The sequence below is a fragment of the Jilunia laotingensis genome (assembly GCF_014385165.1).
Taxonomy (GTDB): domain Bacteria; phylum Bacteroidota; class Bacteroidia; order Bacteroidales; family Bacteroidaceae; genus Bacteroides; species Bacteroides laotingensis.
On the sequence record NZ_JACRTF010000002.1, the window covers coordinates 1 to 43,945 of the forward strand.

At 32.2% G+C, this 43,945-nt stretch carries 55 protein-coding genes; 33 read left to right on the forward strand and 22 right to left on the reverse strand.

The features are described 5' to 3' along the window. Window positions 1-1,243: 1,243 nt before the first annotated feature. From H8744_RS18460 to H8744_RS18520, 13 genes are all read right to left on the reverse strand, one after another. Window positions 1,244-2,401 carry a replication initiation protein gene (locus H8744_RS18460; protein ID WP_007559085.1) on the reverse strand — a complete coding sequence of 386 codons (1,158 nt, stop codon included), beginning with the start codon at window positions 2,399-2,401 and terminating at the stop codon, window positions 1,244-1,246. Between the two features lie 162 nt (window positions 2,402-2,563). Beyond that, the gene (locus H8744_RS18465; protein ID WP_004295360.1) at window positions 2,564-2,776 is read right to left on the reverse strand and encodes a hypothetical protein; all 213 of its coding nucleotides are present in this window, start codon (window positions 2,774-2,776) and stop codon (window positions 2,564-2,566) included. Beyond that, entirely contained in the window at window positions 2,766-3,248 is a 483-nt protein-coding gene (locus H8744_RS18470; protein ID WP_007559088.1) for a hypothetical protein, read from the reverse strand. Before H8744_RS18470 ends, H8744_RS18465 begins: the two co-directional genes overlap by 11 nt. A gap of 33 nt (window positions 3,249-3,281) precedes the next feature. Next, window positions 3,282-3,599 (reverse strand): hypothetical protein, encoded by a 318-nt coding sequence (locus H8744_RS18475; protein WP_007559090.1) that lies wholly within the window; start codon window positions 3,597-3,599, stop codon window positions 3,282-3,284. 18 nt (window positions 3,600-3,617) lie between these two features. Continuing rightward, window positions 3,618-3,836, reverse strand: coding sequence for a hypothetical protein (locus H8744_RS18480; protein ID WP_004295363.1), 219 nt, complete (start codon window positions 3,834-3,836; stop codon window positions 3,618-3,620). Window positions 3,837-3,866: 30 nt separating this feature from the next. Then, window positions 3,867-4,073: a hypothetical protein gene (locus H8744_RS18485; protein WP_007559092.1), complete on the reverse strand. Its 207-nt coding sequence runs from the start codon at window positions 4,071-4,073 to the stop codon at window positions 3,867-3,869. A 12-nt stretch (window positions 4,074-4,085) separates the two neighbouring features. Then, on the reverse strand, window positions 4,086-4,277 hold the full coding sequence (locus tag H8744_RS18490) for a hypothetical protein (RefSeq protein ID WP_007559094.1): 192 nt from the start codon (window positions 4,275-4,277) through the stop codon (window positions 4,086-4,088). Window positions 4,278-4,293: 16 nt separating this feature from the next. After that, window positions 4,294-4,434 (reverse strand): hypothetical protein, encoded by a 141-nt coding sequence (locus H8744_RS18495; protein ID WP_007559096.1) that lies wholly within the window; start codon window positions 4,432-4,434, stop codon window positions 4,294-4,296. 85 nt (window positions 4,435-4,519) lie between these two features. Further along, window positions 4,520-4,909, reverse strand: a complete 390-nt coding sequence (locus tag H8744_RS18500; protein ID WP_007559098.1) for a hypothetical protein — start codon at window positions 4,907-4,909, stop codon at window positions 4,520-4,522. A gap of 71 nt (window positions 4,910-4,980) precedes the next feature. Further along, complete coding sequence (locus H8744_RS18505; protein WP_007559101.1) at window positions 4,981-5,196, reverse strand: hypothetical protein; 216 nt, start codon at window positions 5,194-5,196, stop codon at window positions 4,981-4,983. 34 nt (window positions 5,197-5,230) lie between these two features. Beyond that, window positions 5,231-5,482 carry a hypothetical protein gene (locus tag H8744_RS18510; protein ID WP_004295365.1) on the reverse strand — a complete coding sequence of 84 codons (252 nt, stop codon included), beginning with the start codon at window positions 5,480-5,482 and terminating at the stop codon, window positions 5,231-5,233. A 1,107-nt stretch (window positions 5,483-6,589) separates the two neighbouring features. Next, window positions 6,590-7,600, reverse strand: coding sequence for an ArdC family protein (locus tag H8744_RS18515; RefSeq protein WP_005780952.1), 1,011 nt, complete (start codon window positions 7,598-7,600; stop codon window positions 6,590-6,592). 424 nt (window positions 7,601-8,024) lie between these two features. Continuing rightward, on the reverse strand, window positions 8,025-8,618 hold the full coding sequence (locus H8744_RS18520; RefSeq protein ID WP_007559111.1) for a recombinase family protein: 594 nt from the start codon (window positions 8,616-8,618) through the stop codon (window positions 8,025-8,027). Between the two features lie 145 nt (window positions 8,619-8,763). On the opposite strand from H8744_RS18520, the gene H8744_RS18525 reads away from it, so the two are divergent. The 18 genes from H8744_RS18525 (at window position 8,764) to H8744_RS18605 (ending at window position 22,977) form a co-directional block, all read left to right on the forward strand. Beyond that, window positions 8,764-9,105 carry a hypothetical protein gene (locus tag H8744_RS18525; RefSeq protein WP_007559113.1) on the forward strand — a complete coding sequence of 114 codons (342 nt, stop codon included), beginning with the start codon at window positions 8,764-8,766 and terminating at the stop codon, window positions 9,103-9,105. A 19-nt stretch (window positions 9,106-9,124) separates the two neighbouring features. Next, window positions 9,125-9,439, forward strand: a complete 315-nt coding sequence (locus H8744_RS18530; RefSeq protein WP_004295370.1) for a DUF4134 domain-containing protein — start codon at window positions 9,125-9,127, stop codon at window positions 9,437-9,439. Between the two features lies 1 nt (window position 9,440). Continuing rightward, on the forward strand, window positions 9,441-9,740 hold the full coding sequence (locus H8744_RS19085) for a hypothetical protein (RefSeq protein WP_004295371.1): 300 nt from the start codon (window positions 9,441-9,443) through the stop codon (window positions 9,738-9,740). A 5-nt stretch (window positions 9,741-9,745) separates the two neighbouring features. Then, on the forward strand, window positions 9,746-12,586 hold the full coding sequence (locus H8744_RS18535) for a TraG/VirB4 family ATPase (protein WP_007660146.1): 2,841 nt from the start codon (window positions 9,746-9,748) through the stop codon (window positions 12,584-12,586). Window positions 12,587-12,596: 10 nt separating this feature from the next. Further along, on the forward strand, window positions 12,597-13,271 hold the full coding sequence (locus H8744_RS18540; protein ID WP_004295374.1) for a hypothetical protein: 675 nt from the start codon (window positions 12,597-12,599) through the stop codon (window positions 13,269-13,271). Between the two features lies 1 nt (window position 13,272). After that, window positions 13,273-13,929, forward strand: coding sequence for a hypothetical protein (locus H8744_RS18545; protein WP_007559119.1), 657 nt, complete (start codon window positions 13,273-13,275; stop codon window positions 13,927-13,929). Then, window positions 13,922-14,944 (forward strand): TraJ family protein, encoded by a 1,023-nt coding sequence (locus H8744_RS18550; protein WP_007559121.1) that lies wholly within the window; start codon window positions 13,922-13,924, stop codon window positions 14,942-14,944. Before H8744_RS18545 ends, H8744_RS18550 begins: the two co-directional genes overlap by 8 nt. Window positions 14,945-14,976: 32 nt before the next feature. After that, the gene (gene traK / locus H8744_RS18555; RefSeq protein WP_005647312.1) at window positions 14,977-15,591 is read left to right on the forward strand and encodes a conjugative transposon protein TraK; all 615 of its coding nucleotides are present in this window, start codon (window positions 14,977-14,979) and stop codon (window positions 15,589-15,591) included. Beyond that, on the forward strand, window positions 15,591-16,022 hold the full coding sequence (locus H8744_RS18560; protein WP_007559125.1) for a hypothetical protein: 432 nt from the start codon (window positions 15,591-15,593) through the stop codon (window positions 16,020-16,022). The genes traK and H8744_RS18560 overlap by 1 nt, the downstream gene beginning before the upstream one ends. A gap of 3 nt (window positions 16,023-16,025) precedes the next feature. After that, window positions 16,026-17,135 (forward strand): conjugative transposon protein TraM, encoded by a 1,110-nt coding sequence (traM, locus tag H8744_RS18565; RefSeq protein WP_007559128.1) that lies wholly within the window; start codon window positions 16,026-16,028, stop codon window positions 17,133-17,135. Window position 17,136: 1 nt separating this feature from the next. Next, window positions 17,137-17,976: a conjugative transposon protein TraN gene (gene traN, locus H8744_RS18570; RefSeq protein WP_004295380.1), complete on the forward strand. Its 840-nt coding sequence runs from the start codon at window positions 17,137-17,139 to the stop codon at window positions 17,974-17,976. A 12-nt stretch (window positions 17,977-17,988) separates the two neighbouring features. Further along, a complete protein-coding gene (locus H8744_RS18575) occupies window positions 17,989-18,492 on the forward strand; it encodes a hypothetical protein (RefSeq protein ID WP_007559132.1) in 504 nt (167 codons plus the stop codon). Between the two features lie 2 nt (window positions 18,493-18,494). Further along, complete coding sequence (locus H8744_RS18580; protein ID WP_007559134.1) at window positions 18,495-19,154, forward strand: hypothetical protein; 660 nt, start codon at window positions 18,495-18,497, stop codon at window positions 19,152-19,154. Window positions 19,155-19,156: 2 nt separating this feature from the next. After that, the gene (locus H8744_RS18585; protein WP_007559135.1) at window positions 19,157-19,798 is read left to right on the forward strand and encodes an OmpA family protein; all 642 of its coding nucleotides are present in this window, start codon (window positions 19,157-19,159) and stop codon (window positions 19,796-19,798) included. Between the two features lie 1,118 nt (window positions 19,799-20,916). Next, window positions 20,917-21,366, forward strand: coding sequence for a DUF3791 domain-containing protein (locus tag H8744_RS18590; protein ID WP_004295329.1), 450 nt, complete (start codon window positions 20,917-20,919; stop codon window positions 21,364-21,366). Next, window positions 21,363-21,842 carry a DUF3990 domain-containing protein gene (locus H8744_RS18595; protein WP_005647329.1) on the forward strand — a complete coding sequence of 160 codons (480 nt, stop codon included), beginning with the start codon at window positions 21,363-21,365 and terminating at the stop codon, window positions 21,840-21,842. Before H8744_RS18590 ends, H8744_RS18595 begins: the two co-directional genes overlap by 4 nt. Window positions 21,843-21,863: 21 nt before the next feature. Further along, window positions 21,864-22,124 (forward strand): hypothetical protein, encoded by a 261-nt coding sequence (locus tag H8744_RS18600; protein ID WP_005647331.1) that lies wholly within the window; start codon window positions 21,864-21,866, stop codon window positions 22,122-22,124. Beyond that, window positions 22,111-22,977 (forward strand): zeta toxin family protein, encoded by an 867-nt coding sequence (locus H8744_RS18605; protein WP_007559145.1) that lies wholly within the window; start codon window positions 22,111-22,113, stop codon window positions 22,975-22,977. The genes H8744_RS18600 and H8744_RS18605 overlap by 14 nt, the downstream gene beginning before the upstream one ends. A 46-nt stretch (window positions 22,978-23,023) precedes the next feature. Here the strand turns inward: H8744_RS18605 and H8744_RS18610 are convergent, their stop codons facing one another. Further along, window positions 23,024-23,689 (reverse strand): M23 family metallopeptidase, encoded by a 666-nt coding sequence (locus H8744_RS18610; RefSeq protein ID WP_007559149.1) that lies wholly within the window; start codon window positions 23,687-23,689, stop codon window positions 23,024-23,026. Between the two features lie 40 nt (window positions 23,690-23,729). On the opposite strand from H8744_RS18610, the gene H8744_RS18615 reads away from it, so the two are divergent. The 13 genes from H8744_RS18615 to H8744_RS18675 all read left to right on the forward strand — a co-directional run bounded on the left by H8744_RS18615 (window position 23,730) and on the right by H8744_RS18675 (window position 33,243). Next, window positions 23,730-24,449: a DUF4099 domain-containing protein gene (locus H8744_RS18615; protein WP_029425721.1), complete on the forward strand. Its 720-nt coding sequence runs from the start codon at window positions 23,730-23,732 to the stop codon at window positions 24,447-24,449. A 1-nt stretch (window position 24,450) separates the two neighbouring features. Beyond that, complete coding sequence (locus tag H8744_RS18620) at window positions 24,451-26,010, forward strand: DUF3945 domain-containing protein (RefSeq protein ID WP_007559152.1); 1,560 nt, start codon at window positions 24,451-24,453, stop codon at window positions 26,008-26,010. Window positions 26,011-26,014: 4 nt separating this feature from the next. Beyond that, window positions 26,015-27,124 carry a toprim domain-containing protein gene (locus tag H8744_RS18625; protein WP_007559154.1) on the forward strand — a complete coding sequence of 370 codons (1,110 nt, stop codon included), beginning with the start codon at window positions 26,015-26,017 and terminating at the stop codon, window positions 27,122-27,124. Continuing rightward, the gene (locus H8744_RS18630; protein WP_005647342.1) at window positions 27,121-27,624 is read left to right on the forward strand and encodes a PH domain-containing protein; all 504 of its coding nucleotides are present in this window, start codon (window positions 27,121-27,123) and stop codon (window positions 27,622-27,624) included. Before H8744_RS18625 ends, H8744_RS18630 begins: the two co-directional genes overlap by 4 nt. Continuing rightward, window positions 27,605-28,312: a hypothetical protein gene (locus tag H8744_RS18635; protein WP_007559156.1), complete on the forward strand. Its 708-nt coding sequence runs from the start codon at window positions 27,605-27,607 to the stop codon at window positions 28,310-28,312. The genes H8744_RS18630 and H8744_RS18635 overlap by 20 nt, the downstream gene beginning before the upstream one ends. Next, window positions 28,313-29,149, forward strand: coding sequence for a topoisomerase C-terminal repeat-containing protein (locus tag H8744_RS18640; protein WP_007559158.1), 837 nt, complete (start codon window positions 28,313-28,315; stop codon window positions 29,147-29,149). Further along, the gene (locus tag H8744_RS18645; RefSeq protein ID WP_004295339.1) at window positions 29,146-29,499 is read left to right on the forward strand and encodes a hypothetical protein; all 354 of its coding nucleotides are present in this window, start codon (window positions 29,146-29,148) and stop codon (window positions 29,497-29,499) included. Before H8744_RS18640 ends, H8744_RS18645 begins: the two co-directional genes overlap by 4 nt. Window positions 29,500-29,510: 11 nt before the next feature. Next, window positions 29,511-29,789: an HU family DNA-binding protein gene (locus H8744_RS18650; RefSeq protein ID WP_004295340.1), complete on the forward strand. Its 279-nt coding sequence runs from the start codon at window positions 29,511-29,513 to the stop codon at window positions 29,787-29,789. After that, the gene (locus H8744_RS18655) at window positions 29,780-30,052 is read left to right on the forward strand and encodes a hypothetical protein (protein WP_004295341.1); all 273 of its coding nucleotides are present in this window, start codon (window positions 29,780-29,782) and stop codon (window positions 30,050-30,052) included. The genes H8744_RS18650 and H8744_RS18655 overlap by 10 nt, the downstream gene beginning before the upstream one ends. A gap of 10 nt (window positions 30,053-30,062) precedes the next feature. Next, a complete protein-coding gene (locus H8744_RS18660) occupies window positions 30,063-30,506 on the forward strand; it encodes a hypothetical protein (protein ID WP_007559162.1) in 444 nt (147 codons plus the stop codon). A 174-nt stretch (window positions 30,507-30,680) separates the two neighbouring features. Next, window positions 30,681-30,905 carry a hypothetical protein gene (locus H8744_RS18665; protein WP_004295344.1) on the forward strand — a complete coding sequence of 75 codons (225 nt, stop codon included), beginning with the start codon at window positions 30,681-30,683 and terminating at the stop codon, window positions 30,903-30,905. Between the two features lie 3 nt (window positions 30,906-30,908). Beyond that, window positions 30,909-32,864: a type IV secretory system conjugative DNA transfer family protein gene (locus tag H8744_RS18670; protein ID WP_004295345.1), complete on the forward strand. Its 1,956-nt coding sequence runs from the start codon at window positions 30,909-30,911 to the stop codon at window positions 32,862-32,864. After that, window positions 32,857-33,243, forward strand: a complete 387-nt coding sequence (locus H8744_RS18675; RefSeq protein WP_007559164.1) for a helix-turn-helix domain-containing protein — start codon at window positions 32,857-32,859, stop codon at window positions 33,241-33,243. The genes H8744_RS18670 and H8744_RS18675 overlap by 8 nt, the downstream gene beginning before the upstream one ends. Before the next feature lie 434 nt (window positions 33,244-33,677). On the opposite strand, the gene H8744_RS18680 is transcribed toward H8744_RS18675, so the two are convergent. The 4 genes from H8744_RS18680 to H8744_RS18695 all read right to left on the reverse strand — a co-directional run bounded on the left by H8744_RS18680 (window position 33,678) and on the right by H8744_RS18695 (window position 38,371). Further along, on the reverse strand, window positions 33,678-34,106 hold the full coding sequence (locus tag H8744_RS18680; protein ID WP_005780925.1) for a hypothetical protein: 429 nt from the start codon (window positions 34,104-34,106) through the stop codon (window positions 33,678-33,680). Window positions 34,107-34,149: 43 nt separating this feature from the next. Beyond that, on the reverse strand, window positions 34,150-35,829 hold the full coding sequence (locus H8744_RS18685; protein ID WP_007559167.1) for a BSAP5a family pore-forming toxin: 1,680 nt from the start codon (window positions 35,827-35,829) through the stop codon (window positions 34,150-34,152). Window positions 35,830-35,838: 9 nt separating this feature from the next. Continuing rightward, window positions 35,839-37,161, reverse strand: a complete 1,323-nt coding sequence (locus H8744_RS18690) for a BSAP5b family pore-forming toxin (RefSeq protein WP_005647361.1) — start codon at window positions 37,159-37,161, stop codon at window positions 35,839-35,841. 211 nt (window positions 37,162-37,372) lie between these two features. Beyond that, a complete protein-coding gene (locus H8744_RS18695; RefSeq protein ID WP_004295351.1) occupies window positions 37,373-38,371 on the reverse strand; it encodes a DUF7689 domain-containing protein in 999 nt (332 codons plus the stop codon). Between the two features lie 168 nt (window positions 38,372-38,539). On the opposite strand from H8744_RS18695, the gene H8744_RS18700 reads away from it, so the two are divergent. Next, window positions 38,540-39,775 carry an aminotransferase class I/II-fold pyridoxal phosphate-dependent enzyme gene (locus tag H8744_RS18700; RefSeq protein ID WP_007559081.1) on the forward strand — a complete coding sequence of 412 codons (1,236 nt, stop codon included), beginning with the start codon at window positions 38,540-38,542 and terminating at the stop codon, window positions 39,773-39,775. A 2-nt stretch (window positions 39,776-39,777) separates the two neighbouring features. Continuing rightward, window positions 39,778-40,500 (forward strand): TetR/AcrR family transcriptional regulator, encoded by a 723-nt coding sequence (locus H8744_RS18705; RefSeq protein ID WP_007559082.1) that lies wholly within the window; start codon window positions 39,778-39,780, stop codon window positions 40,498-40,500. A gap of 88 nt (window positions 40,501-40,588) precedes the next feature. Here the strand turns inward: H8744_RS18705 and H8744_RS18710 are convergent, their stop codons facing one another. From H8744_RS18710 to mobC, 4 genes are all read right to left on the reverse strand, one after another. After that, window positions 40,589-41,023, reverse strand: coding sequence for a hypothetical protein (locus H8744_RS18710; protein WP_007557648.1), 435 nt, complete (start codon window positions 41,021-41,023; stop codon window positions 40,589-40,591). 58 nt (window positions 41,024-41,081) lie between these two features. Continuing rightward, a complete protein-coding gene (locus H8744_RS18715; RefSeq protein ID WP_004295355.1) occupies window positions 41,082-41,705 on the reverse strand; it encodes a ParA family protein in 624 nt (207 codons plus the stop codon). Window positions 41,706-41,721: 16 nt separating this feature from the next. Then, the gene (locus H8744_RS18720) at window positions 41,722-43,284 is read right to left on the reverse strand and encodes a relaxase/mobilization nuclease domain-containing protein (RefSeq protein WP_007559083.1); all 1,563 of its coding nucleotides are present in this window, start codon (window positions 43,282-43,284) and stop codon (window positions 41,722-41,724) included. A 433-nt stretch (window positions 43,285-43,717) separates the two neighbouring features. Next, a partial coding sequence (gene mobC / locus H8744_RS18725) for a plasmid mobilization relaxosome protein MobC (RefSeq protein WP_262436285.1) occupies window positions 43,718-43,945 on the reverse strand: 228 nt, incomplete at its 5' end.

A 43,945-nucleotide genomic window follows, 5' to 3' on the forward strand; every position in this document is an offset into this window, starting at 1 on the left:
TTTCCTAAAGACTCTCTGTCTAAAATAATCTGACATACATTTGCTAGATTTAGAAGCTTTAGTTAGTTCTTCATATTCTAAATTCGTTAAGCGAACTTTCACTATTCTATCTCTTTTATTTGCTTTCATACTATGATACTAAATAATATATGCCCCCAAGTTGCGAGGGGGCTAAACTCCTGATTTATCAGGCAAGATTTGGTTTTTGTGTCCACAAAAACACATCTTGCTATTAATTTCTACAAACGCAAATATATAAATTACTAAACACCCTCACAAACAAAAGGGAAAAAAATACAATTAGATAAGTTTTTTTGGTATCATAATAATGTTCTCTTATCGTCCATGCCGGGCAGAACCCGGAAAAGTACGGTATCAAATACCTTCCCGGTTTCTCTCCAGTGCAGGCAGAAAAGGTATCAATTAGATGCAATCCTTTTACCGATGGGCGGTAGTTCCTGAATGGTGTCGGTGTCTTTTCTTTTATGATGCAGCCGTTTTCCTGTATTCAAGTATAGAGAGAAACGACACAAGGAACTTTAGGGAAAAGAAGATTTTTCGTGTGGCTCTTTCTGGAACTCTGGAAGTGAAGCGTGTTAATCACATATTATATATTATTTGTTTATATATTATATATTCACATATTATTTATATATATATAATATTGTATTTTGTTCCTGTTCTTTTTCCCTAATGTTTTATGGTATCAATTTTTTGCGTCCGGCTTCCGGCTGCTTTTTGTATTTGGTATCAAAAGGTCGTTCTACAGGGTGTGCCAGGAATGATAATTCGGTATCAATTTCTTTCCCTACAGTATATCAAAAAAGCATAGGGACAAAAACCCAACTTTTTAAAATATGTTTTTTTTAGATAGGGACAAAAACCCAACTTTTGATTGATTATTTGTATCATATAGTGTCTTTTTTTGTTAATAGATGTTCTTTTCCCTAAAGTTTGTGTTAAGATTATGAGAAAAGTTCCTTTTTTATGGGTTTATGTAATAAGAAAAGTTCCTTTTTTGTGTGTTGGTATGATTATCAGGTTTTTTTTTATCAGCTAGTGATGGTAGTACCCTTAAAAATGAAAGGGTAACTATCTGAAAAACAACAGATAATGGTAAAAAATCAGGGACAAAAACCCAACTTCTTAGGGACAAAAACCCAACTTCTTAGGGACAAAAACCCAACTTCTTAGGGACAAAAACCCAACTTTTAGACCCCTCCTAGGGACAAAAACCCAACTTTTATTCATCTTCTTTTTCTTCTCCAATCATTCCGGGGAGTATTTCTACTTCTTTTAATAATACGGATAAACAATATTCTGCTTTATTTGAAATTTTATTCCAGTTATCTCTAACATATTCGCCTAGATAAAGCATCTTAGTTACTACTGCTTTATAGTTGCTTAATGTAATCTGTGGAATAAACTGCTGCAAATGCTCGTCCTTCATTGCAAAGTGCAAAGAACAAAAATTCGTTATCATCTTCTTTTGTCCTTTTAATAGTTCTTCTTCCTTCTTTGATAATGCAGACTTAATAACTTTGAAATTAAGTTTATAAGGCTGTGTATCGCCTGAATTACGATAAACTTCTGCCATTTCAAACCAGCAATCAGCCTGTTCAAACAAATCATCGTAAACAGGGCGTATTACACGTTTATACAAATCTTTAAATTCGGGGTATTTATCTTCTAATTTTAAGAATTTCCGAAATCTATCCACATAGATAGAAAAACCACCTTTTTCTTTCCATGAGCTAATCAGCATATACATTCTTATTGTATATCTACTTTGCGCTCTTAAAGCTATCTCTTTTATATAGCGTGTAAAACCTCTATCAACATTAATGAAAACTTTAGCAACCTCTCTATCCATTTCTAAAGAAAAACCTCTTGAATAAGGAGTTTTGGGTATATTTGCCTTAGTGAATAAACCAGTAATAGACCAACTATCCTCACCTGTTATTGGGTCTTTAACATCAAGCTCTACAGGAATACTGATTAATTTACGAACCATGCTTTTTACTTCCTTGTATTGGTCTGGATTAACGCCCAAATCCCGATATGCGATATCTACTCTTATACGGTCTGAATATTCTTGAAATAAAGATAATTGCTCGCATGGAATAGATGTACCATATTTATCTAGATGCTGAATACTTAATTCTATGACATCCTGTAATTTCTCTATAACAGCAATTAAGATTCTAATCTGTACTGTCTTAAAATCACCAGCCATTAATGTAACTACATTAGGTTGTTTCAGCCATGTGGGATTTTCTGGGAGTTTCACAGGAAGATTTGTACGAGGATGCCCTTTCCTAATTCTAACAATCTCACCGTCTATTTCTTCTTTTTCTTCTTTCACCGCACGTTTTCGGGCTTTTATTTCTCTATTTACCATCGCTTATTATTTTGACTGATTAATACTCCAAAAAAAAGTAGAATAAAGAACACAAACATAAACTTGGCTATATAAAATAGCCCTATGAAAATCATTCTAAAAATAGCAATGATAATTTCTAATAGATTTCTTATTATGTTCCTCCAGTCCATTTTCTTTGTTTTATAATTCCTGTCGCCAAAGCTCCGGCTGCACTATTGTATAACCAGCACTTTGCAAATATACTCTTTTAAATTCATCGGGCAACGTTCCTTCAAGGAATTGCTTTTTATGCCTTGATGCAGTTCGGCGGTCATATGGACTATTTTTAGACCAACCTCTTTTAAGAATTAGTTCCTTAAAGCATTCATCTAATGTTTTTGCTTTATCTATCATAATCTTTTCGTAAAGAAATTATAGGGTTTTTCATCCCTTTATACGTTTCACAAGGATTTCCTAACAGTTCGCACATAACAAAATGTACAATTTTTCCTTCATCCAATGATAAATTCGATTTATTTGCTAATTCTACAACTAATGTATATTGATAACTATAGTTCTCAACAACAATTTCTTTTTCATTGGAAACTTCATTGTAAATCTTTCTATACTTATGCCATAAAGACGTATTAAAAAGCTCTACCGTAAGAAAATTGTTTACCTGCTCTGTTGTATAGTCTTCTGGCAAACGTTTCCCTGTAAGTCTATAAACAGCCTCCATTTTTGCTTTTTTTCCTACAAACTTTTTTTTCCCAATCATCTGACAAGAAGGAAGTTCATCCCTAGATATAAAAGGCTTCAAATCTGACACCCTACGATATACCTTATATTCAATAAACATTCTATCTATATTTTGATTATATGACATCTATTCCCTTTCACACTATTCGAAAAATTATGGTCATTTATCCCAATCATAATTATCGTAATCTATTTCCTTTCCTGTAGCATGGCATTCAGCCACATAATCAGCCCATTTTTTTCGCTTCGTCACATCAAAAGGCATACGTAGAAACTCATCCTTCCAAGGCTGTATAAAGTAACCAAAATCGTGTTTGTTCGTTACATACTGAACAGCATCTCTAATGGCGTTATACTCATATCCTTCTTTCAACAATGGTTCGTCACCCAGTTTAGAGTATATGTTTGCCACTTCCCGAAGCATCTTTGCAAATTCTTTGTATGTGGCAAAATTCTTTTCTTTTTTATCCATAATCATTCTTTTTTGTTTTGAGTATTAATTTTTTTCGATGAAAGTATTGGTTGTATTCAACACCCCGGCTGAATCTCGACTTTTGCCATCTCTTATGAAGATTCCTTCTTCTTTCAACCGTTCATAATCAAATTCATTCATCATGATAATGACAATATTTTCATTTGTATATAGCTTACACTTCATAAATTGAGTACCTTCTATTTTTCCAATTACGTCTATTTGGATTGTTCTTTCATTCATAATTCGTTTATTTATATATCGATTTGAGGATTATTCTTGTTTTTTTACTTCATATCCCTTTTCTCTGAGATACGCTGCTATATACTCATCATCTCCGACATCATTAAGGACATCGAAAAGATAACCTTTTACATAACTGGCTACTGCAACCGCATTTGCATACTCGATGTTCTGCGAAATGAATCTCACTTTCTCTGTTCTTCCTAAGCCTCTGAAGGCTTCTTCAATTTTGCTCATATTTATACTGTTTTACGCTAATTCTGTTTCAATAAACTTCATCATCTGATTGTGAAAAGAACCACTCCTTTTTTGCGCAGCCTTACAATCATCAATGGAAAGATTCGATTCCTTAATTATCCCTATTGCGATTGCTGGCATATCTCTGACTACTACAATATGCTGAACAGCAAACCAAATACCATCAATAAATTCATTATTCATATCTTCATTTTATTGGTTAAAACTCATATTCACTTTCATTGAAATTTTCGATTGAATAAATTAAACCACCGAAGTCACCTGCTGAGAAGCCTCCAGTAATATTACTTCGATGTGTTCCCTTATACTTACCAAAGGTTAATGTTCTTTCTTGATTCATTACTATTCTGTTATGCGTTATTTGGTATGATAATCCCATTTTATCTTGACTTATATATCTGGAAAAGAGACCTGTGAACTAAAGACTACTCTTTCTTTTCCTTACGCCTCGATTTGAGAAATTCTTTAGCCGCTTCTTTGTCCTCATGTACTTCATCTGATACATAATATATTATAGCCTTTGAATTGTGAGGATTGTTTTTCCACTTTCTTCCTATTGCATCCGGATTTACAACATATCCTTCTTTTGCCCATTGCAGGGCTGTTAGGCTCTTTTGGTTCATTCTCTTATACCAAAGAACCTTACGATGCATTTTTGTCCGGGGAGTAATTACTCCGTCTGCACATACCAGTCCTTCACAGTTGTAACCGGGGCTTTCCAGAAATTCAATTTCTTTTTGAATTTCTTTTATGCTCATTTTCTCGATGCGTTCCATGTATTGTGCAATCGTTTCATCTGTCATATCCGCTGCCATATTTCATGAATTTATGTATTAAAATAAGGCTATTAACTAGTTTAATAGCCCATTTTTGATTTCAAATACTATCAAACGTATTTATCCAATTCTTTTTCTAGCTTTTCCCTATCAATCTCTGGAAATAGTTCAAGAACAAGACTTAGCGAATCGCAATAATTGTTTGCATAGTTTTCTGTATCCATCAATCGTAACACCATTGAACAAAAAATACTCTTTTCCTGCTTAAAAGTACGATTTAACACAGAACTAGATAATCTGAAAATTTTCTTCTCTACTCCAATCATAAATTAATCCTTTCACATTTCTAATAATTGACTATCAATCTGTAGTTTTCTTCAATGCTTCAAAAGAAGACAAGTAATCATCAACAGCTTTATTTAACGCTGCATATTTATCTTTCCACGTCCTTATTTGCCGTTGTGTTTCAATATACCTATCATTCAAAGTTGCATAATTCTGAATAGCAAATCTAATAGCTTTAGCATCTGTTTTTTCACCAGATAATTTTTTTAGATTTTCTAACTCTGCGCAGGCTGCATCGTCTAAGCGTAATGTAAACTCTTTTTTCATAAAAAAATGATTAATGAATTAATACTGAAAAATAGCACTAACAGTTGGCTACGAAATGGATTTAAGAAGCAATGTTTCATGATTTTGTTTGCTGTTCTTTATACTGGCAGCCAAACCAGCTTTAAAGGTTTGTTTATCTCTTTATTTTCAATACTCAAAGATAGTGATTTTCTATAAATGTCGCAAATAATAGGACAATTATTTTTGTTAAAAATGGTTTTAGGTTTATAGACTGCCGAGGTTTTATTTTTCCCTAAAGTTTTTGGTATCATAATAATGTTCTCTTATCGTCCATGCCGGGCAGAACCCGGAAAAGTACGGTATCAAATACCTTCCCGGTTTCTCTCCAGTGCAGGCAGAAAAGGTATCAATTAGATGCAATCCTTTTACCGATGGGCGGTAGTTCCTGAATGGTGTCGGTGTCTTTTCTTTTATGATGCAGCCGTTTTCCTGTATTCAAGTATAGAGAGAAACGACACAAGGAACTTTAGGGAAAAGAAGATTTTTCGTGTGGCTCTTTCTGGAACTCTGGAAGTGAAGCGTGTTAATCACATATTATATATTATTTGTTTATATATTATATATTCACATATTATTTATATATATAATATTGTATTTTGTTCCTGTTCTTTTTCCCTAATGTTTTATGGTATCAATTTTTTGCGTCCGGCTTCCGGCTGCTTTTTGTATTTGGTATCAAAAGGTCGTTCTGCAGGGTGTGCCAGGAATGATAATTCGGTATCATTTCATCATGCCATGTTTACCCATCAGTGCCGGAACTCCGAAAAGTACGGTATCAATTTCTTTCCCTATAGTTCTTATTGGGTTAGACAACAAGACGCATTAAAATGTATTCTCAAAGTGAGAATGTATTTTAATTTGCGTCATGTTTCCGCTTCTGCAATGCTTACTAAAGTGGAGTTACCTAAAAGGTAGTGGAACTTTACTAAGGATTGCAGAAGGGATAAAGAAACATACCTTAGAAGGGTGGGTGGGTTTACCGATAGCAAAACTATTGGAGCGTAACAAAGTGAAGCGATTAAGCCTTTTTGGTTCTTTTTTGGCGTTTGAAAAAAGAACTCCCCCCAATGAGGGGGGAAGGAACCTTTAAGCAACCTTTGTATTTTTCTCTTCTTCAACTTCTTCCACATCTAGCCTTATATTTAGATGCTGGGCTATGAATTTACTACCTTTAATAGCATCTGCCAATACAGTAAATAAAAATTTAGGTTCTTCTTTTATTGCTTTGCACCATGATTTTAAATAAGCCGCATTTTCTTCTCTGACGGTTACAGAAATACCCAAATATACACCAGACAAAGCCGATATTAATTCTGCTACAAGTTCTTCACGCCCATAATTGAATTTATCATTTTCATAAAATCCTTTTCGATTTAGTCTATTTTTAACACCTGTACTATGTCCCATTTCATGTAATTCTGTACCATAAAAACTTTCTCCGTCCTTAAATTGGCTCTTTAAAGGTAAAGTAATGCTATCATTTGATATTGAATAAAACGCACTATCACTAGAAACCGTTTGAATAGGACATACCCAATTTTGATTCTTATTCATTTCATCAAGTATTGGATTTACATACATTTCTTTCTCTTCTTGTGGCTGTTCCTCTCCTGAAAATTTAGCCTTTAATATATCCCATCTATTGGGATATTTTTCCGCAAAGTTTGTTTGGTCTAAATTAAAAACTTGGAAATATTTTGTATAAGCTGCTAAACGGTATTCTTTTTGTTCTTCTTCTGATAATTTGTTATATTCATCATATGAAATTTTTTCATTTGTCTGACGATGATAAGCACAAAATAATGTATAATAAACAGGAAAAGCAACAGCACCTTTTAGAACATTAATACCTTCGTTTCGTGCTTGATTGAATGTCAAAAAAACAGGAGTTTGATAATTATATTTTTCACACAAAAAATAAAGTAAAAAAGCGTTTCCACCACTATAAGTACGACCTGTTAAATTTTGTGGTAAAAAGTTCTGTTTAGAGTTGACTTTAGAGAACCAAGGTTTTTGCCAATTCATAGACAAGCTTTCAATTTTTTCAACCATAAGGTTTACAAACTTCTCTGCATTTTTATCAAAAGTAGATTTCATAATTTTGTTTGCTGTTCTTTATACTGGCAGCCAAACCAGCTTTAAAAGTTTATTTATCTCTTTATTTTCAATACTCAAAGATAGTAATTTTCTATAAATGTCGCAAATAATAAGACAATTATTTTTGTTAAAAATAGTTTATAATCGGCTGATTTTTAACGTATTATCTTTTCCCTAAAGTTTTATATATTTTGGGTGAGAGATAAGGTTTTATAAACGGAATATTCCCTTTAGGGAACATGAAGTCTATAAAACCGAATATCCAATGCCTTGCTTTTGTAGGTGCTTCATAGAAGCGGTGAAAAAAGCAAAGCATTGGATATACCTTAGAAGGGTGGGTGGGAAAATGCGTTAGGGATTGCAGCGGAAAGCCCACAGCGTAGCGAGGACTTGCAGCGAAAAGCCCGACCTGAAAGGTAACGCCCTATTTATTTCTTCTATTCATCAATCTTACTTTTTCATAACGTAAATACCTATACAAAGTAGCCTTACTTCCAATGTGTAAAATTCTACATATTTCATCTATAGAATAATCCCGATTTTCATATAAACGCTTTGCTGCTATAGCTTTTCTCTTTGCATCTTCCGATAACCCTATAGGTCGTCCCGTAAGTTTCCCTCGTTCTTTTGCAGCTTGTAATCCAGCCCTAGTTCGTTCTACTATTATTTCACGTTCATATTCAGCCAATGAAGCAAAAATTCCAAATTGACATCTTCCTAAAGCACTATTAGTATCAATACCATCAACTATGCTTTTGAATGCAATTTTTCTTTTCTGCAAACAATCAACTATATAAACTAAATCTTTCAAAGAACGTCCTAATCTATCTAGCTTCCAGATAACAAAAGTATCACCTTCTCGCAAATATGCAAGGGCTTTATCTAATTCGGGTCTATCCTTTACTCCTGATACTTTTTCCTCAAATATAAGTTTGCATCCGGCTTCTTTTAAAGCATCTAGCTGCAAATCTAAATTCTGTTCCCTCGTTGAAACACGAGCGTAGCCTATTATCTCCATTTTATTTAAATCCAAGTTTCATAAATTCAACTATTCGCGAAACTATTTTAAACTAGGGCTTTCCCCCCTGTTATTACCTCTAGTACTATTATAAATCAAAAGTACAGAAAAAGGGTCGATTAATGAAACTTTTAAATTTAAGAATATGAGTTATTCACAATTTATCATGGCTGTATTTGCCATTTATGTAGTTTACTACGCTGCAAACATCCTGTATGATGCTTTCCTAAAGCAAAGCAAAACCAATACAGGTGAAGAAGAAGAAATTATTTCAATAGGAGAGGAAGAAGAAATACCTCACAAAGTTGTAGATGAAGATTTTGAAACAGGCTCATACGAAAAAGAAGATGAAAAAAAAGAATCTGAACAGAATTATGTATCTGTAAATGAATCTATTGAAATGGAAGTTGAAACACAAGGTATTCCAATGGAACAACTTCTTGCTAAAGGGAAAAGCATGTTTTCACACGTAAATTTTAACAAATAAACAACTAATTTTTATTCAAATGAAAAAGTTTTTTTCAAAAATTGCTCAAAGAGCATTCGCTTTAGCCATTAGCATAATGGTAGTAACTAACACTTTTGCACAAGGTGCTGCGGGAATTGATGCAGCTAGTTCTGAACTTGCAACCTACATGGACCCCCTAGGAAACATGATGATGATACTAGGAGGTCTAGTAGGATTAGTTGGAGCAGTGCGAGTTTATTTAAAATGGAACTCTGGTGACCAAGATGTACAAAAGGCTGTTATGGGCTGGATGGGGTCATGTATCTTTCTGGTTGTATCAGGTGTTGTCGTAAAAGCATTCTTCGGAATCTAATATGTCGAAAGAGTATCCAAGTTACAATGTATATAAGGGGCTACAAAAGCCCCTTATTTTCAAAGGATTTAAAGGCAAGTTCATATATATCGGTGGAGCTTGTATTATTAGTGCTTTACTTTTATGTGCTATTGTTTCTACTCTGGCTTCTTTTATGTGGGGAGGTATAACTCTTGTAATAGTTATGTTTGGAGGGTTAGGAATAACATCGCAATTACAAAGAAAAGGGCTTCACAGGAAAGATAAACGAAAAGGCATATATATAGTATCACGCACTTTTATAAGAGATAGAAAAAAATAAAGCTTATGAAAAAGAAAAGTGAATTTGAAGCTCCTTATATTGGTATTGAAACAATAGACAATACTCCTATATTCTATAACCGAAGGGGCGACTATTCTGTTATCATTAAATGTGAAAATCCTATAATACAGTATTCAGCAGATATGGATGCTTACTATGATTTTCACCACTTATTTACTAATATCCTCAAAGTATTAGGAACTGGATATACAATACAAAAACAGGATATTCTATGTAAAAAATCATTTTTACCACCCCAGAATAGGAAGAACGACTATTTATCAAATCGTTATTTTGAACATTTTAAAGGACGAATATATACTGATATTTCTACTTATCTTGTTATTACAGGAGAAGTAGAAAGGTCTAAATTCTTTTCTTTTGACCCTCGAAGGTTTGATACTTTTATTAGAAACATCACAAAAGTATTAGGACTATTCGCTAACAGAGGAATAAGAGCTAAACTATTAAATGAAAATGAAATAGAAATATATATAAAAAGATTTCTATCTATCAATTTCAATCAGCAAACAGTAAGCCTAAAAAATATCAAAGCAAGAGAAGAAAATCTTATAATTGGAGAAAAAAACGTACAGTGCATTTCTCTTGTAGATATTGACGAAGTTAATTTTCCTTCTGTTATAAAACCATATAAAGAGGTCAATATTGGGCTAAGGTTTCCTGTTGACTTACTCTCTTTTTTGCATGATACACCAGGTATAGACACAATTATCTATAATCAAGTAATAAATATTCCAGACCAACGAAACGAAGCAAACAAATTAGAAGGCAAAAAGAAAAAACATAAAGGAATGCCTGACCCTGCAAATGATTTATGTGTAGAAGACATAGAACGAGTGCAGTCGGATATTGCCAGAGAAGGGCAAATGCTTGTATATGCACATTATAATATAATTCTTGCTGGTCTTGATGATATTAGTAAGGCTATCAACTATGTTGAAACATCTCTTTTTGATTGTGGCATTATTATTAATAAACAATGCTTCAACCAATTAGAATTATTCGAATGTGCACTGCCAGGAAACGCAATCAACCTAAACAGTTATGACAAATTTCTAACAACTTCCGATGCTGCAATTTGTCTTTTGTTCAAGGAAAAATTACAAGTAACAGAAAACAGCCCTTTTCTTACTTATTTTACAGACAGACAAGGATTGCCTGTTGGAATAGATATGTCCGGGAAAGAAGGTGAGAAAAAATATACAAATAACTCCAACTTCTTTGTTTTAGGTCCAAGTGGTTCTGGTAAGTCTTTCTATGTCAACTCCAAAGTAAGACAATGGGTTTTAGATAACACTGATATTGTATTGGTAGATACAGGGCATAGTTATTCAGGAATGTGCGAATACTATCATGGCAAATACATTACTTATTCTGAAAGCAAGCCTATATCTATGAATCCTTTCCGAATTACTGAAGAAGAGTATAATGTAGAAAAGAAAAACTTTCTTAAATCATTAATTTTCCTGATATGGAAAGGTGCAAATGGTGAGGTCAAAAAGCAAGAAGAAGAAATTATGGATATTACCATAGAAAAATACTATTCTTTCTACTTTCATCCCTTTAATGGTTATTCAGATGCGGAAAAAGAAGCCATACGTGAAAATTTACTACTCGAATTTCAAGTCAATGAAGAAGAATTTGAAAACGAAAGGGAAAAAGAAGAACGCAAGATACTTTCCGAAAAAATAGAGAAATTACAGCAACTAGTAGAAAAAGGAGAAGGCGGAGAAAAAACCAACGCAGAAAAAGCGATACAAAACATTCTCATCGAAAAAGGCTTTACACGCCAAGAGCTTGATAATCCTGAAACTAGATTACTTTCTATAATAGAAAGACGAATCCAGAAGAAGGAAGATATATTGAAAGAAATAAAAGTTGAAAGCTTATCTTTTAACTCTTTCTACGAATTTTCCCTACGCATTATACCTATCATTTGCAAAGAGAACAAAATTGATTTTGATATTACTAACTATAAGTTTCTATTAAAAAAATTCTATAAAGGAGGACAGTTAGAAAAAACTCTTAATGAGGATTTTGACACTTCCCTTTTTGAAGAACCCTTTATAGTTTTTGAAATTGATGCAATTAAAGATGACCCTGAATTATTTCCAATAGTAACCTTAATTATTATGGACGTTTTTATTCAAAAAATGAGATTAAAAAAGAACAGAAAGGCATTAATAATTGAAGAAGCATGGAAAGCCATAGCTAGCCCTATGATGGCTGGCTATATACTCTATTTGTATAAAACAGTTCGTAAATTTTGGGGTATGGCAATGGTTGTTACTCAAGAACTGGAGGACATAATTAGTAATCCTGTAGTCAAAAACTCTATAATCAGCAACTCCGATATTATATGCCTATTAGACCAAAGTAAATTTATAGACAAATATCAAGAAATAGCAAATCTTTTATCCCTAACGGAAGTAAATCAAAAGCAAATATTTACCATAAATCAACTTCCCAATAAAGAAAACCGTAATCGGTTTAATGAAGTATTTATAAAAAGAGGAAATTATGGAAATGTATTTGGAGTAGAGGTTTCTCTACACGAATATTTCACATTTACTACAGAACGAATTGAAAAAGATGCTGTTGGATATTATCATATCATTTATGGTAGTTTCCAAACAGGATTGGATAATTTTATAATAGACCTAAAATCTTCCAAATTAAAAAATATGGATTGGGTTTTACAAGTCAATAAGGTACTAGGGTATCACTCCGATGATGGAAGCCTAAAAGATATACTTAACATCATAGGGGAACAACCATTATATAAGTATATCCTAGATAAATACAAATGGATTACAAACCGTTAAAGATAATATCATGAAGAAAATCCTATTTATTTTAGTGGTAGCATCTACTTTAACCCAAGTTGCATATTCGCAAAAGGCAGTCTTGGATATAACCTGTATGGAAACACTTATAGCTAATCATAAGGTGCAACATACTTCTTTCTCTAAAGTGAAAGAGAATGAAGCTCAAATAAGCCTTATACAAAAACAAATCAGTGAAAAAATGGTTCAGATTGAATTTTTCCAAAGCAAATTTTATAATAGCCTAAAATCTGTAGAAGCCATCATAAAAACAGGAAAAGATATTATCTACTGCACTGATATTGCAGCAGATATTGGTAAATATCAAAAACAAATGGTTGAACTTGCTGTAGGTGACCCGGCTTTATTATTGGTGTCAGCAAAAACAGAGCTAGAATTAGTAAATCGCACTGCGGATTTGACACAATACATTTATCAGGTCGCTATTGTCGGGACAGATGTAAACCTTATGGATAATAAGCAAAGAATAGACTTGCTTAAGTATGTTATTAATGAACTAAGAAACATGAGAGGTATAGCATACGCTGTATGCCGACAGATGAAAACAGCAAAAAGAAATGGAGTATTACAAACATTAGCTCCGGGGGTATTTAAATACAAAGATAATCGTTCAAAATTAGTTGATGATTTATTACAGAATTATAAAGTAAAACCTAAAAGATAATATGAAAAGAGTGCTTTTATTTTTTTCCCTAATGTTGATTATTGGTACTTCTAATACCTATTCCCAAATGCCTGTAAAGGATAAAGGGAAATGGAGCGTGCTTAATAATATGGAATTTATGGATAGAGTACGACTACAACCAGAATGGTATCATTACTGGATATGGTATAAAAAGGTTTTGGGTATTAAAATTCCTTTGCCGGGCTTAGGGTTACACGACAAATACGGGAAGGAAGATAGACGTAATTTCCAGTTACAAGAAATTCCCATGATGGCAGCCGTAGAGTACAATAAATCAGAAACAGAAAAAGAAGGGTATAATGTTGATACCATATATAGACAGGAACTCTTCAAATTTGGAGATAAAGAAATTGATTATCAATATACTTTAACTAAAAATCGTAGAAATGATATTCTTAATGATATAAATAAAAAACTTGTCGAATATTCTTCTAATGGCGGTAATAAAGAACATGTTGAAGTTATAACTGATGAAGTTACTAGAATAAAAAAGAACATAGATATAATCCATGATTCACATATGAGTAACTCTAAAAAAAGGGAAGCCTATTTAGATTTTGATAAAGAACTAATAGAGGTTCTTTCATTAATAACAAGATTGAATAATATAAATAAAACAATAATGAGCCATGAATGAGTTAATAGATAAATTCTTATTTGAATTATTTGATGGACTAAGAGATAAAACAACTGTTCTATTCGGAGAATTTATTGCGGATGCACAAGCATTGGCAGCAATCTTTATGTTGTTATATTTTGGAGTAGAAAGCTTCAAAATGATGAGTGGAGATAAAAAATTAGAGATTATCCCGTTATTGCGTCCATTCGCACTGGGATTGGTTCTTATGTTCTGGATTCCCTTTATTAATCTAATCAGTTATCCCGGAGAGTTATTAACAGCACGAAGCAAGGCTATGTTTACGAATCAGATAGAAGAAGTAGAATTACTTTCTCGTAATAGATATGCACTCATTGATAGCGTAGCAGTAGAGTTATTACATACTTCATTAGAAGTTGAAAGAGCCGAAAATGAAGTTAAGGATAAGAAATGGTATGATTTTAGTATAGACTTCTCAGCTATTGGAGACAAGATAGCTGGATTATATGTATATGTAGTCGCTAAGGTTAAAATGATAATGTTTAATATCATTGAATTTATTGTCGTTACTTTTTGGCAAGTATGTACCTATTTTGTCTTTTTCCTACAAATCATATTCACAGGAATATTAGTTATTCTTGGTCCACTAGCTTTTGCATTCTCTGTTTTACCTGCATTTCGGGATGCTTATATACAATGGATAGCTCGTTTTGTCAGTGTTAGTTTATATTCATGTATTGCATATATAGTATTATCAATTTCTTTAGTAGTAATGCAATATGGGATAGAAAGAGAAATTGAAATTTTAGAATATGCGCTTAGAAATGAAGCTGCATTTGTCATGTATGTCGGAATGACCTCTGGAGGTGTCAATAGCTTCCTTCTTACAGCATTACTTGGAGCATTTGCCATGCTTACAATACCTTTTGTTTCTACATGGATTGTAAGTACAACTGGAGTAGGGCAAGCAGTAGGAGGCATGGTTGGAGGAGCAGCCATCGCAACCAAAGCTGTAGCAGCTCCGGCTACAGGTGGAGCCAGTGCAGCTATGTAAAAAGATTCATTAAATTTTAAATTCACATAATCATGATTATTAAAAACTTAGAAAATAAAATCAAATTAGCCGGAATTTTATCCATTGGCTGTTTTGCAACTAGTATAGTTATTTCAGGTATGGTACTAGCCTTTTGTTTCTCTTTAGTAAAAGCTGAAAGAAAAAAAATATATGTTTTGGATAATGATGTCCCTGTACTAGTAAAACAAACTGGTACAGAAGTCAACTTGGAAGTCGAATGTAAGAGCCACATAAATCTATTCCACACTTTATTTTTCACATTACCACCAGACGATGAATTTATAAAATACAACATGGAAAAAGCCATGTATCTAATTGATGATAGCGGATTAAAACAATATAATAATTTAAAAGAAAAAGGATATTTCAACACCATATTAGCGAGTTCTGCAACAGTAACAATTATGACAGATAGTATCAAGGTGGACATGAACAACCTATCTTTTGAGTACTATGGCATCCAACGTATAGAGCGAGAAACCTCTATTCTAAAAAGGCAACTTGTAACTACAGGGAAATTAAGACAAATTCCACGTACTGAAAATAATCCTCATGGACTTATTATCACAGATTGGAAAACGATACTAAACAAAGACCTAGATTATAAAGTAAAAAAGAATTTCTAATGAAACTGTTTAAACATAAAAAGAATGATAGAAAAGAAAGTATCAAGACTAAAGCCGAGCAAGCTACAGTTGTTCTTCTTACTAAAATATTTCAAAAGTTCGGAGTTAATAACGCTTGTGAACGCTTATTGGCGTGGGCTGATATACACCGTAAAGCTATGTTTGGAATTACGATTTCATTCCTTTCTTTCGTCACAATTCTATCATTAGTAATGCGTCCAGAAAGAAAGCCAATGCAAGTTTTCAACGAAGAAAAAAGCAAAGTACAAATTAACATTGATAGTACCCTACAAAAAAAACAAGTAGGAGTTCACGACTTGTTAGAAGTGATTAAAATGCAAAATGAAATTAATGAGCTAAGAAAAAATGGGAAATTAACTCCAGAAGACACTATACGAATAAAAAATTTATACAATAAATTAAATAAATAGCGTATGAAACAGATTGATATTAAAAAGCCTAAGTACATCATTCCGATACTCATCCTACCTTTTATTCTAGGGATAGGATGGCTAGTTAAGGATATGATAAACTCTGCCCCAGCAGAAGAAACTACATTAGTAGAAACGGAAGAATTAAATCTTGATATTCCTGATGCTAATTTAGAAAAAAGAGAGATAAAAAGTAAATTTGAATCACTCAAAGGAGCTTTCAATAAATCTTCTGATTATTCATCAATACAAACCATAGATAAAGAAGAAGAAGTTAGCGAAATTGAAAGTTCTGGTTCTCTTTACTCCAATGATGAAATAAGGCAAATTGACAGTTTAAATCAAGCTTCTAGAATCCGAGAAAAGGAATTGGAACAACAAATAAAAGGATTTCCTACTATAGATGAATCAAGTCAAACAGAAACTAGGAAAGCTCCTGAAAAATCCAAGATGCAAGAAGAAATGGAGCTTTTTAAAATGCAAATGGCTTATATAGATTCATTACAAAATCCACGTCCTAGAACACCTCAAAAAAAACAAGATGAAAAGCCAAAAGAAAAGGCTATAGAAGTTGTAAAAGCGAAAAATCCCGCAGAAGTATATTTTAATACTGTAGGGAAAGAACAAAAAACTTCACTAATCACAGCTATATTAGATGAAACTTTAAAAGTAACAGATGGTAGCCGAGTACGCATACGGCTTCTAGATGATATAATGATTAATGACGCTCTTTTAACTAAAGGCACTTACCTATATGGGAATGTATCTGGCTTTAAAGCTCAAAGAGTACACATTAATATTTCCTCTATAATGGTTGATGGCAGACAAATGAAAGTAGATTTATCTGTATATGATAATGACGGACAAGAAGGTTTCTTTGTTCCTTCATCAGCTTTTAGAGATTTGAGTAAAGATGTTGGAGCGCAAATAGGAAGCCAAACTATACAAATGAACAGCCAATCAGAAGGAGTAGAACAATTCGCTTTAGGTGCTTTACAAGATGCTTACCGTAGTACAACCCAAGCTCTTTCCAAAAACATCAAAAAAAACAAAGCCAAATTAAAATATAACACACAAGTTTTTTTAGTAAACAACAAAGATAAAGAACAATAATATGAGAAAGATTTTTATTGCATTATGCACAATGGTTTCTGTTATTACAGGAAATGCACAGAACACCCCTATTGGAGAAAACATCGAGCTTGCAGGTGAAAACCCAGAAGAACTAAAGGTTATATACGTCAACAAAGATGTTTCAACGCATTTTATAGCTATGGAAGATATAAAATATGTTGATATATCAGTCAATGATATTGTTGGCGATATTCCTACTGGTAACTCTCTTAGAATAAAGCCCACAAAAGAAGGAGCTAGTGGAGTTATCACCATTGTTACAGAAAGATTTTTCGTACAATATATGCTAGTATATAGTAGCGATTTAGCAAAAGCATACACTCGCTTTAATATCCCTTATGCTGATTTACGTAGCTATATGAATCCAGAAGTGAACTTAACCAAAGCACAAATGTATGATTACGCACATAGAATGTTTATTTCAAAAAATAAATTCTATGATGTTTCCAGTAAAAGTAACCTAATGAAAATTGTACTAAACAATATCTACACATTAGATAAGTATTTCTTTATTGATATTTCTATGATTAATAAAACAAAAATACGATATGATATAGACCAAATACGCTTCAAAATAGAAGATAAAAAACAAACAAAGGCTACTAATTTTCAATCTATAGAAATACTTCCATTGATGCAAGTTAATAAGAATCTTGTTTTCAAGAAGAACTATCGAAATATTTTTGTCTTTGAAAAATTTACTTTCCCAGACGAAAAAGTTCTTACCATAGAAATATCTGAAAAACAGATTTCAGGACGTACTATAACATTAAGAATTGATTATGCAGACATTCTTCATGCAGATGCTTTTACTGAATAAAATTTTACGATTATGAAAAGAATAGCATTTCTTGTTATCACCTTATTTTTTTCCCTAAAGTCAATGGCTGGTGATGGTGATAAGTTTTTTAATATTTCAGGAGGTTGGCAATGGAAAAATACCGTCAATGCAGTTGTAGGGCTGGAGTTTGAAGGTAAATATCACAATGCTTATGAACTATATATTGATTTAGCTACAGCATATGATAAATGCCCGGTATGTAATAAGGTATGCTCTGATAGTTTCTGGAGCTATAAAACATTCGGCATAGGTGCAGCATATAAACCTACAATCTCACGAGGCAAAAACAGTAATTTAAGATGGCGGTTTGGAGCAGATTTAGGAGCTAACAGAAAAGGGTTTCAGGCTTCCATTGATATAGGTTTAGAATATAGCTATTCATTTAGAAATGGAATGCAAGTCTTTGTAATGCAAAAAAATGATTTTGTCTTTTGGACACGTGACCATTTCCGAAATGGATTATTAGTAGGTGTCAAATTTCCAATAAATAATTAAGTATGAAAAAAATATATATAATTCTATTATCCATTATAGGGGTAATATCATCATGTACAAAACACGAAGATATTATAGACACATCATTACAGCCGGGTAGTATCTTATGTAGTGATGGAAGTATAGTGCATCCCTCACTTTTTTCACCCAATGAAAAAGAAGCCATTGGAGTTGTATTTTGGTGTAATGATGGGAATAATCCTGATATAAAAGAAACCGCTTATGCCGTTTCATTAGAAGATTTAGAAGAAAATCCTTTAATAGATACAGACGAGGATATAGCTAATGTTTCGGAAGATGAAAACAGCTTTGATGGAGCAGCTAATACTGCCGCAATAATGAACTTTGCTATAAAAGATAGTTTAGCTTATCCAGCAGCTCAAAAAGCTATAGAATACGCACCAAAAGGTGTTACAGGTTGGTTTATTGGCTCTATCGCACAAAACAAAGCAATCTCTAATAATCTTGAAAAGGTATATTCTTCTTTCTCAATCATTGGAGGAACGCACTTTGATGGTTGGTACTGGAGTTCTACAGAAGATGGAGCAGGAAAAGATACTCCTAAAGTGTTTGCACTAATTTCTTCATTAACAAAAGGAAGAGCAACCAGTACAAGCAAAAGAAATTCATTTAAAATCAGACCTATTATAGCAATAAGATAATCATGAAAAAGAAAATAATTATACTAGCAGCCTTCGTTGTTACATTTTTTACCGCATGTACTTCAACGCATATGATAACTTTCAGTAACGCTGAACTAAGCGACAAAGAAAAAGACATGATAGAAAATAATAGTAACTATTCAACCGCTTCAATAGTTGGTGGAAGTGCAAAATTAGTTAAAGAGGAAAGAGATAAAGCTATCCAAGAAAAGATAGAAGCTAGAAGAAATAAACTAAAAGCTATTGATGGCTTATCAATCTCCAGCTATAAAGATAAAAATGGAAAAGAACAGTTTAAAGCAACAGCTCAAAGTGAAATCCTATTCAAATTTGATTCATATGAATTAAATGAAGAAGCTCAAAAAATGCTTTCTGACTTATGTAATATCATTAGTGAAATACCCAATACTAAGATTAAAATAATTGGGCATACTGACAATATAGGAGAAAAACAATACAATATCATACTTTCTAAAAATAGAGCAGCAGCAGTAGGAAATTACCTTAGAACCGCTGGTATAGAAACAAACAACATAACAGAAGATGGAAAAGGATATAGCGAACCCATTGCAGACAATACAAGTGAAGCTGGACGTGCTAAAAATAGGAGAGTAGAAATATTTATCACAAATGATGAATATTAAAAAGAGAGATTTCTATTAACAAAGACCGGGAGGTAAAACTCTCGGTCTTTGTTTTATAGTCTGGAAAGAAATTGATACCGTACTTTTCGGAGTTCCGGCACTGATGGGCAAACATGGCATGATGAAATGATACCGAATTATCATTCCTGGCACACCCTGCAGAACGACCTTTTGATACCAAATACAAAAAGCTGCCGGAAGCCGGACACAAAAAATTGATACCATAAAACATTAGGGAAAAAGAACAAAGAGAAAACACTATATATAAATAATATATGAATATATAATATATGAACCTATAAACATATAATATATGATTAATATACTCCACTTCCAGAAAGAGCAACACGAAGAATCTTCTTTTCCCTAAAGTTCTTTGTGTCGTTTCTCTCTATATCTGAATACAGAAAAACGGCTGCATCATAAAAGAAACGATACCGACACCATTCAGGAACTATCGCCCATCAGCAAAAGGATTGCATCTAATTGATACCTTTTCTGCCTGCACTGGAGAGAAACCGGGAAGGTATTTGATACCGTACTTTTCCGGGTTCTGCCCGGCATGGACGATAAGAGAACATTATTATGATACCAAAAACTTTAGGGAAAAATAAAACTTCGGCAGTCTATAAACCTAAAACCATTTTTAACAAAAATAATTGTCCTATTATTTGCGACATTTATAGAAAATTACTATCTTTGAGTATTGAAAATAAAGAGATAAATAAACTTTTAAAGCTGGTTTGGCTGCCAGTATAAAGAACAGCAAACAAAATCATGAATATCTTAAGATTTCTTTTAAGTAGCTTTTTATGGGCTATGGGTGGAATTTTTGTATTAGCAATCTATGCGTATAGTGAACTAGTCTATTTGATTTTTATTTGCATTGCAATAGTAGGATTAACCATCTACTACAGAAAATCCATAATAAAAATGTACGCAGAAATCTTTAATGAGTTAGGAATCAATAAGTATGTTATACAAATTAAAAATCTAAAGAAATACAAAGAACCTATTTACAAACTAATCAATACAATAGGTCTATGATGATTGTTTTTTCTCTATCTTTGCTAAAGACATCAGCAAGATAGCTATATAAAATTAGAAAATAAATAGTTATGGAAACTAATCAAACATATCAAAATGAACTTGGTTCGGCTATGCTCCCATTTGTTATGAGAGAATTGGTTGATACAGTCATGAAAAGAAAAACGCTACCTTTAGAAGATGCGTTATACTATATATATTCTTCCAATTTGTACAAGGCATTATTGGACGAGAACACAAAACTATGGTATTCAAGTACATTATCACTTTATGAAGCATTAGAAAAAGAGAAAACAGAACAGAAGAAAGTACAAAAGGACAATCCAAAGATATTGCTTTTTCAAATGTTTTGTGCTGAAAATTACAGGGAAACTAAAAATATAAGTGCTAAAGAAACTCTTTTGCTGTTTTCCAATCATGGCGTTTTTGAATTTCTATATGAAAATTTTGAAATGCTGCACACACAAGATACAGAGTATATATTAGATACTATAATAACTTATATCAATAAAAAGGCATGAAACTATATCACGGCTCAACAGTTACCGTCAAATCCCCTAATATACAGAAAGGGCGTAAAGCTACTGACTTTGGAAAAGGATTCTATACGACAACTAATTTTGAACAGGCTAAGAAGTGGGCAATACTCAAAAGAAATCGGGAACATGGTAAAAAAGCGGTCGTTTCAGTTTATGAAGTCCCCGATAATATTCTTGATAGAGAGTTTTCAGTCCTTCGATTTGATGGGGCTACAAAAGAGTGGCTGGAGTTTGTAGTTAATAACCGCAGAGGAAAAGGAAAAAACAGCTATGATTTAATAATGGGACCCGTTGCCAATGACCAGTTATATGCAACAATCCGGCTTTATGAACAAGGTGTTGTTACGGCTGATGCAGCGATTGAAATGCTAAAGACCCATAAGCTTTTTAACCAACTTTCATTTCATACAGTGAAAGTTATTCCATTATTAAAATTCACAGAATCTATTGAAGTATAAATCATAAAACTATAATGAACCATGAATAAAGAAATGAGCTTGGATGTTGCGCTCGACATTATCGGGACACTCCGCATGATGAAGATAGATGAAATATCAGAAGAGAAGGATGAAAACAGAAAAAAAATACTGCAAAAAGAACTTTCTGTTCTCAACACAGAAGAAAAAATAGCAAATGGATTGTTGCAGTTTGAAGTTTCTGAAAATGTGCGCTTATCAGTCATGGATAAGATACAAAACTATTACGCACCTAAATTGAAAGCATATTATGCAACGCTATGAAGTAGAAGCCATCTTTGAACAAAAAAAAGATGGCTTATTTGAGGACATCAATATATCATCACAAAAGCCTATTGCTATAATCTTAGGTGGACAACCAGCTTGCGGAAAAAGCACTCTTATAAATGTTGCAAAGAAAGACCATCCTAACTTAGATTTTCTCACTGTTAATGGTGACCTTTACAGACAGTTTCACCCCAATAAGGAACTAATAAAAGACCCTATTAAATACCCCATTGAAACCCAGATTTTTTCTAGCGTTTTTACAGAAAGACTAATAGAAGAAGCCATTAAACGGAAATGCAATATTATTATAGAAGGAACTATGAGAAATCCAGATGTACCTTTAAAGACAGCACAAAAATTTAAAGATGCAGGATTTAGAGTTGAAGCATATATTATTGCAGCCCCCAAGGAGTTTACCCAACTAGGACTTTACAACAGGTATCAAGAAGAAGTACTAAGTAAAGGACAAGGACGATTAGCCGATATTGATTCACATAACAAAGCCGTAAATGGACTAATGAAATCTGCAAATCAATTATACAGTGATAAGGCTGTAGATAAGATTTCTATCCACACCTACTTAGCGAAAGAAAGAATTAAAGATTTCAATCTAGTAAATGGTGAATGGAGTTGCAAAAGTATGCCATCTATTTTTATAGATGAAAGTCGTTCAAAACAGATGAAGAATAAAGAAATACTTAACACTAACATTCAAAGAGGAAAAGAGCTTATTGAATCCGTAACGAATCCTGAAGTAAAAAAAGGAATGAAAGAAGCTCTGTCACAACTTCAATCTTCACTAGAAAAAGTTCAAAGACAAGAAAAAGGATTAAAAAAAGGTTTCTTCTGATTCTTCCAAAAAGAGAGGACTGGCTTTTCCAATCCTCTTTTTCTATTTATTTGCGTCTTAACTCATTATCTATTTGCTGTGAAATTTGTCCTTTAACAGTTCTGATTACCTCATTAATATAATCAAGAATTGGCTTAGGGTCTATAGTTTTATCTTTGTATTCCATTTGAAAATGTAAGTGTTCTCCTGTGCTGCGCCCGGTACTTCCACTAATGCCTATTGGTTGCCCAGCTTCAACAGCTTGTTTCGCATTTACAAGCACACTGTATAAATGCCCATAGATAGAAGTAAAATCACCATGACGCACTTCTACATAATTGCCCAACCCTTTATTTTTTCCTGTTTTTACAACCATTCCCGGCATTATCGAATAAACATAGTCGTTGTTGCCTTTAAGGTCTATCCCTCTATGATTTGCTATTTTTCCAGTAAATGGGTCTTTTCTTTTACCATAATGGGAAGTTATCACCATTGAATCAATGGGCAAAGATAAATACCTTCTTTGCTTCCAGTATGCAAGTCGTTCTGTAGTCAAAGCATCATTGACGACAACAGCCTTTTCTTTTTCTTCTATCAATTTATTTTCTGTCGTTGCTAATACAGGTTCCGCTTTAGGAATATCCTTTTTCTGTAATACCGTATTAAACTGACAGTAGCCATTCACTGAAAAAAACAATGAATAAGTAAAAAACATGATAAATTTATTCTTCATATTGATATTTTTATTACTTTTGAGCAAAAATATACATTACATGGATAAAAAGCAAGCTATTTTTAATGAAAATGATATTCCATATAAAGAATTAGAACTAATAGGAATATCAAAAAAACAGATATGGTCTTTGGATAAGGCAAATATCACAGCTCTATTATCTGGAAAGAGAACCAGTTTACTAGACCTTTCTTTTCACGATAATAATGGAGAAGAAATAAGTATGAAAGGAAAAATAAGTTTGTACTGGAAAGATAGCAACAATGCTGGCGTTAAAGTTCATCCAGTCAGACCAGAAATAATGAATGATATAAACCTTAAACCAAAGGAGTTAGAACGACTTCAAGATAACGAGATAATAACAAAAACTATTAACAATGAAAAATATCTCGTACAATTAGACCCTGAAACAAACGAATTGCTTAAAACAAAAATCAAAAGTATTTCAATACCTTCAAACATAAAAGGTGTTGAGCTGGATAAGCAACAAAAGGAAACTCTAAAATCAGGTAAGGAATTAATTTTGAATGTTGACAAAGAAAAAATTGCCATAAGATTAGATTTAAATAATCCAAGAGGAATAAAATTCCTAGACTTCGAGCAGAAACAGAAAATAGCTTATGACCGGCATAACCCACAAATTATAGGAACTATTCATACTGATAAAAACAGAAATGAATATATAGAATACATGAAAGGACAAAAAACAACACTTGGAAATGAATCGCAATCTAAAGTAGAACATAAATTCAAATTATAAAATGGAAGAAAAGAAAAAATTTGAAGCTTTGCAATATAGTTATGAAAATGCCGGACAATTCCGAGCAATAGCAGCAATTCTTGGATATTCAGAAGAATATCGGAATGGTGATATTACCTTTTCCAAAGGTAATGAAACATATACTTATCCACTGAATACACTTAAACTTGGCAATTTAGGAGATAATAGAGAATCTTTATTAGAGCAATCTAAAGAAAGAATAATCAGTTTCTTTGATAAAGAACAAGCTAGCAATAATTTCCAAGAATATAGCCAATATTTACGAGAAAACCACAATGTTGCAATTATAAAATGGGATGATATAAAACAAGGTACTAACAAGAATGAAGGATATAAAGACGGATTTACAGTCATTGACCTTGAAAATAAAATTGCATATAAAGGAGAAGACCTTTATCGATATGCTTATGAACAAAACCAAACCCTAGATGGTAAAGGTTCATATGTTGATATAGACTGGAACAAGTTTAATGAAGTAGGAGTTAAACCGGAAAATTTAAGCCCCGAAGATATTGCAAACATCAAAAATGGGAAAAAAACAGGTATGCTAAATTTTTCCATTGAAGATACTCCCGGTAATAGAACACTTCTAGACAATGAAAAAGTGTCTTATAAAACAGAAAATGGAAAACTCCATTTTGAGGGGAAAGCAACAACTCTTAAATATATAACAGCCGAGAATACACCTGAAAATAAATCTAAATTAAAAACCAACGAAATTGATTTCAAAGAAGAAGGTAAACGCATCAAAATTGATGGTATCAATGCTAGAAAACTAGCAATCGCAGCTATTACAGTAGTTTACCCAATCGCTGGGATTGCTATCTTGCTCATTCCTAAACGACAAGAAATAAAAAATGATTTATCCTTTACTAAGGATGAAATAAAAGCCCTAAAAGCTGATAATGTCGTAGTAAAGACTAATTCAAAAGGAGAAAGAACATTGCACCAACGTGACAAAGATACTAATGAGATAGTATCAATAAAAGCAAAAGACATTCATATTCCCCAAAAACTTGGAGGAATAGAGCTTACTCCTATGCAGCAAGAAAATCTCAAAAATGGAAAAGAAATTACCATTGTAAACGAGGAACTAAACAAAGCTGCAAAAGTAAAACTAGATTTGAATGCCAGAAATGGATTATCAATCAAAGATGCAAATACTATAGAAATTAAAGCGACTGAAAAGAAAGAACAAACAATAGGGAAAGAAAGATATATATCTGATAAAGAAAGATTAGAGTTTGTAGCCCAAAAAGGAGCTAAAGGGATTGATGAAATTTTTAAAGATAAACCCACCGAAATGGCTGCCTTTTTAGAGAAACATAAACTTTCTAAAGATTATGCTTCTTACAAGGAAGTAGAAAAAACATATTCCAGCTCTAGGGAAGCTACTAAACAAACTGTCGGAGAACAAATATCTACCCAAATGGATAAAATAGATAGTTCTATTAAAGCAACAGCGAAGCAAGAAGCATCTATTCTCGGATATGGTAGAACCTACGGAAAAAATAATGATACTCCAACAATGAAACTATAATATTATGCTAACATTTGACGATTATAAGGCTAAAATATCCATCATTCAAATACTTGAAGATTTAGGATATAAACAAGACATTAGCAAAGGAAAGGTTTCGCCTGTTTTTAAACTGACAGACGGAGCAGGTAACAAGTTGGATGAAATCATCATCAAGAATCCTCATAGTGTACAAGAACACTACTATGATAGGAATTATAAAGGTGGAGATTTAATTCAGTTCATCAAAAATCATATTAACGACTTCCCACAATTCCAACATCAAAATACATTTGTGCGAATCAATATGATTTTAGGACATTACGCAAATGAGCCTTATAGTCCTAAATATGAAGCATTCAAAGTTGTAAAAGCAGAAAACAAATCTTTTGACAGAGATAGATATAAAGAATTTCCTACTACACTCGCTGATTTAAGATTTCTCACAAATGAAAGAAATATAAATCATCAAGTCGTAGAAAAGTTTCTACCATTTATCACAAGGGTTAAAGACTTACAAGGAAACGGCAATTATTATAATATAGGTTTTCCCTATATTAATCCAAAAGATAAAGACAACAAAGTAACAAATTACGAATTAAGAAACTATGGATTCAAAGGAATGGCTGCCGGAGGTGATAAAAGTAACTCGCTTTGGATTGCTGATTTTTGCCCACACCCCCAAATGGCAAAACATATATACTTTGCAGAATCCGCTTTAGATGCTATGAGCTTCTATCAGCTCAATGCTAACAAAATCAAATTAGAAGAAAGTGTTTTTTGTAGTGTAGGAGGGTACATTTCAGTTAATCAAATAAAAAACACTTTATTGCGATACCCACAAGCTAAAGTACATACCTGTTTTGATAATGATTTAAACGGTAATTTGTATGACATTAAAGTGTCTGGAATCATTAGTAATACAGAAATGACAATAAAAGAAAATAAAGATGATGTGCTGTTTAAAACTAAGGGTAGAGAATTCACTATTAACAAAAATGACGTTTCACTAGAAAGTTTTAGGGAAAAAAGCAAAATAATAGCTCCTATGATTTCTCATAAAGCAGAAAAAGCAAAAGATTTCAATGAAATTCTAATGAAACAACATGAACAAAAAAAAAGTATTAAGTTATGAATGATGGAACAAACATAGCTTCTGATGATATTATATTAAAGCCTAAATTCCGATATTGGTTAATGAAGAATTTCCTTTTAATCACATTAGCGATTTTCGTATTCATTTTTAGTAAATATATAAGAGAACATGAATTATTAAAATTTATCAGTGGAACGATATTAGTATTGTTGATATTTATAATTTTCTACAGATATATTTCAATGTTACTTTGTACAAAATGGATTATAACTAGAGAGCAAATAAAAATATATCAAGGAGTGCTTTCAAAAAGGATTAACTACATAGAATTATATCGTGTATATGATTATGAAGAAAAGCAAAGTTTTATCCAGTCTTTAATAAACAACACCAATATCTACATTTATTCTGGCGATAAATCAACACCAGAACTACTGATGAATGGTCTTAAAGCTAATAGTGATATAATTCAAACCATCAGAAATAGAGTAGAAGAACAAAAAAAGAAAAAAGGAATATATGAATTTACAAACAGATAATGATATGAAAAGAGTGCTTTTATTTTTTTCCCTAATGTTACTGTTAGGCAACATAAAAGGACTAGCACAATCTATTGTCATTGACCCGGTAATGATTGGAACATTGGTTTATTCCCATCAGGAGCAACAAGGTGTATTGAAAGACATACAAAGTGAGGAAACAAAAATCCGCAACTTTCAAATTTTAATCCAACAAAAAATGAATCAAATTCAATCCTTACAGGAGAAGACATACAACTATCTTTCTACAGTTAATGCAGTTGTGAAAAATGGAAAAGATATTATTTATGCTTCAACCTTAGCTAGAGACATAGCTAAATACCAATCCGAAGCAGCTAAATATGCAGTTGGAGACCCTAAATTATTAACCATAATTGCAAAAACAGAGTATGAGCTTATCAGTCGAAGTGTAGATTTAATGATATACATAAACAATATAGCATTGCAAGGCGGTGAAAAAAATCTTATGGATAATAAGCAAAGGATAGATTTATGTATTCATGTGGTCAATGAACTTAGACGAATGCGAGGACTTGCATACGCTGTATGCCGACAAATGAAATCCGCTAAAAGGGCTGGAGTACTAAAAACACTTGTACCCGGACAATTTAAATATGTAAATAGTGGGAAACAAAAAGTAGATAATATTTTAAACGGTATTAAATGGATTAGTAAAGGAGGATATTAAATGGATAATGATACAATCAAAGATTTAGGCTTATGCCCTATTTGCCAAAAAGGACACATAATGAAAGGCAGTTTAGGATATTCCTGTAATTACTTCAAAAACATGAATGACAAATGTACATTTAATATTTATCATTCATATTGGGGAAAAGAGATTACAGAAGAAATAGCCAGGCAATTAATAACAACAGGGAAAACAGATATATTTCATGACTTCCATAATAAAAAAGGAGTTCCTTTTTCTGCATATCTGACTATCGAAAATGGAATCGTTATTCCTTCTTTCGTAAATGAAGTATTAGAAACTCCGTGTCCTGTGTGTGGTAGAGAAATTGAAATTTTACTAAATGGATATGCTTGTAAAGGGTATTCACAAAAGGACAAGGACAACAACAGAGTTTGTAACCTCTATATACCCAAAACTATTGCACAAAGAGAAATACCATTGGAAGCAGCAGAAATACTTGCCAGAGGAAAAAAAACACCGTTTATGACTGGATTTAAATCAAGAGAAGGAAATGATTTTTCTTCACGGCTGGTTCTAACAGAGAACTTAGATATTTCTTTTGACAATACATTGTGTAAGTGTCCTAAGTGTGGAGGAAACTTATATATAAACAAAAAAGCCTATAATTGTTCCAACTATAGAAATGAAGCCATAAAATGTGATTTTGTCATTTGGCGTGAAATGTCAGGACGTTCTATAACTCCCGAAGAAGCAATAGAACTTTGCGAGAAAAAAGAAACACCTGTGTTAACTGGATTTCATGATAAAAACGGGCAACCGATGGAAAGAAAGCTTGTACTGAACGATGATTTTAAAATAAAACTAATATGAAAATAGAATTTATAATTTATAGCCATTTTTTTAAAGAGAGAGGAATGAAGGTAAAGGGTGATTGGAATTTTCCGCATCTTCCAAGGATAGGCGAAGAAATTTCACCTCACATTATAATGTTTCAGAATGAATTTACCTATCAAAATTTATTAGAATATCTAACAGATGAAGCTAAAAGTGATTTTAATAAATTCAATGATGGTGAAGATGATTTAGAAGGGAATTTTAAAGCATGGGTATATGATGTTATCTGTGAGGTCAATATAGTTGAATCAATACATTATAGACCAGATACAGAAGACTATACCCAAATTATTCCTGAAATTTGTTTAAGTGATTTAAGTAATTAAATATTATTGATATGCAAATGAATAAGACTGATTTAATCAAAATGGTTGCTGAAAAGGCAAATAAACCAACAAAAGAAGTAGCAGAAATAATTGATAGTTTTTTCAAAGAATTATCTCAAAATCTAAGAGAAAAAGATGTTTCTATAAAAGATTTTGGTACTTTCAAAAAGATTATTCAGCCAGCTCGGATAGCTAGAAATCCGGCAACTGGAGAACCTGTAGAAGTTCCAGAAAAGGAAGTTGTTAAATTTAAGCCGTCCAAAAATATACTAAACATGAAATGGCTATGATAGAAATAAACATCCATATTCCTATAGATGGTGTGAACAATATTTCTATACCAATCCAATTACCTGTAGTTCCAAGGGTTGGAGAAAAGATTTATCTATCTGACAAACAAATAAATAATTTGATAAGTCTATTAGAAGAAGAATATTACCACAATCCACAAACAGAAGAATGGAAAGAATCAATAAGACGGTTCACCAATATTGAGGAAGTAGCATATAATGCTGCAAATGGAACGATACACATTGAATTATCAACTATTTAAAAGAAACAATATGAAAAAGTATTTATCATTAGTAATGATTGGTTTAAGCCTTATGTTGTCTGGATGCAATAAAGACGATAACAACGACCCTGATACTCCACCTACAGGAGATACAGGAAAAGTACGTTATGAAGCTACCGTAAGCGACCCAGAAAATTTCAAACTTCTAATACATTATACAGTAGGAGTAGATATTTCTTCCGAAGCTCCCGAAGAAGCTGCCAAAGAAACTATTGTAGAAAGTCCATTCACATTTGAGCAAGAAGCCAAACAAGGAACATATTTATGGCTATCTGCCTACCCTATACCTAAAGATGAAGAAAACCTTGAAAATTTACAGCTACCTAAGACAGTCGAAGTAAAAATTTTTATTGATGATAAGCTGCATAAGTCTAACAGTGGTGAAAATTATGCAATGGTTCAACATATATTCGGACAGGAAAATTACCAGTAGAATTGATACCTTTTCTGCCTGCACTGGAGAGAAACCGGGAAGGTATTTGATACCGTACTTTTCCGGGTTCTGCCCGGCATGGACGATAAGAGAACATTATTATGATACCAAAAAATAAAAACCAATACCACTCTCACTGCATAAAAGAGTGGTATTTTCATTTGAATTAATAAAATGAAAGACCAAAAAAGATTATTACACAAGTGCCTATTAGAAGACATTCCAGCTTTTGTAATATGCGGAACAGATATTTGTTCCGTCCAAGCAATGGAAGCATATTACCAGATAGCAGTAGAAAAAGGTTGCAATAGCAATTTTTTAGAAGACTTGAAATTAGCTATAGAAGATTTCAAGGCTTTTCAATGTGAGGAACCTGAAAAAGTTAAAATACCCGATTAAATCATGGAAGAAAGCAAAGAATTACAAAAACTATATGGATTCATGCAAGCATTCATTTATATAACTGTTTGCATAGAGATTCTACTATTTGTTCATTTTCCCTTTAGTGAACAAATTATGCCCTTATTATCAAAAATGGCAAAAATTCCTATCTATTCTAATATTCTTTATAGTAAACTATTTACATTCTTTATTATAATGGTTACTTGCATTGGAACACGTTCAAAAAAGGATTTAGAATTAGACCCGACTAAACAAATCATTTTTCCTTTAATCTTTGGATTCATAATGTTCTTTGGAAGTATATGCTTTCTTTTCTTTAAAGAAAAAGGAGAAACTAGTTTAGAATGGTATAATATAGCTTACATTATACTATCAATAATTGGAGCGACATTAATAAATTCAGCTCTAGATAACATTTCCAAACGTATTAAATCAAACTTTATGAAAGATAGATTTAATATAGAGAATGAAAGCTTTGAACAATCTAAAGACAAGGTAGAAACAGAATTCTCTGTCAATATTCCGATGAAGTTTTTCTACAATAGAAAGTGGCATAATGGGTGGCTGAATATATGTAACTGTTTTCGTGGAACTTTCGTAATAGGAACGCCTGGAAGTGGTAAATCTTTTTCTGTTATAAATTCTTTTATAAGACAACATTCAGCTAAAGGATTTGCAGAAGTTGTTTACGACTTCAAATTTCCTGAACTTGCCAAAATTGCATATTATAATTATCAAAAGAACAAGCAATTAGGAAAAATACCAAGTAATTTCAAGTTCAATGTCATTAATTTTTCTGATATTGAATATAGTAGAAGAATAAACCCATTGAAACGAGAATATATAGAAATCCTAGCAGATGCAACAGAAACGGCAGAAGCATTATATGAGAGTTTACAAAAAGGCGACAAAGGAAGTGGAGGTAATAGCGATTTTTTTAAAACATCAGCAGTAAACTTGTTAGCAGCTTCTATTTATTTTTGGTCTAGATACGAGAATGGCAAATATTCAGATTTACCGCATGTACTGGCTTTCCTTAATCAAGAATATGACGTACTTTTTAAAGTCCTCTTTTCCGAACCTGAATTAAAATCACTAGTTTCCCCATTTGAAGCTGCATATAAATCAGGAGCAGTGGACCAATTAGAAGGACAGATGGCAAGTCTAAAAGTACAGTTATCAAGACTGGCTACTAAAGAATCTTTTTGGGTATTTAGTGGCAATGATTTCAATTTAAAAGTATCAGATAAAAAAGACCCTAGTTATCTTATCATTGCAAATAACCCTAAAACACAAAGCATGAATAGTGCTTTAAATGCACTTATCATTAACCGATTAACTAGACTTGTCAATACAAAAGGTAACTACCCTACTTCAATCATAGTAGATGAATGTCCCACATTATATTTTTATCAACTTGCAACACTACTTTCTACTGCACGTAGCAATAAGGTTTCAATTTGTTTGGGATTACAGGAACTACCGCAATTAGAAGAACAATACGGCAAAGCTACCGCAAAAACTATAACTTCTATTATAGGTAACACTTTATCCGGGCAAGCTAAAGCTCCTGAAACTTTAGATTGGCTACAAAAACTATTTGGAAAAGTTAAGCAAGTAAAAGAAGGTGTTACTATCAGAAGAAACGAAACAACAATTAATATGAATGAACAAATGGATTTTGTTATCCCGGCATCCAAAATATCTTCATTACAAGCTGGTACATTAGTAGGGCAAGTTGCATTAGATTTTGGACAAGAAGATAATTTTCCAACAGCGATGTACCATTGCAAAACCAATTTAGATTTAAAAAAAATTAAGAAAGAAGAAGAAGCCTACAAAGAACTGCCAAAAGTATATAACTTTGGGACAGCAGATAATAGAGAGAAATTACTGCAAAAAAACTTTAAGAGAATATACGACGAAGTAGAAACAGTAATAGAACAATATGTATAACATTACATTACCAATTTTAGGCACAAGGTTAAAGCAAATCCGAGAGCATATAGGATATTCCCAAGCTCAATTAGCAGAACAGCTGAACTGTAAACAAAATGCGATTTCAAATCTTGAACTAGGAAAAGGGGGCAGCCTAAAACTTTTATTTCAAGTGCTGAATTTTTATTCTAACTATGTTTTTATAGATTTAATATTTAGTGAAAAGTTTTATCTGATTTCTAATACAGAAGAAGATGAAGCGCAAAAAGCCAATTATAATTCTGTTATAATAGAAATTATAAGACAATCAGAAAAAAACTATGAGGATGCTATGTCAAACGCTAAAAAAGAGCTAGAAGCTAATCTTCAAAAAGCCATCAATTTATTACAGCCCTAATAAAATAAAAGAGAGTACAAAATACTCTCTTTTATTTTCCAATATTACTTTAAAGAATTTGTGATACCTATTCTTTTGGAGTTCTGGCACTGATGGGCGTATATAGCATGATGAAATGATACCGAATTATCGTCCCTGGTACACCCTGAAGAACTCCTTTTTGATACCAAATACAAAAAGCTGCTGGAAGCCGGACACAAAGAATTGATACCATAAAACTATAGGGAAAAAGAAGAAGGACAAAATGCCATATTATATATAAATAATATGAATATGTGATTAATATCCTTCACTCCCCGAAACCCAGAAAGAGCAACACGAGAATCTTCTTTTCCCTATGTCCATTTCATAAAAATGATACCAGTATAATAACAAATACTTATAATATGAAAAGAGAGCATCCAAATACATACCTTTTAACAATACAATCGAAATCAATCTATCCTATCTAATTCTATTATAGCTACTTTCTCTTTATCTGGACTTGCTTCATTTTGTATAAGAGTTATATGTTTTTGGGTATAGCTTTTAATAACCCAAGGAGCACCACCTAAATATAAAGCATTGCTATTAAATATGATATATTTTCCTTCTATTTTGTAAGTAATATCAATTTCATCGTAACTTTCCCAATTTACTTTCCCCGATTGAGTATCTATAAATTGCATACCTACTCCCATATTGGGAACTACCCAAGCATCACAACGACCTGTACCACGCCATGAGGTTTGATATAGTTTTTGGGGAGTAAGTTCTCCTATTTGTACCTCTGGATTTTTATCATCACAACTTGTAAAACTTATGTTTACTAAAAATAATGCCCAAAGCATTAATAAGCAAGATTGTTTAAAATAATGTACCATGTATTAAAATAGATTATATTAATATAAATACCAGACTTCAAAATTACAATCCTATAATTGTGTATAGATTTGCTAATGTTGCTATTGAAATCTGTTTTTCTACTAAATTAGAAGCCCATGAACTAAGACCATATACTTCCAGCAAACTCTCATCTCTTTCATCTGCAAAAAATGAAAAACAGAGTTTGGTAGTTGGGTCGTATAAATATTCCATATTAGTTGCCTCATGATAGTACTTACAGAAACCTTTTTCATTGAAGTTCTCCAAAACCATACATAGCGGAGAACGCATTTGAGGATTAATACGCTTTCTAGTATTATAACTTATCTGAATATCAGAGCTGAAATACCTTGATATTTCTGCCGATATAATTTGGGCTTTTTTGATAAAAACATTATCATCTTCATTTTGCCTTAATTCCGCATCCGTAGCATTACTTTTACTCAATACTATTTGGTCACCCTGTCTTGTTGTTAACACAGCAGCTACATCATATAAACTTTCTCCCGAAGCAGATGTCTTTGTCAATACTCTTGCAATCGTAATAGACGGAGTATAAAGTCTTGTAACAGGAAGAAGAATTTCCTTAGAAGTATCATCAAAACGTCTTTGAAAGTTTCTTTCCAGTACAAAATCCGACATTGGATATAATCCTTCTTCTATTAAATCAATCACTGTATGATTTTTTGAATCATTTAATGATTTTCTCCAAGATTGCAAGTTTATATTTATGTCTTTAAGTGCCATTGTAGTATTCACTACACCTGTTTCATCTTGAATACCACCCAATGTTTTTACACGTATAAATATATCTTGTCTTTTGTAAACTGTAGAATCAAAAGTACCATCCTTTCCATTAAATCCGAACGACCCATTAAGTGAATCACCTTTATATACAAGTGAAGCATTAATATTTTTCTCTAAGGATTTAGTTTTCTGTTCAACATTCGTATTTGAATCCGCATTACCCATATATTGCGCAAAAGCTCTTCCACCTGTATAATAACCAACAACAACAAAATCTCCATATGAATCAATGATAGATGATATAGGAGAGGTATATAAATTATTAATAAAAGACCTTCTTAAAAACTGCCTTGCAAACACTTTATTAGAACCATTGGAACTTAACAAGGTAAATTTGCCATGAGCAAACAATATATTCATTTCCCCATAAGCTTGTTCTTTTGATTCATTAATAAAAGTTCTAAATGTTTCGGTTGTCGTTTTCTTTTTCCCTATAGAAAAAAATCCTAGATTTAAAGAAAATCCACTTTTCACAGTTTTACTTATTGATGAAAAATGCGTATAATTATTAAAATCATAATAAGCAAACGATGACTGGTCGTTCCAGTTAGGATAATTTTCATCAATATATGATTCATCATATTCTTTTAGAGATTCAATATCAAGTATGGAATGCGTAAAGTTATCAAAATCACTTGGTATATAATTCCCCTTAAGCAATTTATAACCATAACCTAGATATTTATCAGTTCCCCCAATCATCTCACCACTTCTTGTCAACTCTTCATCAAAAGAAGGTTGTCCTGTAATAACATCTGGAAGAGATGGATTACGTTCTTGAAGAATCACATCATCACATGAATAATCAGTTTCAACCACTGTATTTTGCTGTGCGCATAAGTTCAAATCCTCTGAACAAGCTATAAACAATGGAGCTATAACAGATAAAATTATTATATATAATATTGATTTCATAATCTTTTCTTATTGCAGATTATTATTAGATAAACTTTTCATATATTCTTCTAAAGGAATTGTTACTATTTCGTCTGGTTTTGCCTTTGATGTAGTATTTATTATTCCATACCAAGAACCTTTAAATTTAACTTCTCTATCATTAGCCTCATTTCCATTACGATAAGTCATAGTAATAGTATAGTCAGCCTTTACACTATATTTCTTTAAATAAGTCGTTACTTTAATTAAAGATGGCTCATCAACTTCTACCGGAATAGTCACCGATAATGTTTTAGGTATCTCATACGTTGTGGAAGTATAAGGAGCTCTAGGCAAAAATATTGTTGAATCAGGCATTTCCCCACTACTAAAATTGCCAGGGGCAATAAATTGCCCGGCTATTATTGCAGGACGTAAAAACATTTGTTCTTCATTTGCCATTGGAATTTTCAAAGCTCCTTTTTCTGTATAACAAGAAGTATCTTTTACATCTTTTTTTGCATAAATTGTAATATTTGATGGTCCAGCAACTGCTCCTGTCTGACCATTTGAATACACAACAACAGGGTCTAATTCCGTCACTACAGCTTTAGGTTCAAATGCTATTTCTTTTACTTTAAATTTATCCTGAAACTCTAATAGAAACTCTTGCTGTGGTTGCTTATTATATTTTGCATACCCTACCTGCCCATTACTCTTTACTTCTATAGAATAATTAAACACACTCCAAGGATTATTGGGGTCTGCCGTTCCTAAATAGGTCTGATTTTCAATATTAAAATATCCTTTATATGTTGATGGTATAAGGTCCCAACTTCCAGAACTTATATCTTCCGAGTCCCAAACAAAAACAAGTTTATTGTTTGGGTCATTGTTATATTGACCACAAACCAATGGCTTATTATAAGACTTTGAATAAATCAAATATGGTATTCCACTACTAGGTGGCAAAATCTTTAAATAGAATTTTGAAGAACTATAAGCTGAAAGTATCAATTCTTTTCTCATTCCTTGAGTAGAAAGATAAGGCTGTCCAACCACTCCACCTCCTCTGACTTTCAACGCAAAAGGAAGCTCTCTAACAGCATACATATTTGATGAATAAAATTCATCTGTCTCAGGATAATAAGAATAAGATTTCGTTTCTGGCTTTTTTTTAAACTCATCTATATTAGAAAACAGACTCACAGAGTCAGCAACAGAGATAGCTCTTGACTGGATTGAACTTTCTGATGTTTCCGAAAAATCATATAAAAGTTCAGAACTTTTTTCACAAGAGACAAGACCAATAGTCATTGCTCCTACCAATAATTGACTTACGCCCCAAAAAGAATAGAATTTTTTTTTCATAAATATAGTTTTAAAATTATGTCCTTAGAAACAAATACACAATAGAGTTCACGTAGATTTACTTTCTGACGCACGCGAATACGCCACATATACAAAAGGACGAAGAGAAAACAAATCCATGATGCCAAAAACTTTTAGGTAAATATATAAATAGCTCTTACAGCATATTACGTTAAGAGCTATTTATCCCAAAAAGTCAGTTATATTTTACTTAATTTCCCGAAAGACTTAGCCAAAGACGAACTGTTCTTTTAGCCTTATTCTGTTCTCCTTCTAGAATCTTTGCATCACCTTTCTTATAGCTTATTTTTAATTGAGAATCAGTCTGTATAGCATCATATAGAGGAAGCAAAAAGAAATTATCTTCATCTAAAAGTTTTTCCATTATTAACGGAATAATATTTTTACCCATCGCTTGCATTTCTTTAAACTGTGGTAATGTTGTATAAGCGAGAGTACTTGAACTATATTTAGTTTGTGGATTTATTGAAATTTCTTCGTTCCATGAATTAAACAAATCGTTAAACTTAGTCTTTACCTCACAATTAATATTTGCAGCTTTATCAATGACAGCTTGTTTTTCTGCATCAGAAAGTTCAATATCTTCTTGTGCTATCTGTTTTGCAAGTTCCTTTATCTCCGACATATCAGTCTTTGTTCTACTCTCGATAAAAGAAACCAAAATTCTACCATACAAAGTGCCAGATAGCTCACTCCTTTTATGGGTAATACGCAAATAACGCCCAAGTTTTGACTCCCAAGTACCGCTACTATATACAACACTTCCATGAGTCATATCTATACTACTTGTTCCCCAACCATCAACAGTAGCATTGCTACCTTCTGTACTAGTCTGTTCATAATTACAAGACGAACCATATAAAGTTTTAGCATTTTTATACTGTTCTATAAAATCATTGTAAAAAGATTCTGGGTCAATCCATTTGTTAGTTATCCCCATAGAATAAGCAATACAATTATATGTACCTGTTGCTTCTCCTGTTACAGAAATATTATTTACATCTAAATTTGGGAAATCCTTTTTAAGATTATCCTTTTCCGCTTGTGTAGGAACCCTTCTCATAGAAGCAGCTCTAGTAGTAAGTTCGTTTGGATTGGCATTATCCTCCACAGAACCAATCTCTTCGTTTTGCTGACAAGCAATAAGACTAAAAGAGAAACCTAATAAAATTAAAATTTGTTTTCTCATAAAACGATATTTTTAAGTTAGTAATTATTCAGCAAATGCATTTGCATATCGCAAATATACAATACAAATTGTATATAATATAAGAATTATATTGTTTTTTCCACTGTTAATGCTTAAAAACATAATATATTTGCTATTTTTGCAATATACAATCTAAATTATACTAATATGGAAAAAACTTATCATTCATTAAAAGACTTTGAACTATCCTATGGGAAAAATGCTATTGAGAGAGCAAATGATTTCCAGCAGTACATTGAGCAACTAAATGATTTCGGATGTAAAAGCTATTGGATAACTTCACATACAGGTATCGGTTCAACAATGGCAATTGAAGGCTTCAACGAACCTGTTATTGCATTTATTTCTAATGATTATTTAGGTATGTCACAAAGAGAAGAAACTAAACAAGCAGGTATAGATGCTATAAAAAAATATGGAACAGGTGCTTGCGCTGCACAAGTAATAGGTGGTTATCTCGACATACACCAACAGCTAGAGAAAGAAATAGCTTCTTTTGTAGGACAAGAAGAAGCTATTTTATTTTCTTCCGGATTTGGAGCAAATGCCGGAATACTAAGAGCCTTATTGGGTCAAAATGATATTGCATTGATAGACCCTTATATCCACACAAGCGCAATGGCTGGACTAAAAGGAACAAATATAAAACGAATTGGGCATAACGACCTAGAATATTTGGAGAAGGTACTAAAAGAAGTCAAAGGGCAATATCAAACTAAACTTGTAATAATAGATGGTGTATATTCCCAGGATGGGGATTTGTCTTTACTTCCGGAAATTATTACTCTTTGCAAGACTTATGAAACCATGCTGATGTTAGATGATGCACATGGAATAGGAGTAATGGGAGCCAATGGCAGAGGAACAGCTGAATACTATAACTGTTTAGGTCAAATTGATATTATTACTGGCACATTCAGCAAGTCATTTGGTTGCGTAGGGGGATTTGCAGCAGCTTCGAAGAAGATAATACAATACTTGAAATTTTATGCGGACAGCAATGTGTTTTCAGCAGCCCCTACCCCACAAGTCACAGCATCCATACTAAAAGCTTTAGAGATTATAAAAAAAGAACCACAAATAAGAACCAAACTTTGGGAAAATACGAACTATCTTAGAAAACGGTTGAAAGAAGAAGGGTTCGACATAGGAAAATCTGTTTCCCCTATTTTTCCTATTATGATAAGAGATAATAAAAAGGTTTACGAAATTGCTAAAATGTTGCAAGAAAAAGGTATCTTTACAATTGGAATTGTATATCCGGCTGTAAGAACCAAAGAAGCAAGATTAAGGGTCAGCGTTCTTGCCACGCATAAACTTGAACAATTAGAATCTTTAGTCAATACTCTTAATGATATAAATAAGAACATAAAAATAAAATAATAATGAAAGAAAGGAGAAAGCGAAGAAGTGCCAAAGACATAAAGGAAAGCATTATTAATGCGGCAACCCATTTAATTGAAACTGAAGGATTTTCTAATCTAACAGTTACAGGTATTATGCGACAAGCTGAAATTGAGCCTGTACAATTCTATAACAGATATGATGATTTGAATAAGTTCATTGACGAGTATGTAAAAAAATACGACTATTGGTTTAGCGATATTGTAAAATCACAAAAACAATCTAGTAACGATAAAGCACTATATATGAACATTCTTGTAGGTTTATTTCAATCTTTATCAGAAAATAAAATCATGCAAGAACTTCTAAAATGGGAACTAGCTAATAACAATGAAACTAGTCAACGTACCGCTCAACTACGGGAATTGCACACGTTACCTTTATGCCAAAAATTCTCAAACATATTCTCCAATACAGATATTGACATTGTAACTATATCTGCACTAATAATAGGAGGAATATATTATCTTATTTTGCATGATAAACTTTCAACTTTCAGTGAAATAGACTTAAAAAAAGAATCTGACAAACAAAAAGTTATTAAGGCTATAAGCAAATTGTCAGACATTTTATTTACGTTTATACCTTCTTCTATTACTAAAGAAAATATTGATATTATAATAAAAATGAGAGAAGATAATATTCCTGTAGAAAAAATAGCATATTATACAGGAATCCCTAAAGAAATTATTGTTTCTATCTAAAATATCCGTCCAATGAGGAAAAACCCATTGGACGGGTCTATAGCCTAACCAAAAATCTTTTGTTTCACAAAACGACCCTTTTTCTGTACTAAAGAAAACGGTTCTTTTTTTGCTTAATCAAAGAACTTATGTCGCTACGGTGTTTAGTTAACCAATCTTCCAAAATAAACGAAACTAAAGATGAAATAGGTATTTTGGCTTTAGCTTTGAGCAACCCAAACACCTCTTTTACATCTGTATCAACATATAGAACTTCCTTGCAATTATAATTTTTTCCTTTAATGTACTCTAATAAGTCCGTCAAATCCATTTCACTAGAGCCATTAAAATTAAAAACTTCCGAAGAAGTTGTTTCCATTTCTACATGAAGTGGTTCTTTCTCCTCTTCAACTTCATATTTAGCTTCTTGAATAGGAGCTTCATTTATACTACTCCCATGCAATTCTTCACCTCTTATCATTTTAGCTATTTCCAGAACACTAGAAATACCTTCATTTTGCTTTTTCCTTAATTTATCAGCCATGTGCAAATATATACAATAAATGAATAACTTTATAACAAATATCTATTAAAAGAATATTTTATTTTATTGCTCCTTCTTGAATGATATAATCATAAGCATTCTTCACCTTATCAATACACTCATTACTAATTGCTAATGTATTTATACGTTCCATAGCAACAGAAGCTGGTATTTCATCTGTAACAAAACCAACTTGCTTAAGAATATCAACTACCTGTTCTTTTGTTTCATATCTTACCGCAGTTCTCATATTGTTAGGTAAAAAGAATATTTTAGCTTTTACATTTAAATACTGTAACACTTGGATAAAAAAACCTGTACTATCCATTGTAAATTTATCGTATTTAAATGGGCATATTATTATATCCGCAGCTTTAAGAATAGTTCCCAGAGCATCATCATCAATCTTACCAGGCAAATCTATTAATAGATTTCCTTGCTCAACCTTAGTAAAATCACTAATAATTTTAGCAACATTAGATATATCGGTTTGTATAACCTCATATTTAGGTTCATTATCATAGGTCGCAATATCTTCTTTTCTTCTATCCGATAATGAACGCTGAAAATCTAAATCCAATACTAGAACTTCTTTTCCTTTTTCTACTAGATAGTTGGCAAATTGTATGCAATTAGTCGTTTTACCACAACCACCTTTCTGATTCCCAAATAATATTATCATATCTTACTTATATTTATTAATTTTGTTGCTGTCCTCTTTTCTTTTTCCTATTAGGAGATTTATCTTGCTGTACATTTATATGCTGGCTAAGAATATCACAAATAGCATCAATCAGATTAAATCCCCTTGCCAGTTCTGAATCTTGTTCAACATTTATTCTTTCCATCTTATCAAGAGTAACTAGAGTAATCCTATCTTTACTATAGCCATCTTTTATAATATTGATTCCTAAATCATCAGTACTTACGATTACTTTATTCTTTTTATCTATTAGATAAACTAAATTATCATCTTCAACAAAAAGAATTCCTTTTTCTCTTAATGTAGAATGTAAATCTGAACTATGAGCCAAATAACTATTTATCATATCAGTATAGACAGTATTTTTTTTATCCATATGCTCTTGAATCAAAATATCATCTTTTTTCACATGATAAATTCTACTTAACAACTCGGCTTCTTTAAGTGTAGCAACATTAAATTTATTTGCTTCATACACTCTGCTATTATATCTAAGTTCTTTCAACAGTTTTTTATCAAGAACCAATAAAGCCTTATCATCACCATTTATAAATATTGTGCCATTCATTGAAAACCTATAACCGTAATCTAACATTAATTTCTTGAAACTATCCATTGTATATTTTGTTCCATCTTTCAAAAGAAGATTAATTATACTATTACAGTGTTCAACTTTTGCTTGTTTATTAGGCTCTACTAAAAGTTCCTTCAAATCCATAACTTCCCCACCTTTCAAAACTCTCTTATTTCTATAATCAATTAATGTATATCCATAAGGTTTAGTATGTCCTTTTCCTGTATGAAAGACTAAATTTATACCAAACTTATCTTTCATCAAAGTTTGAAGTTCTGTATAGGAAAGTCCTTGCTTATATTTAAATAAAAGAGCTGTTATCTGTTTTCTTCTTTCTTCATCAGGTGTATATTGTTTAGCTTTATCTTTTATCTGCTCTAATTGAATTGAAGCGTGCTTTTCACCACCCTTATACAAAATTAATAATCCATCCTTTTCTCTTAATTTCCATCCTGATTGTTCAAGTAACAACTTATATTGCTGCACTGTAGAAAAAGAAAACTCCATGTATTTTGAAATATCATCTTTAGCCTTCAAAGCTAAATCAACATTCATTATTTGATTTATGACTTTCTGTGAGCGCACAGCTTCCATATTATCTTTTACCTTCTGTCCGTTCTTCTGTACTCGTGTAGAAACAATATGTACATGATTATTTTCTGTATCAGAATGAAAATATATCATATAAGGATTATTTCCATAACCCATTTTATTTATATATTGCAAAGCTACATTTTTCAAATCCTCTGCCGAATATTCACGCCCCTTACATGAAATCACTGCATGAAATTGTTTTGCCTTGACCGCTGGATTAGTCCTACAGACAGATTCCATATAAGCTATATAATCCGACTTCTTCAAATTATCTGGATTCATAGCAAAATTTTCTGCAACAAGAAGTTCACTCTTGCCTTCCTCATTCTTTCGCTCATTATAATCAATACCAGCGAAAGAAGTTGCCGCTTTTAAAACTACTACTACCATATTTATAACTTCACACCGCAAATATACAAACAAATATTCAATAAAAGAATATTTCAATATAATTTATTCATACAATAAATATACAAATATTATATATTCATATATTATTTATATATATAATATTTTCCCCTAAAGTTTTTGGTATCATAATAATGTTTTCTCTTCGTCCATGCCGGGCAGAACCCGGAAAAGTACGGTATCAAATACCTTCCCGGTTTCTCTCCAGTGCAGGCAGAAAAGGTATCAATTAGATGCAATCCTTTTGCCGATGGGCGGTAGTTCCTGAATGGTGTCGGTGTCTTTTCTTTTATGATGCAGCCGTTTTCCTGTATTCAGGTATAGAGAGAAACGACACAAGGAACTTTAGGGAAAAGAAATAGTAACGCTGTCTTTATCACTAAAATTATATATATAAATATTATATATACATATATTATTTGATTGACATCAACTTACGCCAAGTAACATTCAATTTATCTTGCATAATTACATAGTCTGCCATTTTCTTTTCTACCTCATTAAGAACCTCTTGATTAACTTCTTCCTTATGAATATTTACATACCTAGCCAACTGATTTATATTATTTCCTATACGTTTCATTTCCAAACAAATTTCATCCATCGAACGAATAAATTCTTTAGGGTCAATAAGACCAACTCC

Coding starts and splice junctions, on each gene's coding strand:
- H8744_RS18590 (WP_004295329.1), top strand. CDS start 20,917: ATGGAAACTAATCAAACATATCAAAATGAACTTGGTTCGGCTATGCTC.
- H8744_RS18500 (WP_007559098.1), bottom strand. CDS start 4,909: ATGGCAGCGGATATGACAGATGAAACGATTGCACAATACATGGAACGC.
- H8744_RS18705 (WP_007559082.1), top strand. CDS start 39,778: ATGAAAGAAAGGAGAAAGCGAAGAAGTGCCAAAGACATAAAGGAAAGC.
- H8744_RS18685 (WP_007559167.1), bottom strand. CDS start 35,829: ATGAAATCAATATTATATATAATAATTTTATCTGTTATAGCTCCATTG.
- H8744_RS18640 (WP_007559158.1), top strand. CDS start 28,313: ATGGATAATGATACAATCAAAGATTTAGGCTTATGCCCTATTTGCCAA.
- H8744_RS18680 (WP_005780925.1), bottom strand. CDS start 34,106: ATGGTACATTATTTTAAACAATCTTGCTTATTAATGCTTTGGGCATTA.
- H8744_RS18550 (WP_007559121.1), top strand. CDS start 13,922: ATGAATGAGTTAATAGATAAATTCTTATTTGAATTATTTGATGGACTA.
- H8744_RS18700 (WP_007559081.1), top strand. CDS start 38,540: ATGGAAAAAACTTATCATTCATTAAAAGACTTTGAACTATCCTATGGG.
- H8744_RS18465 (WP_004295360.1), bottom strand. CDS start 2,776: ATGATAGATAAAGCAAAAACATTAGATGAATGCTTTAAGGAACTAATT.
- H8744_RS18520 (WP_007559111.1), bottom strand. CDS start 8,618: ATGGAGATAATAGGCTACGCTCGTGTTTCAACGAGGGAACAGAATTTA.
- H8744_RS18535 (WP_007660146.1), top strand. CDS start 9,746: ATGAAAAAGAAAAGTGAATTTGAAGCTCCTTATATTGGTATTGAAACA.
- H8744_RS18695 (WP_004295351.1), bottom strand. CDS start 38,371: ATGAGAAAACAAATTTTAATTTTATTAGGTTTCTCTTTTAGTCTTATT.
- traM (WP_007559128.1), top strand. CDS start 16,026: ATGAAACAGATTGATATTAAAAAGCCTAAGTACATCATTCCGATACTC.
- H8744_RS18650 (WP_004295340.1), top strand. CDS start 29,511: ATGCAAATGAATAAGACTGATTTAATCAAAATGGTTGCTGAAAAGGCA.
- H8744_RS18710 (WP_007557648.1), bottom strand. CDS start 41,023: ATGGCTGATAAATTAAGGAAAAAGCAAAATGAAGGTATTTCTAGTGTT.
- H8744_RS18690 (WP_005647361.1), bottom strand. CDS start 37,161: ATGAAAAAAAAATTCTATTCTTTTTGGGGCGTAAGTCAATTATTGGTA.
- H8744_RS18475 (WP_007559090.1), bottom strand. CDS start 3,599: ATGATTATGGATAAAAAAGAAAAGAATTTTGCCACATACAAAGAATTT.
- traN (WP_004295380.1), top strand. CDS start 17,137: ATGAGAAAGATTTTTATTGCATTATGCACAATGGTTTCTGTTATTACA.
- H8744_RS18545 (WP_007559119.1), top strand. CDS start 13,273: ATGAAAAGAGTGCTTTTATTTTTTTCCCTAATGTTGATTATTGGTACT.
- H8744_RS18675 (WP_007559164.1), top strand. CDS start 32,857: ATGTATAACATTACATTACCAATTTTAGGCACAAGGTTAAAGCAAATC.
- H8744_RS18575 (WP_007559132.1), top strand. CDS start 17,989: ATGAAAAGAATAGCATTTCTTGTTATCACCTTATTTTTTTCCCTAAAG.
- H8744_RS18615 (WP_029425721.1), top strand. CDS start 23,730: ATGGATAAAAAGCAAGCTATTTTTAATGAAAATGATATTCCATATAAA.
- H8744_RS18610 (WP_007559149.1), bottom strand. CDS start 23,689: ATGAAGAATAAATTTATCATGTTTTTTACTTATTCATTGTTTTTTTCA.
- H8744_RS18665 (WP_004295344.1), top strand. CDS start 30,681: ATGAAAGACCAAAAAAGATTATTACACAAGTGCCTATTAGAAGACATT.
- H8744_RS18645 (WP_004295339.1), top strand. CDS start 29,146: ATGAAAATAGAATTTATAATTTATAGCCATTTTTTTAAAGAGAGAGGA.
- H8744_RS18470 (WP_007559088.1), bottom strand. CDS start 3,248: ATGTCATATAATCAAAATATAGATAGAATGTTTATTGAATATAAGGTA.
- H8744_RS18670 (WP_004295345.1), top strand. CDS start 30,909: ATGGAAGAAAGCAAAGAATTACAAAAACTATATGGATTCATGCAAGCA.
- H8744_RS18525 (WP_007559113.1), top strand. CDS start 8,764: ATGAGTTATTCACAATTTATCATGGCTGTATTTGCCATTTATGTAGTT.
- H8744_RS18495 (WP_007559096.1), bottom strand. CDS start 4,434: ATGAATCAAGAAAGAACATTAACCTTTGGTAAGTATAAGGGAACACAT.
- H8744_RS18530 (WP_004295370.1), top strand. CDS start 9,125: ATGAAAAAGTTTTTTTCAAAAATTGCTCAAAGAGCATTCGCTTTAGCC.
- H8744_RS18620 (WP_007559152.1), top strand. CDS start 24,451: ATGGAAGAAAAGAAAAAATTTGAAGCTTTGCAATATAGTTATGAAAAT.
- H8744_RS18600 (WP_005647331.1), top strand. CDS start 21,864: ATGAATAAAGAAATGAGCTTGGATGTTGCGCTCGACATTATCGGGACA.
- H8744_RS18510 (WP_004295365.1), bottom strand. CDS start 5,482: ATGAAAAAAGAGTTTACATTACGCTTAGACGATGCAGCCTGCGCAGAG.
- H8744_RS18485 (WP_007559092.1), bottom strand. CDS start 4,073: ATGAGCAAAATTGAAGAAGCCTTCAGAGGCTTAGGAAGAACAGAGAAA.
- H8744_RS18515 (WP_005780952.1), bottom strand. CDS start 7,600: ATGAAATCTACTTTTGATAAAAATGCAGAGAAGTTTGTAAACCTTATG.
- traK (WP_005647312.1), top strand. CDS start 14,977: ATGATTATTAAAAACTTAGAAAATAAAATCAAATTAGCCGGAATTTTA.
- H8744_RS18490 (WP_007559094.1), bottom strand. CDS start 4,277: ATGAATAATGAATTTATTGATGGTATTTGGTTTGCTGTTCAGCATATT.
- H8744_RS19085 (WP_004295371.1), top strand. CDS start 9,441: ATGTCGAAAGAGTATCCAAGTTACAATGTATATAAGGGGCTACAAAAG.
- H8744_RS18585 (WP_007559135.1), top strand. CDS start 19,157: ATGAAAAAGAAAATAATTATACTAGCAGCCTTCGTTGTTACATTTTTT.
- H8744_RS18595 (WP_005647329.1), top strand. CDS start 21,363: ATGAAACTATATCACGGCTCAACAGTTACCGTCAAATCCCCTAATATA.
- H8744_RS18580 (WP_007559134.1), top strand. CDS start 18,495: ATGAAAAAAATATATATAATTCTATTATCCATTATAGGGGTAATATCA.
- H8744_RS18560 (WP_007559125.1), top strand. CDS start 15,591: ATGAAACTGTTTAAACATAAAAAGAATGATAGAAAAGAAAGTATCAAG.
- H8744_RS18630 (WP_005647342.1), top strand. CDS start 27,121: ATGAATGATGGAACAAACATAGCTTCTGATGATATTATATTAAAGCCT.
- H8744_RS18660 (WP_007559162.1), top strand. CDS start 30,063: ATGAAAAAGTATTTATCATTAGTAATGATTGGTTTAAGCCTTATGTTG.
- H8744_RS18720 (WP_007559083.1), bottom strand. CDS start 43,284: ATGGTAGTAGTAGTTTTAAAAGCGGCAACTTCTTTCGCTGGTATTGAT.
- H8744_RS18715 (WP_004295355.1), bottom strand. CDS start 41,705: ATGATAATATTATTTGGGAATCAGAAAGGTGGTTGTGGTAAAACGACT.
- H8744_RS18480 (WP_004295363.1), bottom strand. CDS start 3,836: ATGAATGAAAGAACAATCCAAATAGACGTAATTGGAAAAATAGAAGGT.
- H8744_RS18460 (WP_007559085.1), bottom strand. CDS start 2,401: ATGGTAAATAGAGAAATAAAAGCCCGAAAACGTGCGGTGAAAGAAGAA.
- H8744_RS18605 (WP_007559145.1), top strand. CDS start 22,111: ATGCAACGCTATGAAGTAGAAGCCATCTTTGAACAAAAAAAAGATGGC.
- H8744_RS18625 (WP_007559154.1), top strand. CDS start 26,015: ATGCTAACATTTGACGATTATAAGGCTAAAATATCCATCATTCAAATA.
- H8744_RS18505 (WP_007559101.1), bottom strand. CDS start 5,196: ATGATTGGAGTAGAGAAGAAAATTTTCAGATTATCTAGTTCTGTGTTA.
- H8744_RS18635 (WP_007559156.1), top strand. CDS start 27,605: ATGAATTTACAAACAGATAATGATATGAAAAGAGTGCTTTTATTTTTT.
- H8744_RS18540 (WP_004295374.1), top strand. CDS start 12,597: ATGAAGAAAATCCTATTTATTTTAGTGGTAGCATCTACTTTAACCCAA.
- H8744_RS18655 (WP_004295341.1), top strand. CDS start 29,780: ATGGCTATGATAGAAATAAACATCCATATTCCTATAGATGGTGTGAAC.